Genomic DNA, 57457 nt, shown 5'->3' on the forward strand with positions numbered 1-57457 from the left:
CGGCTACACGTGGAGCCAGGGTTACACCTGGAGTCAGGGCTATACCTGGAGCCAGGGCTACACCTGGAGCCAGGGCTACACCTGGAGTCAGGGCTACACCTGGAGTCAGGGCTACACCTGGAGTCAGGGCTACACCTGGAGCCAGGGCTACACCTGGAGCCAAGGCTACACCTGGAGTCAGGGGCTACTCGGCGAAGACCTCTATTCCTCGTCCGCAGCGATCGACGCCTGGGTGCCGCAGGAATGACCGGTGCCGCAAGTCCGCTGCGCCATGCGGGCAGCGGACACGAGAATCCGTCCTACTCGAACAGGGCCAGAAACTCCTCGTAGCCCTCATTGCGCAAGTCCTCCGCGGGAACGAAGCGCAAGGACGCCGAGTTGATGCAGTAACGCATCCCGCTGGGCTTGGGCCCATCAGGGAACAGGTGTCCGAGGTGTGAGTCGCCATGCTTCGACCTCACCTCCGTCCGCACCATCCCGTGGCTGCGATCCTGCAGTTCCAGCACATGATCGCCGACCAGCGGCTGCCAGAAGCTCGGCCAGCCAGATCCCGAGTCGTACTTGTGCACCGAGGCGAACAGCGGTTCACCGCTCACCACGTCCACGTAGATACCGGCCGCCTTGTGGTCCCAGTACTGATTGTGGAAAGCACGTTCCGTGGCGTCCTGCTGAGTCACCTGAAACTGCTGGGAGTTCAGTGACTTGATCGCATCCTCATTGCGCTCGTACTTGCTCATGGTGGAGGGCCCCTCCCGGTGGGTATCCGTGCCTATATCGACAAGTGGCATGAAGCAGCCACAAGGTAACGCGAAAGCGCCGCGACGGGCAGCGCTCTAGGAGTATTCGACAGCGATACGGGAAGTGGAGGCTGGGGTCGGAATCGAACCGGCGTACACGGCTTTGCAGGCCGCTGCATAACCACTCTGCCACCCAGCCAGCGCGGAGCCGGGGAATATAGCGGAGCGGCCGTAGGCTGACAACCGCCGCTCCGGGACCTCGATGTCGTGATATGGAGCTTGCTCGAGCGCCGGCTCACGCAGGGACGGATCGCGCCACCGCCTTACCTAATCCGAGCGTTTGGAGCCCAGGCCCGCCCCCCTGCTGAGAGGGCAGCTGCTAGCGGGTCTACGCCCGAACGGTGGGGGCGGTCCCCATGGCGCAAAAGAAAAAGCCCCCGGACCCAAGATCCGGAGGCTTTTCGATTTGGAGCGGGAAACCAGATTCGAACTGGCGACCCCAACCTTGGCAAGGTTGTGCTCTACCAACTGAGCTATTCCCGCGAGCAAGACCGGCTAGTTTAGTTTCGCTGCGCTGCTTGTCAAGCACCATCGCGTGGTTTTGCGCCGCCGCCGCGCAAACCCCTATTCGTCCGCTCGCAAGGCCCCCAGGTAACCCGCCATCGAGGCGTACGCCAAGGCCGTTGCCAGCAGCAGTACGGGAAGTCCGATCGCCCGGCTGTCCACGCCCAGGAGGGGCCCGCCGTAGAGCAGCACCGTGAGTGCGACCATCTGTGCGGTGGTCTTCACCTTGCCGAGCCAGGAGACGGCCACCTGATCCCGCGCCCCCCTCGTCGCCATCCACTCGCGCAGCGCGCTCACCATGAGTTCGCGGGCGATCATCGCCATGGCCGCGAGGGCGATGAGCAGGCCGATCACCCCTCCCCCGCCGCCGTGCACGACGAGCACCAGCGCCACCGCCACCATCACCTTGTCCGCCACGGGATCTAAGAACGCACCAAACGCGCTTGTTTGCTGCCAACGTCGCGCCAGGTAGCCATCCAGCCAATCGGTGATGCCCGCCAGGACGAAGACGCCCGCGGCCGCCGCACGGCCCCAGGGGGTCGGCAGATAGAACAGCACCACGCACACGGGCACGAGCGCCATGCGAGCCCAGGTCAGCGCCATGGGTAAGCTCATGCCGCCACGACGCTCACTGCCCATCGCGCAGGGTCTCGTGGATCGCGGCCGCCAGCTTGTGGCTGATGCCCGGCACCTTCACCAGGTCTTCGATGCCCGCGCGCGAGACGCCCTGCAAGCCGCCAAAGTGGCGCAGGAGGTCGCGCCGCTTCTTCGGCCCGAGGCCATGGATACTCTCGAGCACCGACGTGTTGCGCGCCGCCGAGCGTCGCTGGCGATGCCCCGTGATGGCGAAGCGATGAGCCTCGTCGCGCACCTGTTGAATCAGGCGCAGGGCCGTGCCGTCTTCGGGGTGCGGCAGGGGGCGCTCGGCGTCGTCGAGGTAGAGCTGTTCGAAGCCGGCCTTGCGCGTGGGGCCCTTGGCCACGCCGAGCATCACGATCTCCTCCAACTGCAGATCCTCCAGGACGGCGCGCGCCTCACTCATCTGCCCTTTACCGCCATCGATGATCAGCACATCTGGCACGGGCGATTCGCCTCGCTTGACCCGGGTGTAGCGCCGCGTCAGCGCCTGGCGCATCGCCGCGTAGTCATCGCCACCGGTGATGCCGGTGATGTTGAAGCGCCGGTAGTCGCTCTTCAGCGGCCCCTCGCTACCGAACACGACGCAGGAAGCAACGGTCTGCTCGCCGCCCGTATGGCTGATATCGAAGCACTCGATCCGTTGCGGCACCTCGTCCAGGCCCACCAACTCGCGCAAGGCCTCGAGCTGGGCGGCGACCCCCGCTGAACTCGCCAAGCGCATCTTGAGGGCCTGCTCGGCATTGGCTCGGGCGGCCGCCACCCACTGGGCCCGCACGCCGCGCAGGCGCCAGCGGATGGACACCTTGTGGCCACTCGATTGCTCGAAGGCCTCCTCCAGCAAGGGAGCATTGCTGATCGGCATCGCAGTGAGGATCTCGGCCGGTGCGTCGTTGCTGAGGTAGTACTGGGCGATGAAGGCGGACAGCACCTCGCGCGCATCGGCGTGCGCCCCACTACGCGGGAACCAATTGCGTGTGCCCAGGTTGCGACCGCCGCGAATGAACATGTTCGCGATGCCGTGGACGCGGCCGTCGCTGTACACGGCGATCACATCAGCATCCCCGCGATCGCCAGCGATCACGTCGCGTTCACGCACCTTGCGCAGGGTGGCGATCTGGTCGCGGTACTGGGCGGCGCGTTCGTACTCGCGCCCCTCTGCGGCCTCCTCCATTCGCCTAACGAGATCGCTGATCACCTCGTCGTGATTGCCCTCGAGAAACATCACGGCGTGCTCGATGTCGCGGGCGTAGCGCTCGCGATCGACCAGGCCCACGCAAGGCCCGGAGCAGCGTTTGATCTGGTACTGCAGGCAGGGCCGCGTGCGGTTCTGGAAGAAGCTGTCACGGCAGGGCCTGATCTGAAACAGGCGCTGCAACACGCTCAGGGTCTCGCGCACGGCATAGGCGTTCGGGTAAGGGCCGAAGTAGCGCCCCTTGCCGGAACGTGATCCGCGGTAGAAGGACAGGCGCGGGTACTCGTGATCGCTCGACAGGTGCACGTAGGGGAAGCTCTTGTCATCGCGCAAGGTCACGTTGAAGCGCGGGCGGTGACGCTTGATGAGGTTGTACTCGAGCATCAGCGCTTCGGCTTCCGTCTCGGTGACGGTCACCTCGATGCGCGCCATGTGCTTGCGCAGAGCGAAGACCTTGCCGGAGGTCACCTGGCCGCGGAAGTAGCTGGTCACCCGGTTGCGCAGGTTGCGCGCCTTGCCGACGTAGATCACCTCGCCCTTGCCGTCGATCATCCGGTACACGCCCGGGCGACGGGTGAGGTTGCGCAGGAAGGACTCGAGGTCGAAGGTGTCGTCTTCGGCGACCCCCAGGGCGAGCGTGTCCTTGCTGTCATCCGGGCGCTCGCTCATCCCGCTGCCCCGCAGTCGATGAGGACACGGGCGCGGGCGAATACCTCGCGGAACATCGGCGCGGTGAGGCGACGGGTCTGCGTGTTGTAGCGGCTGCAGTGGTAGGAGTCGATCAGGGTCAGGGCATCGCTGAGGGCGTACTCCGCGCCGTGGCCGAAGGCGTAGTCCTTCTGCCGCAACCCCAGGGCCTTGATCACCGCCTGGTGGGCGATGGAACCGAGGGCCAGCACCACCGCTGGCGCGGGCAGTGCCTCGAGCTCCGTGCTCAGGAAGGTGTTGCACGTGGTCACTTCACCGCCGAGGGGCTTGTTCGCCGGCGGCAGGCACTTGACCGCGTTGGTGATACGACAACCCAGCAACTCTAGGCCATCGTCGGCCGCCGTCGCCTCGGGCTGGGAGGCGAAGCCGTAGGCGTGCAGGGTCTCGTAAAGCAGGATGCCAGCGTGATCGCCCGTGAATGGGCGGCCCGTGCGGTTAGCGCCGTGCATGCCCGGCGCGAGGCCCACTACGAGCAGGCGCGGGGCCTCGGCACCGAAGGGGGCTACCGGAGCGGCGTGGTAGTCCGGGTGCTCGGCGCGAACCTCATCGAGGAACCGGGCCAGGCGCTCGCAACGACGGCAGCTTGGATCGAAGGCGGGCACTACCGGAGCTAGGGCAGATGCGCGTAGGCCTGGACCGAGAGGAAGGGCACGAAGTCCTTGCGCAGCACGACGTCGCTGATCAGGTCCGCCGCCAGGCTCAGGCGTTCGCTGTCCACCCCGAGGGCGGCCAGGTCCTCGGCGGCCAGGGGCACCTCCTCAGCCAGCAGGCGGCGGAAGCAGGCCTCGTCCATCCACTCGCCCGTCTCGAGGGTCACGTCGTGGTGCACCCACTGCCACAGCTGGGCCCGCGCCGACTCGGCGGTGGCCATGTCCTCGCGGCGGTTATTGAAGAAAACGCACCCTTCCCCACCTAGCCATGCGGTTAGGTAGCGCAGGGCGAAGCGGATGTTCCGGCGGACGCCAGGTTCGGTCACCGGGCCTTGGGGTGGCGTCAGCAGGGCCTCGGCCGTGATCTCCTCGCCGCCGCCGGTCACGCTCAGCTGATTCGGCCCCGGCATGAGATCCGACAGGATCTCAGTGATGAGGGGCACCATGGAGGGTTGGGCCACCCAGGTGCCATCGAAGCCCATCTCGAACTCGCGCTGCTTCTGGGCACGGATCTTGGCCAGGAAGCTCTCGGCGTGGGCCGCGCCCTCCTGCAAGCTCGCCGCCGTGCCGCCGATGGCGAGGATGCTGCGCTGGTGGGCCGTGTGTACCGCCAGGCGGCTGTAGTTCTGCAGGAACTCGGCGCTGCGATCGAAGTTCAGCTGGTCCGGCAGCACGAAGTCCGCATGGGCGTGCAGGGTCTTGATGAAGCTGAACACGTAGTCGGCCGGTCCGCACTCGAGGCCCACCAGGTAATCCTTGAGGACGTAGAGGATCTCGTCGATCTCGAAGATCGCCGGCACCGTCTCGATGAAGGCCGTGGCCCTGATGCAGTACTGGCGCAGGCCGAGCTCGTTCTCGGCGAACTCGAAGATCGACGCCCACAGGCGCGCTTCCTGATGGCCCTCGAGCTTGGGCAGCGACAGATACGGCCCGCTGCCGCGCGCCGTGAGCGCTTCGGCGCAGTGGAACAGGTAGAGGCCGAAATCCGCCAGCGACGCCGGCACCGGGCGACCATCCACGTAGAGGTGCTTCTCCTCCATGTGCCAGCCGCGGGGGCGCATGCCGAGGGTCACCTCGGACTGGCCATCGCCGCCATCCGAATCCAACAGGGTGCCGGTGGCGGCGCCCTGCAGGCAGCGATGGCCGTGGATCACGTTGTCCCAGGTGGGTGAGAGCGTGTCCTCCAGGTCTGCGATGCAGACACTGACGTTCGAGCGGAGCGCATCCCGCACCTCTTGCGGGCGCGCGGGAGTGAGCAGCTCAACGCGACGATCGAGGAGATCCTCCGGAATATCGGCGATGATCCAGTCCAGTTCGCGGATTTCCCGCGTCCGCTCTGCCACCGCGGGAAGCGCTCCATCGTCCACGGCTTGCTGGCGTTGATCGCGGGTGGCGAGCAGCTCATCCACCCGGCTGCCGAAGCGCTCGGTAAGCAGAGCGACGAACGCCAGCGCCTGGGGAGTGAGGACAGCATCGAACCCGGGTTTGAATTCCCCGCGTATTTCGCAAGTGGCCATAGCGCCTCATTAGGGTTAAATCGGAGGGTGCTGCGTTCGCAGCCGGTCGATTATCCTTGGCCACTTCGCGCCTTGTCAAAAACCGTTACGGCAACCCTCCTGCCACCAGTCGCGCCTAAAAATCAAGGGTTTCCATGCGCTTTTTGTGACAGCACTGAAGCTGGGCATGGGCGAACGCGGATCAGCGAAACGCCGGCACTATCCGCTCGGCGATGAGCGCCAGGGCGGGTGACTCGAGGCCATGGGCGGTCACCACCACGATGAGATCCAACTCCTCCACTACCACGACGTACTGGCCCCCGCCTCCCTGGGCGGACGTGCTGAAGTAGCGCTCCCCGGCACTCAGCAGATCGGCCTGCCACCAGAAGTAGCCGTACCCAGGGTTGCCGACGCTCGCGGAAGCAACGTCGACGTCCTCGCCACGCAACGCGACCGCTCTCGCGGTCAGCTTCTCGATGTAGGCGCGGGGGATCAGCTGGTCATCTGCCCAAGTCCCTTCGTTGAGCACGAGGAGACCCCACTTGGCCATGGCGCGTGAGCTGATGCTCGCCCGGTCACCGGCCCTCGGCAGCCCGCTCACATCGGTCTGCCAGCCGTACGTGGTGATGCCGAGGCGATCGAGGAGTTCGCCCTTGATGAACGCCTCGGCAGACCCAGGAACGACCGCATCGATGACCTGCATGACCAGCGTCGGATCCGTTCCCTGGTAGGCGAAGCGCCGCGCTTCTCGGGTAACCGGTGCACTGCTGCGCAGATAGGCTCGCACCTGCTCGCGGCCCGCCACGACACGGGGATCCTGTTCGATAGCCTCGAGCTGGGCCTCGCTGATGCGCAAACCCGAGGACATCGTGAGCGCGTCGTGCAAGGTGATCGTCTCGGCGCCTTCGGCGAATCCGGACGGATCCAGATCCCCCAGCAGACTCACCAGCGGCTGATCCAGATCGGACATCGCCAGATGACCCAACTGGATCGCCCTGCCCAACGCGAGCGCCGTGTAGGACTTCGTCGCGGACACCTGCGGATGGGTGATGTTGATGCGCCCGCGCCGAAAGTACGCCTCAAACACCAGCTTGCCCTGGTGCACGAGAAGCAGGCTGTCGCAGGCGCCGTACCGTCCACCGGCGAGCTCCTCGGCCAGGGCGACGATAGCGACTCGATCGCCGCCATCCACGCCGAGCTCACCGACGTCGAGCCCATCGCCCCGGTCCGGCGGGGCCGTGGACATCACCGGCTCATCGAGTAACGGGATGTCCCAGAAGGAGAGATCGTCTTCGTTCACCAACACCTCGACGGCCACGTACTCAATCGAGGTATCACCGAAAGGTACGGGCGCAGGCGCCGGAGGTACGCAGCTGGCCATCAGCACCGTCACCACCAGCGCCAAACACGGTGAGCAACCCCTCATCCATCGCCCTCCACCTTTCGCCAATCCCGCCTTTTACTTTCGCGCACCCAACGACCTCTAGAACGATCGTGCAAACACGCCTTGCGCCGCCCCTAGGCGCGGCAAACAGTAGGCAGAACCCGACAGTGTCGCCCGTCGCCGTCACTTGCCCGAGGCAGTCTACGAACCGCGTCAAGCCCGCCTATTCGTACTGTGAGATCGATCACATCCGCAGCCCATGGCTGACTCTCACAATCCGTAGAACACCTGTGCGCCATTGCGCGCTAGAGAACCCAATGGAATCACAAGCCACCTTCGCACGCGGGCGAGAAGCCGGGTTCACGCTCATCGAACTGATGATCGTCGTGGCCATCGTGGGCGTGCTGGCATCCATCAGCATCTCCGCCTACGAGGACTACGTCACGCGCGCACGCCTCGCCGACATGGCGGTCAAGCTCGGCGCCTGGGGGCGGGAGTTCGATCGCTGGGCGGGCATGGCGGGCTACTACCCGAACGACTCCCATGTGGACCTCCCCCCGGACGCCCCAGACCTCTCCATCGACCCGGTGGCCTGGGCCGAGACCACCGCCATCGGCGGCAATTGGAACTGGGAGGGACCGGACAACTACGGCTACGCCGGCATCTCCATCGTGGGCGCCACGGAACCTGAGAAGACGATTCGCCTGCTCGATCGCATCGTGGACAACGGCGACCTCGACACGGGCAAGTTCCGCCAGACCGACAACGGGCGCTACACCTTCATCCTCGACGAGTAGCCCTCGCCAGCTCCACTCCTCGAGCGCGCCCACGATCACAGACGTGTCATACTTGTAACCACCACCCACTGCTCCTGTCGCGAGCGCGAAGCGGACCTTCCATGACAGACCTCAAGCTAGGGCTCGCCCTCGGATCGGGCGCTGCGCGCGGCTGGGCGCACATCGGCGTGATCCATCGGTTGACCGAGCTCGGCCTGCGCCCGCAGGTGGTCACCGGCGCCTCCATCGGCTCCCTCGTCGGCGCGGCCTACGCGAGTGGCCAACTCGAGGTGCTGGAGCAGTGGATCGCCAAGCTGCGCTGGCTCGATGTGCTCACCATGTTCGACACCACCTTGGGCCGCGGGGGCTTCATCTCGGGCAACAAGCTCATGAACACGATCAGCGGCCTGCTCGAGGACCATCCGATCGAGTCGCTGCCGATCGGCTTCGGCGCCGTGGCCACCGACCTGCAGACAGGCGGCGAGGTGTGGCTGCGCGAAGGGTCCATGCTCGAGGCCATACGCGCCTCCAGCGGCCTGCCGGGACTCTTCGTGCCCGTGCAACGCCAGGGCCGTTGGCTGATCGACGGCGGCGTCGTCAATCCCGTCCCCGTGTCCCTTTGCCATGCCTTGGGGGCGGACCTGGTCATCGCCGTCAACCTCAACACCGATGGCCTTGACGTGCATCGGCGCGAGCGCGAGGAACGCTCGCCTCCACCGGACACCACGCGCAACGCCGAAGCGGAGCGACGCGATGAGAAGGAGATTCTCGAACGTCTGGGCGACATGCTGGGCAACCTCCTGCCGAACGGAGGCAACGCCAAGGACGACAAGCCACCGGAGCCGTCCTTGTTCGACGTGATGGCGGGCACCATCGCCATCATGCAGGACCGCATCACGCGCAGCCGCATGGCTGGCGAGCCGCCAGTGGTGCAGATCAACCCCCGCCTCGGTGGCATGCAGATCTTGGATTTCCACAAGGCCGCGCCCGCGATCGACGAGGGCGCACGTGCCACGGACCGTGTCGCCGAGGAGCTCAGTTATCTGAAGAAACTTCTGGGCGCCGGTAAGGAGAGCGAAAACGAGAAGTCGCCCTCGCTCGCCGCCGAGGATGGTGCCCAAACCGCCTCAGATTAGGGGCGCCCGACCGCCCTAGGGCGAATACCAGATGGGTGAGCCCCAGGCCCGTTCTCGGATGGTCTCCGGTACGCTGCCATCACAGCAAACCGCGAAGGGCTCCGGCAGCAGCTCCGGATGGGCGCAGTCGGCGTTGACCGCCGAGCAGTCGTGGGTGCTCCAACGCGGGGTCGGCGCTTCGAACACCCGGGGGTAGTAGAACGCTGGCGCGAGCGGATCGAATTGCGGATCCCGCCAGACCTGACAATCGCTGGCCACCTCCCCGCCGGGCCCGTAGGCCACCACCGGAAAGACCCTCTCGTGCGCCTCACCGCCCGAGCTCCAGCCCTTGACGATCTGGATCTCCTGGATCGGCGCGCCGGCCGGATCCGCCTGTGCGATCACCACGATGGCCGGCGCCGCCCCGGAGAGCCCGGTGAGCTCACCGCCCATGGGCACCCCGTTCGCGTACGCCTGCTCCAGCAGGTCCGGCGCCTCGCACAGCTCGTCCTCGAAGCTCTCGCCGGCGAAGCTGCGCACGGTGAGGCGGGTGCCGCTGGTGGCGAAGGTCTCGCGCTGGGTCAGGGAGGAGAAGAGCGCTGCCCGCGTGTTCTCGGTCGCCCAGACCCCCGTGAGCCCTCCGGCGTTGTAGTACGCCGACGGTCCGTCCAGGCGGCGCAAAGGCGTGTCGTCGCGGTCGCCGGAGTTGCCCGAATAGAGGGCTTCCTCCGTGGTGCCGCCGATGCCGTTGTGAGAATCGGTGCTGGCGATGAATCCCAATCGGTAGGGGTTCACACCGAGCTCCGGCTCCAGCACCAGGCCGTCCTTCAGCGCGTTGCGCACGAAGGACCCCGCCGGCACCTCATCGGTGCCTGGCGGCAGTAGGCGCTCCACGGGAGGTTGCTCGAAGGCACACTCCGGATCATCGGTCGCCAGACTGGGATGGCACTCGGAATTGCCCTTGTGTTGGAAGATCTCCACCAGCGGCTCGAGGCGATGGCGCTGATGCGCGTGATCGGCGGTGATCTCACCACTCTCGTACTCCAAACCTTCGCTCTGATTCGGGTTGTGGGCGATGGCGATCACGTCGCAACCGGCCACGTCGAGACACTCGGTCTCCAGCGCCGACCACAGCGCCTCACGAGATCGATAGTTCCACGAGTCGTAGGCGGCCGCGGGCGTGACATCGCCGGCGTAGTAGACGTTGCGATGGAGGCTGCCGCCGTTGAACTGCGACCCCAAGGTGTACTCGTAGGCGGTGAAGGTGGTGAACTCGCAGGGATCGTTGGCCGCGTCCGCTTGGAATTTGATCCGCCGCCAGATCCTGCGCGCCACGCGATCGCAGGTGGCCGCGTCCACAGCGGGCTCGCGGTCCTTGCAGATCTTGTTCAGGTTGAGCGGATTGAGGATTCCATCGCGATACTCCACACATCCCGGATGCTGGTAGGCCAGCGAGCCCGGATCCTTGCACATACTGATCTCTGCAAGGTACCTAGCGTGATCGGTCACTGCCGCGAAATCGAGCATGTCCGCACTCTGCGCGTAGACCTGCCCCGGGCCGTTGAGCGTACCGAACACCCAGGCATCGTGAGACAGTTCCGAGTGAATGTGTAAGTCCCCGAAGTAGACGTTGCGTAAGGGGTTGTGCTCGGTGCATTGGGCGTCGCCCTGCGACGGTGGCGCCGGCGCTGTGCCGGTCTGCTCCTCGGCGACGCTGGTCGACGCCAGCGCCAGCAGCGCCGCGGCGATGCACAGCGGCGAAGAGGGTGGTATCAGATGCATCAGTGGTCTCGCGCCGTCCGTGAATCATTGATATCGCGGTCGGGCGGCGCACACCGTTCGTGTGTTACCGCACGACGACCACCATTCTACGGACGGCCAAGGCCAATGTTTCCGACAGGCTATGGCTCGCGTCAGCGCAACCGCGAGCTCGGGCATCACAATCCCAGTGGATTTCCGTTCCGAACCGCAAATGCAATCGATTCGATCAGCCTGTGCCGATCGACTTGCCGAAGAGTTGCGTTATCTGATTACTCCGAGGGGCGAAGACCCGCCTCGGAGAGAGCTCAGGTGCGCGGCCCCGACGCGGCCGCCCGATTGCCCGCGATGCGCATGGCCAGCTCCAGGGCCTGCTCGTAGTTCAGGCGCGGATCGACCTGCGAGCGGTAGGCCCGCGCCAGATCCGCATCGCTGAGGCCACGGGCTCCGCCGGTGCATTCGGTGACGTCATCCCCCGTGAGCTCGAAGTGCACACCGCCGAGGTAGCTGCCCATCTCCTGGTGCACGCGGAAGGCCGACTCGACCTCCGCCAGGATGTTGTCGAAGCGCCGAGTCTTCAGGCCCTGAGCGGTCTTCTCCGTGTTGCCGTGCATGGGATCGCACACCCAGAGCACGTTGTGGCCCGTCTCCCGCACCGCCTCGATCAGCTTCGGCAGACCCGATTCGATCTTGTTGGCGCCGAAGCGGTGGATCAGCGTGAGGCGTCCGGGCTCGTTGTTGGGGTTCAGCAGCGCGACCAACTCCTGCAGCCACTCCACGGTCATCCCCGGCCCCACCTTCACCCCCACGGGGTTGGCGATGCCGCGGAAGAACTCCACGTGGGCGCCGTCGACGGCCGCCGTGCGCATGCCGATCCAGGGGTAGTGGGTGGAGAGGTTGTACCACTGGCCGCGATGGGCGAGCAGACGGGTCTGGGCCTGCTCGTAGTGAAGGTGCAGGCCCTCGTGGCTGGCGAAGAAGTCGATTCGGCTCGCCTCGTGGGCCGGGTGACCGCCCACCAGGGCGTAGAAATCCAGGGCGTCGGAGATGGAATCGACGATCCGGTTGTACTCGTCTTCGAGGGGCGAGTGGCGCACGAAGTCGAGGTTCCAGTTCTCCGGGTGGTGCAGGTCGGCGAAGCCGCCGTCGACCAGGCCGCGAACGAAATTCAACGTAAGGGCGGCGCGCTCGTAGCCGCGCAGCATCTGTTCGGGATTCGGCACACGGGCGACTTCTGTGAACTCGGGGCGGTTCACCAGATCGCCGCGGTAGCTCGGCAGGGTGACGCCGTCGATGGTCTCCGTGTCCGCCGAGCGCGGTTTGGCATATTGCCCCGCCATGCGGCCGACGCGAACGATGGGCTTACGCATGCCATGCAGGAGCACCACGCTCATCTGCAGCAGGATCTTCAGCTTCTTGGCGATCAGCTCCGAGGTGCACTCGGCAAAGCTCTCCGCGCAGTCCCCGCCCTGGAGCAGGAAGGCCCGGCCCGCCTGGGCCTCTGCCAGCTGCGTCTTGAGCGATTCGATCTCCCAGGACGTTACCAGGGGCGGCAGGGCCCCAAGCTCGCCGAGCGTGCGTTCGAGCGCGCCCTGGTCCGGGTAGGTCGCCTGCTGGAGGGCGGTCTTGCGCGTCCAGCTCGTGGGGTGCCAATCGGCTAGGGAATTAGAACGAGTCATAGTGGGTCGATGCTACCGCGCTTTTCGGCTCTGCAACACCGAAGTTTTCATGACGTAGAAGACCGCACTCAAAGCGCCGGACCAGGTCCGTTTCTGGCACAATGCGCGCTTTTCCGCGGCCGCCCTCGCCCCCGCGAGCCGCCGCGTCTCCGGCCACGTCTGTGGGAGGACTTCCATGTCATCTATTCTTGATTCTCTGGGACTGAAAGCGGACAGCGACGGCGTCATCGCCGGCGTCTGGGACGGCGAGCGCGGCTGGACCCGCGGCGAAGGCCCCGTCCTCGCCAGCGAGAGCCCGGCCAGCGGCGAAGTCATCGCCCGCGTGGGCAGCGCCAGCGCCGCCGACTACGAGCGCATCATCGCCTCCTCCCGCGCCGCCTTCGAGACCTGGCGTCGCACCCCCGCCCCGGCCCGCGGCGAAGCCGTGCGCCTGTGCGGCGAGGCACTGCGCGAGCACAAGGACGCCCTCGGCAGCCTGGTCGCCCTGGAGATGGGCAAGATCAAGCCCGAGGGCGATGGCGAGGTGCAGGAGATGATCGACATCGCCGACTTCGCCGTCGGCCAGTCGCGTATGCTCTACGGCAACACCATGCACTCCGAGCGCCCGGGTCACCGCATGTACGAGCAGTGGCACCCCCTCGGCCTGGTCGGCATCATCAGCGCCTTCAACTTCCCCGTGGCCGTGTGGTCCTGGAACGCGTTCATCGCCGCCATCGCCGGCAACGTGTCCATCTGGAAGCCCTCGCCGAAGACGCCCCTGTGCGGCGTCGCCGTGCAGAAGATCTGCGCCGACGTGCTCGAAGCCCAAGGTCTGCCCCCCGTATTCCAGACCTTCATCGACGCGGACAACAGCCTGGCTAGTGCCTTCGTTGATGACGAGCGTGTGGACATGATCTCCTTCACCGGCTCCAGCGCCGTCGGCCGCCAGGTCGGCAAGCAGGTGGCCGCGCGCATGGGCAAGTGCCTGCTGGAGCTCGGCGGCAACAACGCCCTGATCATCGACGAAGACGCCAACCTCGAGCTCGCCATCCCGGCCACCGTGTTCGGCGCCGTCGGCACCGCCGGCCAGCGCTGCACCACCACGCGACGCCTCTTCGTGCACGAGGCCCTGCACGACTCGCTGCTCGAGAAGCTGCGTGGCGCCTACGCGCAGGTCCGTATCGGTGATCCCCTGGACAGCGACACGCTGATGGGCCCGCTGATCGACCAGGATTCGGTCAAGCGCTATCAGGACGCGATCGAGCGCGCCCGCGCCGCCGGTGGTGAGGTGATCTACGGCGGCAACGTGCTGAGCGATCGCGCCGGCAACTTCGTCGAGCCCACGCTGATCAGCGCTCGCAACGATTGGGAAGTGGTGCAGGACGAGACCTTCGCGCCCATCCTGTACGTGATCCCCTTCAAGGACATCGACGAGGCGATCGCCCTGCAGAACGGCGTGCGCCAAGGCCTGTCATCGGCGCTGTTCACCAACAACCTGCAGCACGCGGAGGCGTTTCTCGCCGCCACGGGCAGCGACTGCGGTATCGCCAACATCAACATCGGCACCTCCGGTGCGGAGATCGGCGGCGCCTTCGGCGGTGAGAAGGAAACGGGCGGTGGTCGCGAGGCGGGGTCGGATGCCTGGAAGGCCTACATGCGTCGCCAGACCAACACGATCAATTACTCGAGTGATCTGCCCCTGGCCCAGGGCATCGAGTTCAAGCTCTAGGAAGTGCTAGGCGGCGGGTCGTCCCAGCTGGGCGACCCGCCGTACTGTTCGCGCCTGCAGGCGTCAGCCGGCCTTGGCCGCCTGCTCACCCTCTCCCTTGGTCAGGGTGTTCTGGCGATTCAGCATGTTGGTCGCCTCGTCGTAGGCGCTCATGAAGTCGATCACCGCCGCGGGCTTATTGGGATCGATCATGCGGCGGAACAGGTTCTTCTGCAGCTTGTACTTCATATCGCCGATGGCGAGAGCGCCTAGGGCGAAGAAGACATCTTCCGCCACGTCCATGGGCACGTTGTTGTCCATCGCACCGATGCCTTCGATGCCGCTCGGCGGCACCGCGTTGAGATCGGCGGCCACCACTAGCTCCTTGGCGTTACTGAGCACCTCCTTGGAGAGGATCTGCACGCCAGCCTTCGCTGCCGTCACCACCACGCCCGCGTGCTCGACGGCCGAGACCTTGCCGCTCTGGCTCATGGCGGACACCCAGGGCACCACCACGCCGTAGTGCTCGCAGAAGCGTACGGCAGCGTTTACGTCATCGTTCTCCGTGAGCTGGCACAGGATCGGCTGCGCGCCCAACTTGGCCGTGAGCACGGCCGTGCACAGGCCCACCGGACCAGTACCGAAGATCGCCACCTTGCGGTCCTTGAAGCCCTTCGAGTCACGCTCATCGAGGGTCTGTTCGACCAACGCCACCAGCGCGGCCGCCGTGCTGTAGGCGCCGTTAGGGTCAGCGTAGAGCGCCACCTGGAAAGGCGGCACCAGCGCGCCCTGGGCCAGCTCGAGCATCTGCGTGGCGAGGTTGACGTCGTGGCCGGCGATCAGCACCCCCGTGGAGGCGAAGCGCTTGGGCGGACGACAGAAGATCGCGTCCTGCACCAGGGGGACCACCTCGTCGGCGCCCGCGTTGGTGTACGGCAGGACATTGTCGTAGCCCGCGTCCAGGGCCATGGTCAGATCGAAGGGACTGACTTGTTCCCCCGGCACGAGCACGTGCAGGATACGTTGATCGGTCATCGGGTAACTCCCTAACTGTTTCTAAAACGTATTCGTTGGTCTAGAAGCGGTAACTCAGCCCGAAGGACGCGACGGGGTAGAGGGTGAAGTCCTCCAACTCCTCCTGCAGTTCATCCTGCTCGCGTTGCAACTCCTGCTGGAACAGCGCTTCGTCAGCGATCTCGCCGTCGGCTGCCAAGGTGACCCGCGGCTCGCCCTGGAACACCACCCCGGCGCTGATCACGACGCCAATCCGGCGCTTGGCGAAGGCACTGTTCCAACCGAATCCGACCATGGGCGCGACGTCGTCGAAGTCCACTTGGGCCGTGAGGTCACCGACCAAGCCGGCATCGAAGGTGACATCGCCGATAGTGATGTCGACGCCGTCGCCGTTGCCGAGGGCGCTGGCTTCGTTGTTGTTGATGAGGGCGCCACCGGTGAGGTACACGCCGTTCTGCCAAGGGTGCCAGTCGCCGCTGATGGCGAAGGAGCGCAGATCGAGATCGATGTCGTAGTCGATGCCGCTCTCGGTCTCGTCGAAGCTGGTGGAGAAGCCGCTGTAACCCACCCGAAAGGCGAAGCGGTTGGCGACGCTGCGGGAGAAGTCCACGCCCACCCCGAGGGTGCTCACCTTTGCCGTGAGGTAGAAGCTATCGCTCTTCTTGCTGCTAGCACTGCCCCCACGGCCGCGGCGGCCGGCGTCATCGTCCGCGCCCTGCGCGTTGGCGATAAGGGGAGAGGTAGACACAGCAGCAGCGACCGTCAGCATGGCGGCGAAGGTGTTGAGCGTACGGCCTGAACGGCGGGAAGCGCGCGAATCAATCACTTGAGGGAACCTCACGAGCGGTGGCAATGGGCGAACGATAGCGACGGAAGTCGCGTAATCGCCGCGAGCCCCATCACAGCCTCACGGCGTTGCGCCGCGCGGCTCGGCGCGAATCGAAGGACGGCGAGCAGAACTGCTTACCGATCGACACTTTCGGCGCCGAGCGCCGCGTCGCTCAGCTGCTGCGCTGCTGCTCGGCCTGCACCTTGCCCCACTGCTTATCGAGGCGCTTCGGTGACACGGGAACGCGCGTGCCCAGGGGTTGGGCGAAGAGGGAGACGCGCAGTTCTTCCACCTGCCAACGGAACAGCGTGAGCTCGGGCTTCGAGGCGAGCGCCTGCGCCTGTGAGGGGGCCACGCGCAGGTAGCGCAGCCAGTACCCGCGAACCAGTTCACGCGGTTCGTCGTCGCGCGCCGGGGCCTCGGCCAGCTTCTCCAGACGAATCCGCATGGCCTCGAGGTAACGCGGAATCTCGCCCAGCCACGGCTCCGCCGTGTGGCGCACGAAACCGGGCGCGAGCAGCACCTCCAACTGGTTGCGGATATCGCTCACGGCCTCGGCAGCCGAGGGATGCGCCTGCGCCAAGCGCGAGCGCACGGCCGAGTAGCGCTCCAACACCCGCCCCATCATCGCCTGGCGTCGTTCGGCGAGGGCGAGCACCTCCGATCGTCCCCGATCGAGGGCTGCCTCGAAGGCCTCGCGCGTGCGTATCGGGCGCTGCAGGGCAAAGGCGAAGGCATCGCGGAACACCACGAACGCCAGATCCGCAGCCATCGCGTCCAGGGAGCCCAGGCCCTGGGCCATGAGGATGCGCCGCTGATCCCGGGTGAAGTCCTTGCGCAACAGCTGCACCTGCTGTGGGAGCGCCAGCATGAACAGGCGCACCAGTCCGTCGCGGGTCGCGCGCTTGGCCTGCCCCTTCTCGGCGAGGAGCTCGAGGGCGACGGTCTTGCCCTCATCGACTAGAGCGGGATAGGCGGTCACCTCCACCGGTCCCTGTTGCAAGCGCATCGACTCGGGCAGCTCGTCGACGTCGAAGGTGGTGAGCCCCTGGCGGCTGAAGTCATGGCCTGCCGAGACCCGCTCGGCGAGGTGCGCGAGGCGCGCCTGCAGGTCGTTTACGTTGCGGCTCGCGCCCAACGCGACGCCCTCCCCGTCCACCACCAAGGCGCGCGCCAAGCACCAGGGCTCGAGCTGGCCACGATCCCAGACGCCCTGATCGACGGCCACCTGATACACCTTTTCGATCGCCGCAGCGAAGGCCTCCGGCACCGGCCGCATGTCCGCCACCACCTGCTCGCGCAGCCAACGGGCCGTGTCCGGTGCCGGGGGCAGGCGCTTACGAGTTGCCTTAGGCAGGGCGCGCACGAGTTGCACCAGCAACGGCTCCAGCCAGGCCGGCACGAGGCGATCGAGGATGCCCTGGGTGAGGTGGCTGAGCAGGGCTACAGGAATGGTCAGGGTGGCGCCGTCGGCGGGGTCTTCGCGGTCGAAGCGGTAGGTGATCGGGAGCTCATTGCCATCGAGCAGCAGCGTGTCGGGGTAGTCGTCCGTGCTCGCCTCGGGCGCGCCGGGCCGCCGGGCGTCTTCCTCGGCCATGACCAGCAGCCCCGGGGACTCACCCTCCACCTCCTGACGCCAACGCTCGAAGGCCCGGTTGCTGGCGATACCGGCGGGCACTCGTTCGTCGTAGAAGGCGAACAGCTGCCCTTCGCTGGCCAGGATCTCCCGACTGCGCAGCTTGTTCTCCAGCCGCTCCAGCTCGTCGCGCAGGGCCTTGTTCTGCGCGCTGAATTCACCGTCGGTCTGCACCTTGTCGTGGAGTAACGCATCCTGAATGAAGATCGCGCGGGACTCGTCGGGCGCGAGATCCGTGTAGGGTACGCGGCGTTTGGTGTAGACGAGCAGGCCGAACAGAGTGGCTTGCTCGTAGGCGTCGACGCGCCCCTTCACCTCGTTCCAGTGGGCGTCGAAGTAGGACCGCTTCAGCAAGTGCTCGCCGGCCGACTCCATCCACCCCCGGCGGATGCGCGCGACGGTCATCGCGTAGGGCCGCGAGGTGTCGATGATGGCCGCCGCCATGATCCACCGCGGCGCCCGACCGTGCAGACCTGAGCCCGGGAAGATGCGGAACTGCAAGCTGCGCGCACCCTGGTAGGTGTGCTTCTCCACCCGTTGGCCGATCATGTCGATGAAGCCACGCAGCAGCGGGATGTGGATGCGTCGCGGGGTCGCGGGCATCTCGTTGACGCTCACCCCCGGCATCGCCTTCAGCACGTCCGTGAGCTGGCGGTGCAGCTCCTCCCACTCCTGCATACGGGCTGCGTTCAAAAAGCGCTTCTTGCACCAGCGGCGCACGGCCTTGCGCCCGTCGCTGCGAAGGCGCACCTGGTAGGCCTCCCAGATCTTGAGGAAGGTGAGGAAGTCCGAGCCGTCGACGGCGAACTTGGCGTGCTGGATGTCCGCCGAGCGCGCCTTCTCCGCAGGACGCTCTCGCGGATCGGCGATCGCAAGACCACTGCAGATGATCAACAGCTCCGCCAGGCTGTCGTGATCCGCGCCCGCCAACAGCACCCGCGCCAGGCGCGGGTCGACCGGGATCTCCGCCATCTGCCGGCCGAGGGGTGTGATATTCCGGTCCTCGTCTACCGCCTGCAGGATCTGCAGCAAGCGGTAGCCGTCGTTGATCAGTCGGCGATCGGGCGGCTCGACGAAGGGGAACTGCTCGATGTCCCCGAGGCCGAGCAAGGCCATGCGCAGGATCACGCTCGCGAGGTTGGTGCGGGCGATCTCCGGCTCGGTGAACTGGCGGCGCTTGCCGAAGTCCGCTTCCGTGTAGAGGCGGACGCAGAAGCCCGGCGCGATGCGCCCGCAACGTCCCTTACGCTGCTCAGCACTCGCCTGGGAGACGCGCTCGATCGGCAAGCGCTGAATCTTCGCCCGGTGGCTGTAGCGACTGACGCGCGCGAGTCCGCCGTCGATCACCGCCGTGATGCCGGGCACGGTGAGCGATGTTTCGGCCACGTTGGTGGCGAGCACGATGCGCCCGTTCCCCGCCCCCGAGAACACCTTGTCCTGCTCCGCCGCGCTGAGCCGTGCGTAGAGGGGCAGCACCTGGCGTTTAGGCAGATGACGCGACAACAACAACGCGGCCTCGCGAATCTGCCGTTCCCCCGGCAGGAATACCAGTACGTCGCCGCGACGCCCGTCGGGATCCGCCGCCACCAGCTCGAGCCCCTGCAACAAGGCGGTCCCATCGCTGTCGGGTCGTTCGGCGTTGTCGCGCTTAGGGCGGCCCTTGCCTTCGCCACGAGACGCGGGCGCACTGCCCTCCTCCTCATCGTCCTCCTCGGGCGACGGCTCGAGGTAGCTCACGCGCACGGGGTAGCCGCGACCGGACACCTCCACCACCGGCGCGTCATCGAAGTGCTTGGAGAAGCGCTCGGGGTCGATCGTCGCGCTGGTGACGATGATCTTGAGATCCGGTCGCTGGGGCAGCAAACGTTTCAAATAGCCGAGGAGAAAATCGATGTTGAGGCTACGCTCGTGGGCCTCGTCGATGATCAGCGTGTCGTAGGCGAGCAGTTGGGGGTCACTGCGCAATTCGTTCAGCAACACCCCGTCCGTCATCAACTTGATCAGCGAAGTGGGGCTGGTCTCATCGGTGAAGCGCACCTTGTAGCCCACCACCTTCGGGTCAGTCTCCGCACCGATGCGCTTGGCCAGGGAACGCGCGGCGAGGCGCCGCGGCTGCGTGTGCCCGATGGTGCCCGCGACGCCACGGCCGGCGGCCAGGCACAGCTTGGGCAACTGGGTGCTCTTACCGGAACCGGTCTCCCCGCACACCACCACCACCTGGTGTTCGGCCAGGGCCTGCTCGATGTCCTGGCGGCGGCGCGAGATGGGCAGCTCTTGGGGGAAGGCGATGTGCGGGCGCGCCTGGGCGCGTCGCTTGCGCAGGGCCGATGAGCGACTGATCGCCTCGATCACCTCCCCCATGCCGCGATCCACGGGCTGCGCCTTGCGCGCTCGCTTGAGCAGACGCTGCACGCGTGTGCGAAGGCGCCCCGCGTCGGCCAACATGCAGTGTTCCAGCATGCCGCGCAGGCGTTCCAGCTGCGCCGCTGGATCCGGCGCCTGCTCGGCGGGCGAGGCGCTGCCGGGGGCCGGCGCTTCCTCACTCGACATCGAACACCGCCTCCACCTGGGCGCCGCCGAGGGCCTCGGAGCGGTTGATACGCAGCTGCCCCCCGTACAGATTGACGATCTCACGCACGATGTTGAGGCCGATGCCGTGGCCGGCCACGCGCTCGTCCGCGCGCACGCCCCGCTCCGTGAGTTGCTCGGCCTGCGCTGGGTCGATACCCGGCCCATCGTCCTCCACCCGCAGCACCACGCCGGGGCGACGCCGCTGAGCGCCGACCGGGATGATCTCCACCTCCAGGGTTACGCGCCGCTCACACCACTTGCAGGCGTTATCCAGCAGGTTACCCAACACCTCCATAAGGTCCCCTTCGTCACCGAAGAAAACCGCCTCCGCGGGCACGGTGCAGACCAGCGCCACGTGCTTGGAGGCGTAGACCTTGCCGAGCGAGCGCTGCAGGCGCTGTGCCACAGGCGCCACCTCGATGGGTTTCGCGCCGAGGGACGCCGCCCCCCAGGCGGCCGCCCGCTGCAGCTGGTAGCCCACCATCTGTTGCATGTGATCGAGCTGCTCTTCCATCACCTGAGGCGTCGCCTCGTCGTTGGCCACCGCGTTTCGCATCACTGCCAGGGGCGTTTTCAGGCTGTGGGCGAGATTGCCGAGCGTGTCCCGGTAACGGGCGAGGCGCTCGCGCTCGCCGGCGATCAAGGCGTTCAGATTCGCCGTGACGCCCTGCAGTTCGCGCGGGTAATCCTGCCCTAGTTCGCTGGAGCGGCCCTGCTCGATGCGGGCGATCTCCTCCTGCACACGCCGCAGGGGCCGTAAGAGCAGGCGCAGGGCGACTGCCTGCCCCACCAGCAACACCACCATCAGCAGGGCGAACCAGCCGAACAGCGCACGCCGAAATCCGTCCACCTCGTGGCGATAAGGCTCCAGGTGCTCGGCCGCCGTGAAGACGAACGCGGTCTCCAGATCATCGGCGAACTCCCACACCACCCCCAGACTCAGGGCGAACACCTCCACCCCATCCACCGTCTCCGTGCGCGCGAAGCGCCGCGCACCGGCGGCGAGCGGCTCGACGCCCTGCTGCAGACCACTGCCGATGGCGGAGGGGGATCGCCACAGGGCCTCGCCGGCGCGGTCGGAGATCTGCCCGTAGAGCCCCGAGCCCGGCGTCTCGAAGCGCGCCTCCGGCAGGGCATCGGCGATCAGCAAGGACGGTGGCTCGGTGGCGGTGGGCTCAGCAGCGGCCAGCAGCACGATGAGCTGCACATCGAGGCGATCGCGAATCGCCTCCTCGGCACTGGCGCGAAAGGCGCTGTCCAGCAGCACGATGGTGATACCGAGGAAAACCGTAAGCAGCAGGCTGACGGCCAGGAGCAGCCGTCCGCTGAGCGATCCCATTCAGCCGCTGTCGACCTCGAGGGCGAAGCGGTAACCCCGCCCACGCAAGGTCTCGATGGGCTTTAGGGCGTTGTCCGGATCCAGCTTCTTGCGCAAGCGCCCGACGAACACCTCGATGACGTTGGAGTCCCGCTCGAAGTCCTGGTCGTAGAGGCTCTCGGTGAGCTCGGTCTTGGAGACCACCTTGCCCGCGGCCAGCATCAGATGCTCGAGCACGCGGTACTCGTAGGAGGTGAGCTCCACCGGCGCCGCCTCGAGGGTGACCTGCTGGCTGCGCGTGTCGAGGGCGATCGGGCCAGCGGTGAGCACGGGATTGGCGAAGCCGGCGGAGCGGCGCAGGAGCGCTTGAATGCGCGCCAGCACTTCCTCCGGTTGGAAGGGTTTGGTGACGTAGTCGTCGGCGCCGGCCTCGAGGCCCGCCACCTTCTCCTGCCAGCGGTCGCGCGCGGTAAGGATGAGGATGGGGAAGGACTTGCCGTCCGCACGCAGGGAAGAGATCACCTCCATCCCGGAGAGCTTCGGCAGCCCGAGATCCACGATGGCCGCGTCCACGGGATACTCACGGCCGAGGTACAAGCCCTCCTCGCCGTCCGCGGCCGCATCGACCACGAAGCCGGCGGCGCGGAACTGATCGCTCAGGGAGCTGAGCAGGGTCGGTTCGTCTTCAACGATGAGTAAGCGCATCAGCGTGGTCTCTCAGGGCGGGCGCTCGCGCCGCGCCCGCCGTCATCGGATACGGCCGGTGCGACCGTCCACGCGGATGGTGCGCACATGTCCGTCCTTTGACAGGAGCTTGACGTAGTGGGTGGGTCGCCCGTCTTGGGCGTAGCGCGTCTCGGCGCGAATCACCCGGCCCTGGTAGCGAGCACGGACCTTCGCCACCGCGTCGTCCAGGGAAACCCGCGGGCGCTCGCTCTGCGCCAGGCGCAGGGGAGCACGATCACCGGTGGCCGCGACGTGAGCGATCGCCGAAGGATTGGCGTCGAGCGTTATCGGGGCCGCATGGTGGGTGGTCAGCGCGTGGGCTGGGCTCGCCAGCACTCCGGCAAACACCAGGCACAACGCGACGACCATCGCGCCCGGGCGGGCGAGAGTTGGCGCTGCGTTTGTCTTCATGCCTGTCATTATGCGCGAAGTCCTCTTGCGATGGATGATTCGGGGTGGTCTCCGAACGATAAGAAGTGTGGGAGAACCACCCCATCAGCGTATCCCCGGTCTTACCCGACGGGGGTCACGGACACCCGCAGGGCGATGCGATCACCCGGATGGTTCTGGGTGCGCGTCTGGTAGGTACGACCGTTGTAGCGATAGGTCACGTCGTATCCCTCCACACGCTCCTCGTAGCGAACCTCGCTCACCGTCTCACAGCGACGCACCTCTTCGCTGTAACCCCGGTCGCGATCTCGATTGTTACGCGCCACGTCGTTGGCGATCGTCGCGCCCAGCAGGCCGCCGACCACCGTCGCCGCCGTGTTACCCCGACCGCTACCGAACTGGTTGCCGACCAGGCCACCGATCACACCACCGGCGAGGGTAGCGGCCGGCGCGCCGCGCCGACGCGGCTGGTGATGCACCACCTCGGTCCAGCAATCCTGCACCGGGTATTCCACGGCCACCTCTCGCACGATCGGCCGCACATCCACCACCCGGGCGTACTCCAGGTTGCGACCGTTTCCGATCCGATCGCCTGCGAAGGCGGCGGGGGTCAGCAGCATGGTGGCGAGCAGGCCGGCCGTCAGGGTGGCGATTCCGGCGGGAGATGCGTTCATTGTTCGAGTCCTCCACTCAGGGGTTAGGGCGCCGACCACTGCGACGCTGGAGTGAAGGTTACGAGGGCCTCGCTGAATCGATCCTGAATAGGCGACTTCCCCGTCGAGCAAACATTTGTGCCTAGCCGAGGCGCTCCTTGGCCTCGTCCCAGAGCGCGTCCATGGTGGCGAGATCGACTTCCTCGAGGCGCTGCCCGCGGGCGGCGAGCACCCCCTCGATGTAGCCGAAGCGACGCACGAACTTCGCGTTGCTGCGGTGCAGCGCATCCTCCGGGTCGACCCTCAGATGCCGGGCCAGGTTGGCGAGCACGAAGAGCACGTCCCCCAGCTCGTCCGCGGTGCGCTCGCGGGCTGCGTCGGCCTCCGCCGGATCCCCCGCACCGGCCATTTCTTCGCGCAGTTCGCCAAGCTCCTCCTCGAGCTTGGCCAGCACCTGGCTGACCTCGGGCCAATCGAAGCCCACGGTGGCGGCCCGCTTGGTCAGCTTGGCCGCCCGCTTGAGCGCGGGCAGCCCCCGCGGCACGTCGCCGAGCAGGCCACCCTCGCGGGCCTTCGCCGCCCGCTCCGCCTTCTTGTGCTCCTCCCACGCGCCGACCACGGCCTCGGCCCCACCCGTCAGGCCGCCCTGCGGATCGAACACATGGGGGTGGCGCCGGATCATTTTGGCCACGATGCCTGCTACCACGTCATCGAAGGTGAAGGCGCCGGCCTCCTTGGCCATCTGCGCGTGGAAGACCACCTGGAACAGGAGGTCGCCAAGCTCGTCGCAGAGGTCCTCGAGGTGCTCCCGCTCGATGGCGTCCGCCACCTCGTAGGCCTCTTCGATCGTGTACGGCGCGATCGTGGCGAAGGACTGCTGCACGTCCCAGGGGCAACCGCCCTCCGGGTTACGCAGCTGCGCCATTACTTCGAGTAGCTTCTCAACTTTAATCTTCAGATCCTTGTATTTTCTCGCTAAGCCCAACGATGATTCCCGCTGTAGCCCCCCAGATTAGCCGCCCGTCGTAGTCGATTTCATAGAACTCCACGCGCTCGCCGAAGAACTCGCGGGAGGCCACCCGATGGTTGGTGGGGTCGATCAGATAGCTCAGGGGCACCTCGAAGGCGGACGCCACCTCCGTCGCATCCAACGCCAGGGCGTCGTAGGGCCGCACGCGCCCGACCACGGGAACGATGGAAAAGCCCGTGCCGGTGACGTAGGTGTCCAGGTAGCCGATCACCTGCACCTCGGTCGGGGCGATCCCCACCTCCTCCTCGGTCTCGCGCAGGGCCGCCTCGCGCGGGCCCGCGTCGTGCGGCTCGAGGCGACCGCCGGGGAAGGACACCTGGCCGGCGTGGTGCTTGAGGGCCTCGCTGCGTTCGGTCAGCAGCACCGTGGTGCCGGTGTCGCGCTCCACCAGGGGGACGAGCACGGCGGACTGGCGCAGGCGCCCCGCCTCACCGATCCGCCGTCGCAGCAGCGCGGCCCCAGAGCGGGCGGGTAAGCGAAAGCGCTCCGGCGTGAGTTCCGGGCCGGTGCCGCGCAAGCGCACTCCGAGCTGCGCGAGCAGGGGATCTGCCGGTGCTTTTCGCGGTCCGTCGTTCACGTTGCGCGGTCTTGCTCCGCACGCGACTTCGCAGCGTCGACGGTCATCAGAACTCCTCTTCACACGGGGCGGTCGGCCTGCGCCGGCCGCGGCGGCGACGCCGCCTTTGCGATATAGTGCGCCATCATCCCAGGCAGGTAACAGACCCCCTCCGTGGAGCCACTCGAACTCTCCAGCCTTACGGCGATCAGCCCCCTCGACGGGCGCTACGCCCGCCACACGAGCGCCCTGCGCAACCTGTTCAGCGAATTCGGCCTCATCCATCACCGGGTTAAGGTGGAATTGGCCTGGTTCGAGGCCCTGAGCGACGAAGCGCAGATCGAGGAGCTCGCCCCCCTCTCGGACGCCGACCGCGGCTACCTGCGCGAGATCGACGCGCGCTTCGACGTGACCCACGCAGCCCGCGTGAAGGCCCTGGAGGCGACCACCAACCACGACGTGAAGGCCGTGGAGTACTTCCTCAAGGAATGCTTCGCTGAGCGCCCTTCCCTCGCCGCGGGTGCAGAGTTCCTACACTTCGCGTGTACGTCGGAGGACATCAACAACCTCGCCTACGCGCTGATGTTGTCCACCGCACGCCACGAGGTGATCGACCCTACCCTGACCCAGCTGCGCGAGCGTCTCACGGAGCTCGCCCATCGCTACCAGGCCCTGCCGATGCTGGCGCGCACCCACGGCCAGCCCGCGAGTCCGACGACCCTCGGCAAAGAGCTGGCGAACGTGATCCATCGTCTGATGCGCCAGCATCGCCAGCTGCAGCAGGTGCCGATCCTCGGCAAGCTCAACGGCGCCACGGGGAACTTCAACGCCCACTACGCCGCCTACCCGCAGGTGGACTGGCCGAGCTTGAGCGCGCGCTTCATCACTGAGCTGCGCCTCACGCCCAATCCCCTGACCACCCAGATCGAGCCGCACGACTGGATCGCCGAGTACTGCGATGCGCTGCGCCGCCTAAACACGGTGTTGATCGACCTGGCCCGCGACGTGTGGGGCTACATCTCCGTCGGCTACTTCCGCCAGGCCACCGTCGCTGGCGAGGTCGGCTCCTCGACCATGCCGCACAAGGTGAACCCGATCGACTTCGAGAACGCCGAAGGCAACCTCGGCCTCGCCAACGCGATGCTCGAGCACCTCGCGGCCAAGCTGCCCATCTCACGCTGGCAGCGCGACCTCACCGACTCCACGGTGATGCGCAACGTCGGCAGCGCCGTGGCGTATTCGCAGCTGGCCTGGGTGTCGCTGATGCGCGGCCTGGACAAGCTGGCGGCGGGCGAGGAGCGCCTGGCCGAAGACCTGGCGGGCAACGTGGAGGTACTTACCGAAGCGGTGCAGACGGTGATGCGTCGCTACGGCCTGGACTCGCCCTACGAGCAGCTCAAGGCCCTCAGCCGCGGTCGACGCATCGACCTCGAGACGCTGCGCGAGTTCATCCGCGGCCTCGACATCCCCGACGACGCCCGGGCACGCCTGCTGGCCATGGAACCGGCGGACTACACGGGCAACGCCGCGGAGCAGGCCAAGGCCCTGGTGCTCCCCCTGCTCGCCGGCGACGAGTCCTAAGCCGGCACCCGCTCAAGGTGAAGATCATCGTTGGCATGTCCGGCGGCGTCGACTCGGCGGTCGCGGCCCTGCGCCTGCGCGAGCAGGGGCACGAGGTGCAGGCCCTGCACATGACCAACTGGAACGGCGACGACGACGCCTACTGCACCAACGCGCAAGACCTGCAGTCGGCCGCCGCCTGTTGCCGCGAGCTGGGGATTCCCCTGCACAAGGTCAACTTCGCCGATCAATACCGCGAGTCGGTGTTCGCCTACTTCCTCGAGGAGTACCGGCGCGGACGCACCCCCAACCCCGACGTGCTGTGCAACCGGGAGATCAAGTTCGGCGTGTTCCTGCGCTACGCGCAACGCCTCGGCGGCGAGGCGATCGCCACCGGCCACTACGCCCGCGTCTGCCATACGCCCGCCGGTCCCGAGCTGCACAAGGGCGTCGATCCCAATAAGGATCAGAGCTACTTCCTGCACGCCATCAGTGCCCGCGCCCTCGGCCAGACCCACTTCCCCCTGGGCGAGCTGCACAAGGACGAGGTACGCGAGCGGGCGCGGCAAGCCGGTCTCGCCAACCACGATCGTCGCGACAGTACGGGCATCTGCTTCATCGGCGAGCGGCCCTTTCGCGAGTTCCTCGCCCAGTACATCCCGGCTCAGCCAGGCCCCATGTGCACCCCCGCCGGCGAGGTGGTGGGAGAACACCAGGGGCTGATGTTCTACACCCTGGGCCAGCGCCGAGGCCTTCGCCTCGGCGGCCGTGCTGACGGCAAGGATGCGCCCTGGTATGTGGTGAACAAGGACGTGGCGGGGAATCGCTTGATCGTGACCCAGGGCGATGATGATCAGCTCCTGAGCGATCGCCTGTGGGCCGACGCCCCCCACTGGATCGGTGGCGAGGCGCCGGCCCTTCCGACCAAGTTGCAGGCGCGCGTGCGCTACCGCCAGGCCCCACAGGACTGTGAGGTGCTGGAGAGCGCCGACCACCACGGCATGCTCGAGGTGCGCTTCGCCCAACCCCAACGCGCCGTGACGCCAGGCCAATTCGCAGTGTTCTACGACGGCACCCACTGCCTCGGCGGGGCGACGATCCACCGCGAGCACCGCATCCTCGGCGAGGCCAGTGCCAAGGACGCGCACGATGCAAGGGCACCGGTACCCGACAGCGCCCCGGTCGACTTTATATAATTCCTGACGAGCCGAGGCTGAGGCTGAGGTCCCCGCAGCACTGGAGACGGCATGACTGACTCTTTCAACGCGCGCGACACGCTCGAGTCCAACGGTCAGCACTACGACTACTACCGCCTGAGCGCCATTCCTGGCATCGATCTGCCGAGCCTGCCCTACTCCCTGAAGATCCTGCTCGAGAATCTGCTGCGCCACGAGGACGGCACGGACGTCACGGCCGAGGACATCAAGGCCCTCGCCGCCTGGGACCCAAGCGCCGGCCGCGGGGGCGAGATCGCATTCACCCCCGCCCGGGTGATCATGCAGGACTTCACCGGTGTGCCGGCGGTCGTTGATCTTGCCACTATGCGCGATGCGGTCGCTGACCTCGGCGGGGATCCGTCCGTGATCAATCCCCAGTCACCGGCCGAGCTGGTCATCGATCACTCCGTGCAGGTGGATGTGTACGGCGCCGCCGATGCGTTGGCGCGCAACACGCAGATCGAGTTCGAACGCAATCGCGAGCGCTACACCTTTCTGCGCTGGGGCCAGAAGGCCTTCGACAACTTCGCCGTGGTGCCGCCGAACACGGGCATCGTGCACCAGGTGAACCTCGAGCGCCTCGCGCGGGTGGTCTTCAGCCGCGAGGCCGACGGCGGCGACGGCCGCGCCCTGCTCTACCCGGACACGGTGGTGGGCACCGACTCGCACACCACGATGATCAACGGCATCGGCGTGCTCGGCTGGGGCGTCGGTGGCATCGAAGCGGAAGCGGCCATGCTCGGCCAGGCGATCACGATGCTGGTGCCCGAGGTGGTGGGTTTTCGACTCACGGGCAAGCTCGCCGAAGGCGCCACCGCCACGGACCTGGTGCTCACCTGCACCGAGATGCTGCGCGACCTCGGGGTGGTCGGTAAGTTTGTGGAGTTCTTCGGTGATGGCCTCGACCATCTGCCACTGGCGGACCGTGCCACCCTCGGCAACATGGCACCGGAGTTCGGCTCCACCTGCGGCATCTTCCCGATCGATGAGGAAACCTTGCGCTACATGGCCCTGTCCGGGCGCAGCGAGCAGCACATCGCCCTGGTGCGGGACTACGCCAAGGCGCAGGGCATGTGGCGCGAGTCAGGCGCGGCGCCAGCGCGCTACTCGCAAGTGCTGGAGCTGGACCTCGCGAGCGTGGAGCCGAGCATCGCCGGTCCACGCCGACCCCAGGACCGCATCGCCATCAGCCAGGCCAAAGCGGCCATCACCCAGCACCTCACCGACGCCGGCGCTGGCAGCGCCAGCACCACCTTCGAAACCCCCGCAGGTGAGACGGAAACCCTGCACGACGGCGCCGTACTGATCGCCGCCATCACCAGCTGCACGAACACCTCCAACCCGGCAGTCATGATCGGCGCCGGCCTCCTCGCCCGCAACGCACGCGCCCGCGGCTTGCGCACCAAGCCCTGGGTGAAGACGAGCCTGGCGCCCGGCTCCCAGGTGGTGACCCGCTACCTCGAGAAAGCGGACCTCCTCGCTGACCTCGAAGCCCTGGGCTTTCACGTGGTGGGCTACGGCTGCACCACCTGCATCGGCAACTCAGGGCCCCTGCGCCGAGAGATCGCGGACGCGGTGACCGAGGGCAAGCTGACCGCGTGTTCGGTGCTCTCCGGCAATCGCAACTTCGAGGGCCGCATCCATCCGCTGGTGCGCATGAACTTCCTGGCCTCACCGCCCCTGGTGGTCGCCTACGCCATCGCCGGCACGATGCAGATCGATCTGCAACACGAGCCCCTGGGCCACGACGCCGCCGGCAACGCGATCTTCCTGCGCGATATCTGGCCGTCGCCGCAGGACGTCCAGGCCGCCACGGGCACGTCCCTCGACGCCAACATGTTCTCCTCCACCTACGAGGACGTCTTCACCGGTGACGAGCACTGGCGCGCCCTGCCCGTGCCCACCGGCGGCCAGTTCGCCTGGGACGGAGACTCCACATACGTGCGCAAGCCGCCCTACTTCGAGGGTCTGGAAGCGACGCCAGGCGCGATCGAAGAGATCCAGGGCGCGCGGGTGCTGGCTCTGCTCGGCGACACGGTGACCACGGATCACATCTCCCCCGCCGGCAGCATCGCCAAGGACTCGCCCGCGGCGCGCTACCTCACCGAGCACGGCGTGGACGTCAAGGACTTCAACTCCTACGGGTCGAGGCGCGGCAATCACGAGGTCATGATGCGCGGCACCTTCGCCAACATCCGCCTGCGCAATCAGTTGGCACCGGGCACGGAGGGCGGCTGGACTCGCCACATCCCCTCCGGGGAGCAGATGTCCATCTACGACGCATCGGTGCGCTACGCGACCGAGCACACGCCGCTGCTGGTGATCGCCGGCGCCGAATACGGCACCGGCTCGAGCCGCGATTGGGCCGCCAAGGGCACGCTGCTGCTCGGCGTGCGCGCTGTGCTGGCCAAGAGCTACGAACGCATTCACCGATCGAATCTGATCGGTATGGGCGTATTGCCCCTGCAGTTCCAGGGCGGCGAGGACGCCGCGTCCTTGGGCCTTACCGGCGAGGAGATCTTCCACGTGGAGGGCCTTGACGGCGGCAACGCCGAGCGGGTCACGATCCGCGTGGCACCCGACAGCGGTGCACCGCGCAGCTTCGAGGCCCTGGTGCGCATCGATACGCCCAAGGAACGCGACTACTACCGCCACGGCGGGATCCTGCAGTACGTGCTGCGCCAGTTGGCGACGACGTGACCCCTGCGGGCCCCAACAGAAAGAACAACGTCCTGCTTCCATCGGAGTGAATCCATGTCCAGAACACTGAGCGGCAAGACCGTCTTCATCACCGGCGCCAGCCGAGGCATCGGCCACGCCATCGCCTTGCGCGCTGCTCGCGACGGCGCCAACGTGGTGGTGGCGGCGAAGACGGACGAGAAGCACCCCACGCTCCCGGGGACTATCCACACCGCGGCCCGCGATGTGGAGTCCGCCGGCGGCAAGGCCCTGGCCGTCAAGATGGACATCCGCTTCGAAGATCAGATCGAGGCGGCGGTGGCGCAAGCGGTCGACGCCGTCGGCGGCATCGATGTGCTTATCAACAATGCGGGTGCGATCAGCCTCAGCCGTGCGCTCGAGACGGAGATGAAGCGCTTCGATCTCATGTTCGATATCAACGTGCGCGGCGTGTTCGCCATGTCTCGCGCCTGCTTGGAGAGCCTGGGGCGCTCGGAGAACCCGCACATCCTCAACATCTCACCACCGATCAGCATGGAGCCGAAGTGGTTCAAGGATCACACGGCCTACACGGTCTCGAAGTACGCGATGAGCATGGTCGCCATGGGCCTCGCCGCCGAGTGCGCGTCACCTCGCATCGGGGTCAACGCCCTGTGGCCGCGCACGGCGATCGCCACCTCCGCCCTGATCATGGCCAACGGGCCCGTCGACCATAAGCACACGCGCAAGGCCAGCATCATGGCCGACGCGGTGCACGCCGTGGTGACCCGGGAGGCGAGCAGTTGCACGGGGAACTTCTACACGGACGAGCAGGTGCTGCGCCAGGAAGGAGTGGATGACCTTCGCGACTACGCAGTAGAGCCCGGCGAGCCGCTCATCAACGACCTGTTTATCAATTGACCCGCAGCGCTAGCGCGGGATCGCCCACCCGGGGATGTCGCGCCAGGCGTCGTTGAGCTGTCGGTCGAGTTGCCGTGCCCTGGGCTCCATGGCGCAGACCAACGACCAGAAGCGATCGTTGTGCGCCATGACCCGCGTGTGCGCTAACTCGTGCAGCATCAGGTACCGCACCAGGGGCGGCTCCAGGAACAGGAGCGAATAGTTCAAGCTCAGGGTGCCGCGTGAAGAACAGCTGCCCCAGCGGGTCTTCTGGCCGCGCACCTGAATGCGGCCGTGTTCGAACCCGTGGTGTTTGGCAAGACGGGCGATCCAGGGCACCAGGTAGGTGCGGCCCTTGGCCGCCAGCCATCGCCGCAGCTCATCGCGCGCCTTGGCAGAGTCGGTTGTGTTGCCGTGCAGGCGCAGCGCGGTCGCGGATTCACTGAGGCGGATACGGCCGCCGGCAAGGGCTTCCTCGGGCACCAACTCCACGCGCCAGGCGCCGTCGATGGCGCGCAGGTCCACGTGTTCCGGCAGGGACTGGTCGAAGGCGGCGCAGGGCGTAGCGACCAGCCGCGCGCGGGTTTGCTCAATCCAGCCCCGCTGCTCCTCCACGAAACGCTGCACGCGGGCGGCCGAGGTGGCGCGTGGCACGACCACCTCCACGCCCTTGTGCGGACACACGTGAATCGACAGCCGCTTGGCGCGAGCGCTCTCGCGAACGGTCAGGCCCTCCAGCACGTTGCTGGTGGCGTCGCGCTCCGGCAGGGTCAGCTGAACCCCGCTCACCGGCTCCTCAGCGGCCATCCCAGGAGGCGGTAGAGAAGGTTGCGCTCGCAAAGCCACCGGTGTCCGCCACCGTGGCCGTCTCGTGGATGTAGAGGCGAACGGGGCGCTCGAAGACCAGGCGTCCGGCCACCACGCTGTTGGGGCCGATGACGACCCGCGGCACGCGCTGCCCGTTGACCCCCACCGTGTCGCGCACGATGACGTCGCCCAGCACCTCGGTGCCTTCGGTCAGGGTGATGCCGCCGTTGTAGTTCACCACGTCGCCGCCTACCACGCTGCCACGAATCTGGATTTCCCCGTTGACGGTGCCCACACCGCCGACCACGCGGACCTCATCTTCGATCGACACCTTGCCGTTAACGAGATTGATAGGTCCGTTCACCAACGCCGCGCGCGCTACGGCGAGATCGCCGTTGACCGCTTCCAGCGGGCCGGTCCTCGCACCCTCACCCACCGTGATCCGACCGTGCACGGAAGTACAGGCATCGACCTGCGCGCCCGCCCCGATATGGATATCGCCGTTAACCGTGCGGAAGGCCCCACCATCCGCTGCAACGCGCTCGGCGACGAGCACATTGCCGTTCACACTGATCGCCCCCGCGTGGCCGGTACTTCCTGCCAGCACGCGGATGTCTTCACTCACCGCGCCGTTGCAGCCTGCCGTGGCAGCCACAACGGCGGTGAGCAGGATCGCGTAGACGCGACTCCCCATAGCACCCCCCGGGATGTGTCCGAATTGTTCTTTGGAGTTCTTGTTATGGGAACGACGCTGCGTACCTGCGAACGCGTACGCGACACCGAACATTGCCTCGCGGCGGCCTCTCCCTAGCTCACCGCGTATTTGTTTGGCAACCCGCACATCATTGCACACTCACGCATTTGCGCAAGTCGTTCACGACGCTCGATTTCGGCGCGTCCCCTGCTCCCTTTGGGGGCAGCGCTGGGGGCGGCTCGAGGGGGCCGGGGCGACCCTCGCAGCTCAGGCCTTGGCGATCGCCGTCTGGTAGCGACGCACGGTCTCGGCAAGGCCAAAACGCAGGGCATCGGCGATCAGCGCCTGACCGATCGACACTTCGAGCACGTTCGGCACTGCAGCGCAGAAGGCGGTGAGGTTGTGCAGGTTCAGATCGTGTCCGGCGTTGACCTCGAGGCCAGCCGCGTGCGCGTCCCGCGCCGTGGCCGCGTAGGCCTCCAGGGTCTGCTGCAGCGCTGCGCCCGAGCCGTTCTCCGCTCGGAACAAGCGCGCGTATCCCTCGGTGTACAGCTCGACGCGATGGGCACCCAGAGCTGCGATCGCCTCGAGTTCGGCACAGCCGGGATCCACGAACAGACTGACCCGTGCGCCCTGCTCGCGCAGGCTCGCCACGATGGGCGCCAGGCGTTGCGCATGGGGCGCAATCTGCCACCCGTGATCGGAGGTGAGCTGGTCGTCGGCGTCGGGCACCAGCGTCACCTGGGCGGGCCGCACCTCCCGGCACAGCGCGAGGAACCCCGGGTAGCCATCGTCGGTCGGGCCGCTGAAGGGATTGCCCTCCACGTTCAGCTCAACGCCCTGCGGCGCCAGCGCCGTCGCCAGGGTGCGCACATCGTCCGGTCGGATATGGCGTTGGTCGGGACGTGGGTGAACGGTGATGCCGTCGGCGCCGGCATCTACGCAGAGCTGCGCCATCTCCCGTACATCAGGATCCTGGCCCATGCGCGCGTTGCGCAGCCACGCCACCTTGTTAACGTTTACGCTAAGTGCGGCTGTCATGCCCCCCCCTTTTGCGCGGAGAAGAACGAAACGAGGGCCGAGGCTTTCGCCCCGGCCCTCGCGCGACGAATCGCGTGCTCTCAGGTCTTAGCGACGGTTGTCGCCGTCGTCCTTGTCCTTACGGTTTTCCCACTTCTTGCGCGCGTTGTCGCGCTCTTCCTGGGTCATGTCCGCAGCGCGGCCACGCATCTCTTCGCGGCGAGCGGCACGATCTTCCTTGGACATCTCACCGGCGCGAGAACGCATCTGCTCACGGGCAGCCTCACGCTCTTCCGGGGTCATGTCCTTGGCCCGCTCTTGCATGCCCTCGACCATGCGGTCGCGGTTGCCACCACGGCCGGCAGCACTGCCTTCGCCGCGACGGGCGCGCATCTCCTGGCGCTCTTCCTCGGACATGTTGCGGAACTGGCCGCGACGCTCCTTAGCCTGCTCGCGGGCAGCAGCCTTTTCTTCGTCACTCAGGTTCTGGTACTCGGCCTTGTTGGCTTCGCGGCGAGAACGCATCGCTTCCTGCTGCTCCGGCGAGAGTTCCTGGAAACGGGCGCGGCGCTCCTGCACGTTCTCCTTGAACGCAGCCTGCTCTTCCGGCGACTTCGACTCCCACTCCTCGAGAAGCTTGGCCTGCGTGTCGGGATCGAGCTCGTCCCAACGGGACGAATCCTGGGCGTAAGCGGTAGCGGAGGCGACCACGCCAGCGAGGGCGACGGTGGCTAGGGTACGGCTGAAGTTCATAGAACACTCCTTTGTTGGGCCGCTGATCCGTTTCAGCGATGCGCGAATTCTACCCGAAGCTGCCGCGAGTGCGATGTAAACTCTGGTACATGCACCCGATCTCCCGCCAGCATGCCCAGCGGCGCTCGCCGCGGGCTCACCTCGTCGCCCTCGGGGCGATTCTGATCACGTTTACCGGCCTGTCCGCCTGCTCGCCGGCGCCCACCACCGACATCGATGACGTAGGTGCTGGGCCGACCCAAGACACCGATGTTCCGAGCACCCTTCGCATCGGCCTGGAAGCGGACCTGCAGGGCTTCGACCCCCTACGCACCCGCTTGATGGGCGTCAGCACCCTCACCGTGGCGGACGCGGTCTTCGATACGCTGATCACCCTCGATGAGAGCGGCGCGATCCAACCGCAGCTTGCGCTCTCCCTCGAGCCCGCACCAGATCTGCGCACATGGACCATGATCCTGCGCGAGGGCGTGCGCTTTCATGACGGTACGGCGCTGGATGCGGCCGCCGTCGCCCACCACTTCACGCGCTTGATCGATCCGGCCAATCGCTGCGCCTGCCGCCCTTTCCTGGGGCCGTTGCAGGAGGTTGTGGTCGTCTCCGAGTACAAACTGCGCTTCGAGCTGTCGAGCCCCTGGGCCGCCCTGCCTGCCGTACTCGGTGAGCCCTCCGTGGTGTCGTTGATCGGTTCACCCGCCTCCCACGAGGATGGCGAGTCGTTCAACCGCTCCCCCGTGGGCACGGGCCCCTATCGGTTCAGCCAATGGCGCGACGGCGAGGCAGTCGTCCTCGAGCGCTTCGATCAGTACTGGGCAGCGCAGCCCGATGACGCTATCGCCCGGCCGGCCACGATCGAGTACCGCATCCTCCCGGACCAGCAGGGCCGCCTCGCCGCCCTGCGTGCCGGTGATGTAGACCTGATCTGGACGTTGGATGGAAGCAGCGCCGCGCGCGCGGAGGTGCTCGGCTTACGTGTAGTGCGTCGCCGCGGGGCGGGTGCCCGCCTGCTGGTCCTGAACACGCGCCAGGCGCCCTTCGACGATGTGCGCGTGCGCCGAGCCCTGGCCCACGCAAGCGACTCCGCCGCCTACGTCGCCGCCGTGTCCGAGGACGGCGTGCTAGCCGCTGAGGACCCCTTCGGCCCAGGCTCCCCTTTTCGTTGCGACGCTCACTGGCCCGCCTTCGATCCCGAACAAGCCAAGCGCCTGCTGGCCGACTACGGCGAGCCCGTCACCGTGACCTTCGGCCACACTGCGACACCGCGGGGCCAGGCGGCCGGTCAGATCTTCCAGCAGTTCTGGCAAGCGGTCGGCATCGACGTCACCCTCCAACCCACCGAGCAGGTTCAGCTGGTCACGAGCGTGTTCCGCCGGCGCTTCCAGGTGGGCCCCTGGCGCTTGCGCGATTCCGTCGATCCGGACCCCGACCTCTACGGCCTCTTCCACTCGGCCAGTCCCTTCAACGTCACCGGGGTGGCATCGGCGGAACTCGACGAACTCCTGGCGGCGGCCCGTAGCACGGTGGACGGCGCCCAGCGACAGGAAGCGTACTGCGCCTTGGAACGCTACCTCGCCGATCAAGTGCCCTACCTCTACCTCGGCGAGAACACCTACTTCGCCATCGCGCGAGCGGATCTGGCCGGCGCCCTCTCCCTGCGCGGGGGATTGTTGAGCGTCCGCGGTATCGCCGCGGCACCCGACGCCACGCCCTGAGGCGGCCCATTTGGAGCGCCTACTGCATTTGCTCGCCGTGGGTGTGTTGGCGAGTCTCGGTGGTTTCTACCTGACCGACGCGCTGCCCGGCGATGCGGCCATCGCCGCCCTGGGGGAAAGCGCGACGACCGAGCAGGTGGCCGCCCTGCGCGCAGAGTTGGGCCTCGATCGCCCGTGGTTGAGCCGCTACGTCGATTGGCTGAGTCACGCCGTACGCGGGGACTTCGGCACCTCCCTGCGCACGGGCGTCGCCGTGGGCCCCACCGTTGCCGATCGCCTCGGCGTATCCGCCGCACTGATGCTGCTGACCCAAGCCATCGCTCTCGGCCTGGCCGTGCCTGCGGCCCTGGCCAGCACTCGCCGACCGCGGGGAGCGATCGACCGACTGGTCGGCGCCCTGAGCTTCATCGCCCTCTCGACCCCGGCCTACGTGCTCGCCTTGGGCCTAATTCTACTCTTCGCCATCACCCTCGGCTGGCTTCCTGCGAGCGGCTACCCCACGGCCGGCGCTGGCGCCCTCGACGTCCTTCGCGCGCTGCTCCTCCCAGCCCTCAGCCTGGCATTGGTGGAACTGCCGATCTACCTGCGAATGCTGCGCCATGAACTATTGGATCTCCTAGGTCAGCCCTGGGCTCGCACGGCGCGTGCCTTCGGTGCCAGCGAAGGGTCGCTGCTCCTGCGAGACGTGCTGCGCGCAGCGTCCCTGCCACTGATCACGCTGGTCGCCCTCAACGTGGGCCACCTCATGGCGGGCGCCGTGGTGATCGAATCGATCTTCGCCCTGCCCGGCATGGGCCGACTCTTGAAGGATGCTGTCCTCGCACGCGACCTGCCCACGGTGCAAAGCTGCGTCCTGATCGTGGCCGCCATCTTCGTGCTCGCGAATCTGCTCGCCGACGGCCTCGCCGCCTGGCTCGATCCCAGAAGCCGGAAGGCGCACGCGTGAGTGGCGCGGTGCGAGCCCGCGTTGGCCCCACCCGGTGGATCGCCGGCCTGTGGTTGGTGGTGATCGCCGGGGGGGCCTTGACCGCCGATCTCTGGCCCCTGGCCGATCCCACCGCGATGGCCCTCGGCGACCGGCGAGCCCTGCCGACGCCGAGCCATCCCCTAGGCACCGACAGCTTTGGCCGAGACCTGCTGAGCCGTGTCCTGCACGGCGGCCGGGTCTCCCTCGCGGTGGCCGTGTTCTGCCCGCTACTGGGGCTGGTCGTGGGAGGTGGCCTGGGCGTGTTGGCTGCCTATCTTGGGGGATGGATGGAGCGGCTGACGCGGTTGTTCACCGACACGTTGCTGGCCGTGCCCGCCCTGCTCATCGCCATGCTGCTCGCCGTATCCATCGGGGGATCGGTCACGACCCTGGTGTGGACCTTAGGTCTACTCAGCACGCCGGTGTTCGCTCGCGTGGCGCGGGTGCGCGCCGGGGTGGTCACCCAACTGCCCTACGTGGACGCCGCGCGCTCGCTCGGCGCGGGCCATCTCACGGTGCTTCGCCACCACGTGCTCCCCAACGTGCTGCCGGCGCTGCTCACGCTTGCCACGCTGGTGGCGGCCGTGGTGGTCGTGCTGGAGGGCGCCCTGGGATATCTGGGCCTCGGGGTCAGCCCGCCCACGCCGAGTTGGGGGGGCATGATCGCAGAGGGGCGAGCCTCCCTAGAGACTCGCCCCCACATCTGCCTGGTGCCGGCGAGCGCGATGGTGCTCACCGTGATGGCCTTGAACCTGATCGGCGATGCGGCGAACGCGTCTGGCGGACACGCACGCCGCGCCTAGCGCCGAAGTTAGCGCCTACTTCTTGACGCCGGTCACTTCCAGCCAGTAACGCATCACCTCGGTCACGCCCATCTTCTCGAAGGCGGGGCCGACGGCGTACTGCAAGCACTCACTGGACACATCGACGGGGTAGCCGCTCATCAGCACCTCGGCGAGACCGCCGTAGGCGCCCACGAGTTCGAGGCCGCGCTGGTCGATGGGGATCGGACGCTTGTAGACGCGCTCCACGTCGAAGCCTGCCTGCTCGAGCACACCGGCCCAGCCCTCAGGCGTCTTCCAATCCTTGTCGAAGGCCTTGCCCGCCGTGCCGCGCTTGCGCTTGATGGCGGGTTTGCCTTCCTTGATCAGCTCCGCGTTCTTCTCCATGAGGAGGTTCACGGCGCCCATCATCCACTCCTTGTACACCGGCTCGCTGCCCTCGCCGAAGGTGCCGGTGAAGAACACGGAGTTGAAGGTGAACGGCGCACCGGGCTTGAGCACGCGGTACACGTTGCGCACGAACTGGTCTTTGTCCGGCATCAGGTGGATGGCGTTGCCGATCATGCACATGTCGAAGGTGTTGTCGGCGAAGTGATCCAGGTCCATGGCGCTGCCTTCCACCATGAACATGGCGCTGCGCCCTTCGGCGGCGGCAGCGTCGAGGTCTTCCTGCGACTCGACCAGCAGGCCCTTCTCGCGCAGCTGGCGGCGGCCGATGGCGAGGGACTCACCGGACAGGTCGATGCCATTGACGGCGATACCGGGCTTGAGCTGCATCAGCAGATCGGTCATCAGGCCCGTGCCACAAGCGAGGTCGAGCACGCGCCTTACCGGACCGAGTTCAATGGTCTCGAGCAGGGCTTTGTTGGCCCCGATGTACTCCGGCTCCTGCGCGTACGGTTCGTAAGTAGTTACAACTTCCATTGGGTCTGCCGCCATTTGTGTGTGTTGTTGATGGTGGGTGTTACGTTTAGAAATTATTCGTCACCGCCTAACCAGGCGGTTGCCTCTCCCCGTGAAGACTCCATCCAGGCCGATACGCTGTCAGCGCAGCGGCGTAGTGGGTGCTCCGGCGGATCCTCATCCCAGAAGCGTCCGAACCACATCTCACAGCCCCCGCGCGGGTTGTCCGTGTAGTGCCACTCTTCATTGTCACCGCGTACGGCGACGCGGGGACCGAAGGGATTGGCCACGGCAGCCACCAGGCCGTGGGGCGTAGACAGGAGGTTACGGATTCCGAGATTGTACCTGTTATCGAAGCCGACCTTGGTGACAGGCATCCAGTTCTCACCATCTGCCGTGCGCCAAAGGGAGCAGCCCCCTTCGTTATCCACGATGTTCTCGGCGCCCACGTGGCCAACCACGTTGCGTATGCCGGCATTGTAGGCATCGCTGTTCAAGAATCGTACCCAGATCGTCGAGTTCATCGACCCGACATATAGCCAGCCGTCGTGCGCGGTCATTGACCAGAAGTAGCCGTTGAACACGTTGCCAAAGCCGGCGGCCACGCCGCTGAGCGGTATCTTCTTACCCTGGTCCGTGTAGCGCGCGCTGCCGATGATGAGGTCCCAGGTATGGTCCGCGTTGATGCGGATCACCTCGGACCCTGCAGGGCCGATCTTGTTGTTGAGATCGTTGCCACCGTTCTGGATCGCCGTGCCGATGTAGAGCGCACCCTTGAACACGTGCATGGTCACGCCGATCTGGTTCTCGGCGCCCCGACCGCCGCCCTTGTCGAGCACCTTCTCCCATCGGTAGGGAGGCTCGCCCTCACAATCGCTCCACCACACCTCGAAGCCGTTGTTGTTGAAGGTGGTGGCGTAGAGGCGGTCCTGGAACTCACAGAGCATCAGCACGCCCTGGTTGTCCGGGTTGCCGAAGCCCGGCTCGTTGACCGGCACCCAGTTACCGTTGGCGGGGTCCCGACTCTCGTAGATCACCGGGTTGCCGGAGACGTTGATGACGAACTTCACGTCGAAGCCGCGGGTGCCCGTGGGGGAGGTGAACAGTCGCCCCTTGAAGGGGATCAGCACGCGCGTGGCGGTAACGGGCAGGCCCTCGATGATGCCGAAGGGCGAGACCGGGTGGAATTCCTTGCCGTCGGTCGAGCGCAACAACAGGGCGCCGGGAGAACGGCTCACCGCCCAGGTGGCGGCGTAGAGCGCTGGCTCATCGTCGGACTCGCCCTGGAACACGGCCATGCTGCGAAAGCCCGTCTCCCGCGCCACCATGCCGAAGTGGCCGCCGATCGCCGGCACCTCGGGGGCAGAGTGCACCAGGTCCCACACACCGGTCTTCGGGTCGAAGGCCCAGATCTGGGCGCGTCGGTCCAGATCGCGGTAGAGGCCCTCGGCGTCGTCCGGGCCCTCCACCGGCCACAGGGGCACAGGCATGTTCTTGAAGGTGTGCTGGATCTTGATCATCTGGAAGTTCGAGCGCGTGGTACCGACGTACACGCGATCTCGGAACCAGGCGACCGAATGGGGAAAACTGTTGTGACCATCACCGAAACCGTTCGGCGCGATCATGCGGAACTGGTCCAGGCCCAGGCCGCGGTTGGGGGCCGGCTCGTAGGGGCGCGGCCTAGCGATCACGCTGACCACCCTAGCCCTCCTTGCCGTCCGCGGCGGGCAGCTGCGGGTGGATGTCCTCTCGGGTGCGGGCGCCGCCCTGTTCGGCCTGCGCCTCGGCGGCGGGACTCAAGGCGGAGCGCTCGGCTTGCTCGAGCATGGCGAGCTCGCCCTGAAACGCGTCAAGAACGCTGTTCAGTAGCTTCACCCGATAGCCGAGTTCCTTCTTGCGCGCCTTGATCTCGCTGAGCGGCGTGCCGCTCGGGATGAAGTCGATCTCGACGCCGAACTCGACCGGGTTCTCGAAGAAGTCCTGGATGATCTGCAGTTGGTGGTGGCGGGCCTTGCGCTTGTCCACCAGGGTCTTCAGGAAGGCGTTGATCTCCTCGCCTTCGTCACCGGACTCACCGACCGGCGGCACGTCGCCATCGGCCGCATCTCCAGCGCGCGGCGGTGGTGGCGGCGACCCCGACAGCAGGGGCGAGACCGACGCATCCGGGGAGATCCGCTCACGCAGGGCGAGCAGACGCAGCTGGCGAGCTTTCTCTTCCTCGCTCAGCTGATCGGCATCTACGGTGTTGAGCCTGCGATTCGTTTCCAACGGCCTTCTCGATCAACGATGCGGTGTGCGGGCAAGCGCGGCGACCCTCGCCCGCTGCCCAACTGGCGTGCGGTTATCTCCGCAAAACCAATATGATACCGCGATACGGCAAATGCTTGAGAGTGTGCCCCAGGTGCGACGCCGGTATCCGGGCGCACCGCACGGTTCTCACCTCTTCGAAGCCTGACACTCAGATCACTCCCAAGGCGCCGTCGCTCTGGTATGGTGCCGCGCTTGCACCTCTAATAAGACGATCACTGAGACGCCAAACGGTTCCCATGTCCTCGCCCGCACCCGACAGCCCTGCCCTCGACGACACCCACGCCGGTGCGGTGCCGCTGCGGCAGCTGGAACCGCCACCGCCGCCCCTTTTTATCCTGGGGTCGCCGCGCTCGTTCACTTCTCTGATCAACGGCATGCTGGGCCAGCACCCGCAAGCCTACGGGATGCCGGAGCTGAACCTGTTCGTGACCGACACGGTGCGTGATCTGATCGAGGAGTTCGCCGGCTACCGGCAGATCCAGATCCACGGCCTGATGCGCGTCGTGGCCCAGCTCTACGGCGCCGAGCAGAGCCTCGTGTCCGTCGACATGGCCAAGCGCTGGATGCTCACCCGTCTCGATCACAGCACCCAGGACATCTACTTCGAGCTGTGCGAGCGCGTCGCGCCCCTGCGGGTGGTCGACAAGAGCCCCGTCTACAGCTCCAAGCCGGAGTATCTGACCCGCCTGATGGAGGCATTTCCCGACGCGTATTTCCTGCATCTACTGCGTCACCCGCGTACCCAGGGCGTCTCCATCATGAAGATCGCCAAGGGCATGATGGCGATCCTCTCCAACTCCGTGGACTACTCGGCCGACCCGCCGGTGGTCGACCCGCAGATCTCCTGGCTGGACGTGCAACAGAACATCGTGAACGCCCTGGCCGATGTGCCGGCCCACCGCCAGATGACCCTGCGCGGTGAAGACGTGCTCAACGCCCCCAGCAGTTCCCTGCGCAAGATCTGTCGCTGGCTGGGCCTGCGCACGGACGACGAGGCCCTGGAGGCAATGATGCATCCGGAGGACTCGCCCTACGCCAGCCTCGGTCCGCTCGGCGCTCACCTCGGCAACGACATCAACTACCTGCGCTCGCCCGCCCTGCGCCATGCGCGGATCCGCCCGAGTTCCCTCGACGGCCCCCTGCCCTGGCGCCAGGACGATGTGGGGTTCAGCGACGAGGTGCGGGCGATGGCCGAGCGCTTCGGCTACTCCTGAGCACCAAGGCCGCGAGCGGCGGCCGCTCATCGCACCATCAACCGCGCTTCGGTCCCGCCCTGAAAGAGGGTGCGCGACTGACGCAAGGACGCCTGATCGCCTGCCCGCTCCTTCAGCCACGCGTTCCAAAACTGCAAGGTGCTCTCCAACACCAGCTGTGCGATGGCCTCGTCGGAGAGGTTCGGCACGTGGACGGACGCTCGGTCCAGGCCCCCCATGTCGTGGGCACCGTCCTCGACCACCACGGCGTACTGGCGACCTTCCGGCGCCGCATTGAAGGGCTCCAGGCGCCACTCCCACGGCTGACCGTCACGACCGCGATCGCGCGTACCGGTCACCGTGATCGTGGGCAGATCGAGCTCGTCCCAGGACCCGTCTGCGTGCAACTGCCCCCGCCCCTGCGGCGAGATCAGCACCAAGGCCTTCACCCGGGGGTCGCGGTAGGGACGCGAGCGGCGCCCGTCGCGGATCACCAGGGCGCCTCCCAGCAACTGGGCTGTGCTCGCACCGAAGGAGTGACCACCCACGCCGATACGGTCGCGATCGATCAAGCCCTTGAGCCCCGCCGTGCGGTGTTCGATATCGATCAGCGAATCCAGGATGAAGGTCACGTCACGAGGCCTGTTAGGCCAGTCACCGAAGGCGCTGGTCGGCGGTGACTCGGGGATCTCCGGCTCCGTCGATGGGCGCGCGTCGGAGTGGTTGGGTTGGATACACACGTAGCCCCAGCTGGCCCAGCACTGGGTGAGCAACTGGTAGTCGTCCTTGCTACCGCGGGCGCCGTGGGAGAAGACGATGAGCGGGTGTGGCTCGCGCCCGCCCACGGGGAAGGCGATGCGCACCTCCACCAGGCGTGCCCGACCTGCATCCCACAGATACAGGGAGTCGACGGTCTTGACGGGAAAGGGGCCGCCGTGAGGTGGCGACCGGGTGGCCGCCCGAGGCAGCACGGCCGCTTCCACTAGCGCGCGCTGCTCGTCACTCAACACGACGGGCGCTGGTGTCGCCGCCGCGCCTGCTCGCCGAGCAGCCCGCGGTGCGGGCCTGGCAGCCGGCGCACCACCACCTAGCAGACGCTTTAGGATTCTCAGCATCGCACGCTCGAGTTCTGCCTACCGGTGTTGGCCCTAAGCCTAAGCCCGAAGGCGGGGCGAGCCAACGCCCCACCTTCAGTTTGCCCTGTCGTGTCAGGGTGCGGGAGTGAACACCACGACGTTGTCGCTGCGACCCCAGGCCTGCACGACCACCGCGCCATCCTGACGCACGGTTAGCGCGCGCAGGGTGTTGGGCGATACGCCCGCGGCCCAGGGAGACGTGCTGAGGGTGCCGTTGGTCACGTCGATCACGGCCAGGAGCAGATCGCCCGTGGCCACCTCTTCGACCGCTAGCACGAAGCGTCCTTCACCGGCCGCAGCGCCCAGGGAGCGCGGCAGGTAGTCGGTGCTCTGGAAGGCGATCTCCGCCGCCGCCCCGGTGTTGCGATACACGGTGATCCCCGTGGCCCCGTCGGCCGCCGTTCCCGCGGGCATGATCAGATCACCGTTCAGCGCCGGTGCGTCCTTGCTCGAGATACCCGTGCTCACCTGCCAACGGATGGCGGGGGTCGCCGGGTTGATCGCGCTCAACGTACCGTTGCGCTCCTGGGTGTACACCACGTCGCCGGCCGGGCTCACCACCGGCGCACTGGCCGGGCGGGTCAGCGCGGGCGATGCGAAGCCCCAGCGGCTGGTCAGGGTGACCGTCTGCGGGTCGTAGTCGAAGGCCTGCAGCAGGCCCGCGCCCGTGCCGCGCGTCAGCGAGGCGTAGACGGTGCCGTCGTTGGACTCGACCGCGATGGCCGAGGCGTAGGCACACGCTGCTTCGGCGCCGCCGAGCAGACAGTTCGGCGTGGCCGGGAAGTTGCGGTTCGGCGAGAGCTGCTGCTCCCCGAGCACGGTGCCGTCGGCGGGGTCGAGGATGTAGGCCTGGGCGTTCCAGGTGAACATCACGAGGCGACCGTCCGGCAGGAACTGCGCCCCTCGGGACAAGCCGATCACCGGCGTCGACCACAGCACCGAGCCGTCGGGGGCGAACTTGGTGATCGCCTCCTGGGCCGTGACGTAGAAGTTGCCGTCGCGATCGATCAGCGCACCCACCTGGGCCAGCTGCGTGCCGGTCTGCGACTCGTCGATGCGGAACTTCTCGGCACCCGTGTTGGTGTCGAGGGCGATCAGCTCGCTTACGCCGAGGTTGTTGTTGCGGCTGCTGAACAGCAAGGTGCCGTCGCTGGCGAGGGTCGACCAAGCGAACTGCGCGCCGGGCACATCGATGGGCGCACCGGCGGTGAACGCATCACCGATGGCGAAGGGCACGCAGTTGCAATTGCGGTTATCGCGGTTGCTGCCTGCCCAAGGGCCACCGTAGCTGGCCGGCAGATCGTACGCGAAGCTGGGGCCGAGGCCCGTGTCGGCACGCCGCAGGAAGCGAGTACCCGGGAAGCCGGCCAGACGCTCCGTGTAGTAGGCGACCGGACCGCTGGGCAACATGTACGGCTCAGGCTCCGAGCGCTGCTCGTCGGTGAGCGGATCGTCGATGCGACGGAAGAACGGCGCATCCGGATCGATGCCGGCCAGCCAGATCTCACTGGGGCCAACAGGCTGGCCGGGGAAGGTGTCGCCTTGGCCCAGCTCATCAGCGGCCACCACGGTGACGTAGGAGCGGCCGTTCAGGGAGAACGCCTCGGGCGAGCTCAGGAGCGGCTTGTCGCTCGGAATAACGAAGCGGTTGTATTCAGTCCAGACACCGTCGATGCGACGGTAGACCGCGAGGTCCGTGAAGTTGATCATCAGCACGAACGCGAAGTCGTTGAACTCCGGCGCGAACCAGATGAAGGGGTTGATCTTGTTGTTCGGCGAAGAGGTGATGAGTTCACCGTCGCCGGTCGCCAGATCGATCTGCATCACCTGGGTGCGGCCGATGTCGTCCGTCGCCAGGGTCAGTACGGTGGGCTCGGTGCCGAGGAAGCGGCCGCCCTCGGCCACCACGTTGGCGCTGCCCTCACTGGCGGGGTCGTTCCAGTCGCGCCAGGACACGACGATCTCGCCGTCCGGCAGGATGCGGTTGTAGACCATGCGCGCCGTGCCGGTGAAGCCCGGCTGCGTGCCGTTCGCGCGAAGGCGATTGTCGCCCTGCTCGAGCAACTCGGTGGTCCACGTCGCGGGCCCCACGTTGCGCGCCACGGCCAGCCACTTCGTCCCTTCCACATCCTTGGTGTAGATGAGCACGTCTTCCTCGCCGTAGCTCATGCGCGGGGTGTTGCCCACCTCGCCCACGGAGGCGAGCCCGGTGTCGACCAACGTGCCACGGCCGTCCGCGGGGCTGATGTCGCCGGTGATGGGATCGACGCGAGCGATCCACAGCTGGTTGAAACGGTCTTGCCAGATCATCCGGTTCTCGGCTTCGTCGAACTCCGGTGCGGGGAGATCGCTCGAGGTATCGGAGATGATCTGATCGTCGACCACAAAGTCGGCCAACGCTGCCGGCACACCCACAGTGAGGCCCAGGCTAAGGGCAACGGCGGGGGCGAGGAGATTAAGCATTGAAGTAGCCTTCCCAGGCTCGGAACCATTCAGTCGCATGGTATTGGGGGTCTCCGTACTTTGAAGGTCCAGTTAGCCGGACTCTTGGTTTTTGGACCACGGATTGATCCTGTGGCCGCAATTGTAGCCCCGCCGAGCGTGCGCCGCGTCACATCGAGATAACGATCACCGTAAGCCCTTGTTTCGAGGCTGAGCATCTGTCAAAAATGTGACGTAATGCTCAAATAATGCGCAGCCTCAAGGTCTTATTGTCCGTTCGATGAAGGCTGTACACAGGGCGTTGCGCACCGTGCGGGCCGCCCGCGCCGGCCGGATGCCCGCTTTGCAGGGTCGGCGCTATCGAGGCACCGCGGGCCGGTGTAACATCGCGCTCCGGTAATTGTGTCCCTGGATGATCTGGCGATGCTGCTTTCTGTGCATATTCCGAAGACTGCTGGCACTTCTTTCCGGCAGGCGCTGCAGGCGCAACTCGGCGAGGATCGGGTCGCTCTCACCTACCTCGGTCGGGTGATGTGCGGCAACGATTACGTCTGTGGCTTCCAGGGCCGTTCCCTGGAGCACCTGGCCGATGAGGACGCCGCGGCGCTGGTGGACTACTGCGAGACCAACGGCGTCGCCTGCATTCACGGCCACTACACACTGTTCGCTCTGCGCGAACTGTTCCCGGACGCGCGTTGCATCACCTTCCTGCGCGATCCCCTGAAGCGGCTGATCTCCGCCTACAACCACATGTTCGTCACCATGCCCGATCGCGCCGAGCAGCTGTCCTTCGAGGACTTCGTGCGCATGGAACGCACCCAGAACGTGTACGAGTCCCACGGTGTGCTGGAGTACATCGCAGACTTCGACTTCATCGGGATCACCGAGCAGTACGGCCGCAGCCTCGAGCTCCTGCAGAACGTCTACCCGGAGCTCGGCGTGTTGCGCCTGGAAGAGGCCAACGTGTCCCAGACCAAGCGCTTCACCCGCCAGGACGTCAGCGATGACTTCCTCGACGAGCTACGCTCGCTGAACGACGGTGACTACGAGATCTACAACCAGGTGTGCGGCTGGTTCGAGGAAGAGTGCGAGCGCCGCGGGCTCTAGGCCCCGACTCCGCCACCGAGATGAGCGATAGCGCACGCATCATGCAAGCCCTGCGCCGAGCGCAATCGGCGAACGACAAGAGGACGAACGACATGAGCAAGAAAAAGGCGCAGGAGACTGCCGCCGTACAAGAAGACAAGCCGTTGAGCGTCGACGACATCCCGGGCGCCGTGACGCCGGACGAAACCAACAGCGGTGGGGGCAACAACACCGAGAGTGATGACAGCTCCCTACACAGTCGCTTGAGCGCTTTCCGCGAACGGCGCACGGGCGGTGAAGGTAGCGCCGCCATCGCCGGCGCCCGACGTTCAGGAACTGGCCCTCGCGCTGGTGGCGGTGGTCGTGGCGGACCGGCCGGTGCCCTCTCCGCCCGTCGCGCCGCAGGCGGCGCGGGTGGTGGTGCCGCCGCCGGCGGGGGTGGCCGCGCTGCCCTGCAAGCGCGTCGCGGTGCGGCCGCTGCCGGTGGCGACGATGATGCCGCGGCCAAGGGCAAGGAGATCCTCAAGCAGGTGATCGCCCGCATGAACACGCAGGGACAGGACAACAAGCCCTTGCACAAGGCGCTCAAGGGCGTCGCCCGCGGCTACCAGGCCCTCGAGAACGAAGTCGCGCGCCTGCGCGAAGAGCTCGAGAGCTACAAGGGCTAAAACGGCAAAGGGAACGCGATAGGCCCTATCGCGTTCCCTTCAAGACTCTTGCAGCACGCCGCTCTGGAACGTCCTTGCCCGCGTCGGCCTACTTGCTGACGAACTCCAGCTCCGACGCCTGCACGATGCCGTTCTGCTCGTACTTGTCCTCACCGCGAATCAACACGGGCGAGTAGTGGTCCAGGGGGAACCCCTGGCCGTCCACGTCCTGCCCCTCGTAGATCTTAACGTCCGGCGTAGTCACGCGCGTGGAGAACCCCATGCGACGCTTGGCCGTGGGGTTGCCCGTGGAGCCGTGCAGGGAGCTCTCGTTGAATAGGAAGAACTGCCCTGGCTTCATGACGAGGGCGACCGCATCGCTCGTGTCCACCACGTACTCCACCTTGTAGCGCCGACCGAACAGCCCCTTGTCTTCCGGGCCGACGCGGGTCATGCGGCGTTCGATCTCACGCTTGTGGCTCCCCGGCACGATACGCACGCAGCCGTTGGTGAGGTTGGAGTCGTCGATCGCGATCCAGGCGGAGATGTTCTTCACCGGGTCAAGCGCAGGGCGGAACAGGTGGCCCGGGAATCCGAGATCCTGGTGCCAGGCCACGGCGCCACCACCGGAGTCCTTGTACTGGAACTGTGAGCGCCACAGGACGAGATCCGGCCCCATGAGCGAGGCCATCGCCTCGACCATGACCGGCAGCGTAGACAGCTCCATCAGCTCTTTGTGCACCAGGTGCCAGTCGCGCAGGATGCGGTGCTTGTAGTCCGCTCCCATGTCGTACACCGGAGACGGACCATCGAGGAAGCCGAGCTTGTCGATCCAGCTGCGCAGCTTGCCCATCTCCGCTTCGCTGATCGCCTCCATCGGGCCGAGGTAACCGTTCTCCTCGAAGAAGTCGATCTGCTCCTGCGTCAGGCCGTACTGCTCCTGCGCTTGGCTTGCATCCTTGGCGGACGAACTCATCTGCTCACCTTTGATAGTTGTTGTGGTCATCTACAGCTGCTTGTCGGAGAAGAACTGCCAGATAACTTGGCTGGCGGATAGCTCCTGGCTGATCGTGCCCGCCAGCCGGTTGGCTGGTACAGGAGATCCGGGCCAGGTGTGGCCTCCGCCCTCGATGGCGAAAAAAATCACCGACCCGCCGCGCTCACACGCGGCGCTGCGCTCGCGCACGACGGTGGTGCCGTCGTCGACCCGATCATCGAGGTCCTCACGGGCGGGACTCGCGCAGCCGTTGTGGCGGCGCCACCAGTCGACGGTCTCGGGGACCGGGATCACCTCACCGCCAACGCCGGCGCGCCGGCCCTTCGGTATGCGTCCCCCACCCCATCGGATCAAACGGTCGGATCGTCCGTTGATCATGAGTATATCAACGGCCTTGCGCGGTCGGCATTGCTCGACATAAGGCACCGGGAAGGATGCGATCACCGGCGCGAAGGCCGCGATGGCATCGTTCGCCTCACATGCCAAGCGGAAGGTCATCATGCCGCCGTTGGATGCTCCGGTCGCGTAGACCCGTCGCGGATCGACGCCGGCATCGGCCACCAGGGCGTCGATCAGGGCGCGCGCAAAGCCGACGTCGTCGCCGAACGCGCGCGTGGTCGCGCGGCCGTCGTTCCAGTGCTCGATCGAGCGCGGATAGGCGACCAGAAATCCCTGCGCGTCGGCCACCTCGTTGAAGCCGGTCTGCCGGGCGATCTTGTCCGGCGAGCCTTCACCGCCGTGAAACATCAGTACCAGCGAGCGCTCGCCGGCCGGTGGCAGGCGCTCGGGCGTATACAACGCGTATTCGCGCCGCACCTTGCCGACGGACAGCGTGCGACTCTCGAAGGATGAGGGTGCCGCCGTTGCCTCGCCGGACTCCATACACCCCGAGACACCGAACAACCCTGACAGGCACGCCAAGAGCAGCGCCCATCGCGGCACGCCCGGTCGCCAAGTCTGTCGGTGCTGCGCTTTCATCATTCCGTCGCCGTCGCCTGCTAGCGCCCTAGCCACACGGACAAGCCCGTGCCTTCGCGCTGAATCGGCATGCCCGTGCGCTTGGTCCACAGGCGCTGGATCTCACGGTGGGTCGAGGTGCCGAGGAACAGGCCGACGGGCGTCGGCAGCAAGGTGCGTACGCCCGTGGCGAAGGGATCGTCGAAACCGTCCATGGTGACTGCCTCCCAGTGCTCACCATCCTGGCTCGTCCACAGCTGGAATCCGCCGCCGATATGCTCAGCGCCGCCGAGCGCATCGTGGAAGGCCTGGCAGTGGTGGGTGCCGACGTAGATCGCGTCCTTGTAGGCCGCCATGGCCCACAGGGCTGAGTTGGCGTGATCATCGTAGCCGGGCCCCATCAGCGAGAGGGGCACCTTGAGGCCGTCGGTGGTGAAACGTGATGCGCCGACCAGCAGTTCCCAGCTGTCGTCGGCGTGCACGCGGATCAGCTCCGCGGCCGCCGGACCGACGTCGTGTGCCTTGTCGTAGCCAAGGCCCGGCAGCCCACTGCCCACGTAGAGCGCGCCGTTGAACGCGGTCATCGAGGCGGTGGTCTCGTTGACGTTGAAGCGCTCGGCGCCTCGGGTCATCACACGGGTCCATTTGTAGGGTGGCTTACCTTCCGCATCCGTTCGCCACAGCTCGAAGCCGCGCTCGGGGTTGCCCGTCCCTGCGTAGAGCTGGTCGTTGTAGACGGCCGTACAGAAGACCGAGAGGTTGGTGGCGTCGCCAAAGCTGTGCGGCATCGCCTCTTCCCAGCCACCGTTCAGGGGGTCGTCGGAGACGAACAGCTTGGCGACGTCGCCGAAATTGCGGTCCATGACCCCCTCTTTCACGCTGCCCACGGGCGAGACGAAGAGCTTGTTCTTGAAGGTGATGATGGAGCGGAACGACAGGGTGTCAGGATCACCCAGGCCCGGCTCGCACACGGCGCGGAAGTTGCGTCCGTCCTCGCTGGCGATCAGCTGCGAGCCCCAGTGCGACAGGGTGCTGGCGAAGAGCACGGGGCGGTCGTCGCCCTTCTTCTGAAACACGGCCATGCAGCGGAAGCCGCGGTACTGCGGGACGAGTTGTTCCTCGCCCTCGAGCTTACCGAGGGCCCGCGCGCCCTCGCCGCGGTACACGTCCTTGACGATGGCGTTCTCGTCCGCCTGCACGAGGGGCGATTCGTAGACCACCTCCCACTCGTCCGCACGCACGTCGTAGCGCAGGATGCGCGCCGCATCGTCCGGGCCTTCACCGGTGGGGTGCGTGACGCCGAGGTAGACGTGACCGTCGTACCAGGCCATCGACTGGGCGACGAGGCTGCGCGGGTTGCCGATGCCGCCGGCACCGATCTCCGTGAAACGACTGCCATCAAGCATAGCCGAGCTCCCGCGATAGCTTGATCGTCTCCTTGCGGAACTCCTCGCCTGACCAGTCGAGGGGGCCGTAGAGCTCGGGCTCCTTCACCACCGCACGACGGAAGGCGGGCTTTTCGAGGAACTCAGGGTCGTTGCCCATCTTGGCATTCTCCGGGCCGTAGCAAGCGTAGGGCGAGCGCTCCGGGTGGAGCATCGCATCGATCGCCTCGGCGCTGGTGTCGATACCGAGCCACTCGCAGATCTGCGGCAGGTAGAGATCGGGATCGGTCAGCAGATCCTCTCCCTTGATGCGCAGGCACTGGCCCTCGGGCAAGGTGCTGGCGAACTCGGTGATGTTCGTGTGGGCGCGCAGCCAGATGTTCTCAGGGTCGACGCGGTCGGCATCGAAGGTGCCGCCCCACTCGCTGTTGCGCTTCAGGTTGTTCAGCAGCGACTTGCCCGTCGAGCGCGGATGGCGCGTCAGGTGCAGGAAGCTCGCGTCCGGAAAGATCTCGTAGGCGCGCTCGAGGTAAGCCGGGCTCAGCACCGTGCGCGGGGTCTTGTCCACGGCGATCTTCGGCGCCACCTGATCACAGATGAACTCGAAGACCTGCCCCGTGGTCCAGTCCGCGTGCTCGTCCAACCATTCCTGGACGGCGGCCACGGTCGACTCGGTCTGCTCACCGTGCTGTAGCTGCGCCAGCGTGCGCAGCAGGCCGTGAGCGCCGTGGGGGCGCGAGGCATGCGCGCTCATCAACTCGCCCACGGTCTCGGCCATGAAGAGGTTCACCTCCGGCAACCCGTAGGTTTCCGGGTGCTGCCCCAACACGGCACAGACGACCGATGAGAAGGATCGCATCGGGCAGAGGATGATCAGCGGCGCTCGACGTTCTTCAGCCATCGCTCAGTACCCGAAATACATGGCGTAGTGCTGCACCGCTTCGTCGAAGTGGAGCGAATCGTCCCAGCTCAGGGGCGAGTCCAGGTCGCTCTCCTTCTCCTTGTACGGGCGAAGCTCGGGGCTACGCAGGAAGTTAGGATCGTTGCCCAAGGGCGCATTGGACGGCCCCATGCAGGCGAACGGCGAGAGCTCGGGTTTCATCATGCGGTCCACATCGGCCTGGGCCGTGCTAATGCCGAGCCACTCACAGATCTGCGGTAGGTACACGTCCGGTGCAGACATGAAGGACTCACCGCGCAGGGTCATGTAGTTGTCGGGCGGCAAGGTCTCGAGCGTCTCCATGACCCGCAGGTGCGGCTGCAGCCACATCTTTTCCGGCGTCATATTGTCATCGCCCTCATCGGAGCGGCCGAGGCCCATCATGCCTGTGGCCTTCTCTTGCATCTGGCGCGTCTCGTAGTTGGACTCGAGCGTGCCGCGCGGGTGACGGGTGAGGTGCAGGAAACGGGCCTCCGGGTAGGCATCGACGATCCGATCGAGAGCACCTTCCAGGAACACGAACATGGGACTCTTCTCCACCACGGCGCGCGGCGACGCCCAGTTGCGGATGTCGTTGAACATCTGCGCCGAGGTGAGATGGGAGTTCTCGTCGAGCCAGCGCTGGGCCGCCTCGATGTCCTTCTCGGTCTGCCCGCCGAGGCCCAACTCGGCCACCGCACGCAGCAGTCCGTGCTGGAAGCGCGGGCGCAGGCGGTAGAGGCGCGTGAGCTCCTCGTAGGTGTCAGCGGCGAAGAGGTTGGTCTCGGGCAGGCCACACATCTCGGGGTGGCTGCCGATCATGGCGCAGGCCACGGACGTGAAAGACCGCGGCGGAGCCAGGATGAAAAGTGGTTCAGGCGCACTCATGAGCTCACCTTCTTGCCGTGCCAGATCTCGAGCCCGCCGCCCTTGTTGGCGCCGGCCTTACAGGTGGGGAAAACGAAGAGTCCAAGGGGCGTTCCCACCACCTCACGGATGCCGTAGTTGAGCGGATTGCCGCCGGGGAAGCCGACGTCGCTCACGAGTTCCCAGTCATCGCCATCGCGCGTGCGCCAGAGGCGGAACTCGCCCTCCTCGCGCTTCGCCGTCTCCTCCTCGAGCCAGGCGTACTTCTCCTCCGAGAGATCCCAGCGATCCTTGAGGTAGGTGGGCATCCACTTCCAGCTGGCGGTGCCGAGGTAGAGCCAACCGTCTTGCTCGGCGAAGCGCCAGAACACGTGGGTGAAGTAGTCGTCGAGGCCACCGAGACGGTTGCTGGTGGGGCGCTTGTAGCCTTGGGGCGTGAAGCGCGGCTGGCCGCAGACCAGATCCCAGCTGTCGTCCGGATGGATGCGGATCATCTCCGCCGGGAAGGGCCCGAAACGATCGCGACCGCCGCGGCCCTGGCGCTGCAGGGTGCAGCCCACGTACAGGGCGCCGTTGAAGACGGTCATGGACGAGGGCACGGAGCTGATCGGACGCCAGGCGCCGTTCTCCACGATCTTGGTCCACTTGTACGGCGGCTTACCTTCGGGCTTGCACTTCCAGATCTGGAAGCCCTTGCGCTTGTTGATGGTGGCCGCGTAAAGGTGGCCCTCGAAGACCTTGATCTCGTTGATCGAGAGGTTGGTCTCATCGCCGAAGGCGCGCTCACAGGTCGGCACCCAATTGCCGTGCAGCGGATCCTCGGTCTCGTAGACGTAGGGGAAATCGGTGAGGTTGTCATCGAACATGCCGCGGCCGAAGTTCTTCCCCGTCGGCGTGGAGAAGAGCTTGCCGTTGACGGACTCGATGTTGCGCACGGAGGGTACGTCTTCATCGCCGAGGCCGAAGCCCTGCTCGTCGCACTCGACGAAGTTCTCGCCGTCCTCGCAGCGCAGGAACACGCACTGGTACTCCAAGGTGCCGATGCCCATGTAGAGCACGGGCTCCTTGTCGCCCTTCGCCTGGCAGATGCCACCGGCACGAATACTGCGATCGCGCACGCGGGTGGTGCCGTCGCGCCCTTCCACCATGGGGCTGTCGTAGAGCAGCTTCCATTCCCGGGTGGTGGGGTCGTAGCGCCAGATCTGGGCGCCCTCGTCGTCGTTGCCGCCCGTGTCGGCGCGCATGGAGCCGAAGCGGCCCTGGTCCTGCAGGCCCGAGCCCTGGCGCGCCGTGTAGCGCCCCATGAAGCCCAGCATGGCCCGTCCCGTGCCCACGTAGAGCGCACCCTTGTACCAAAGGGCGGCCTGGCTGGTGCGGGTGGCCGAGTTCCAGGGCGGCAGATCGATCAGTTCGAAGTCTTCGAGCTGAAGACCCCCCTGATTCGGATCGTGGTGGATGCTCTGGGGCTCCAGTTTGTCGGCGAGGTCTCTGCTCATGGTGTGAGGATCGCTGTTGGGTGGTTCGTGGGGACCGGTCCGCTCGGGCCGACCGCGTGTTGCTTCCAGGCAGTGCTCAACTGTAGCCAAACCCGCGCGCGCATTCCTTGACCGCGTCGCTGAGTTCGATACCGTCGCTGCCCGCCAGGGGGCCGTCGAGCTGCTGCGGGCGCGGTTCGTAGGGGCGCAGCTCCGGGCTTTCCATAAAGCTCGGATCGTTGCCGAAGCGAGCGTTGGGCGGGCCCAGGGCCGCAAAGGGTGAGTTCTCCGGGTGCTTCATGGCTTCGATGGCTTGAGCGTCCGTGTCGACGTCCAACCACTGCGCCACCTGCACGAGGTGTTCATCGGGTGAGGCCATGAAGTCCTCGCCCCGGAACCACAAGCGCCGCGACTCTGGCACGTCGGCCAGAAAGCGCATGATGCGCCGATGGGGGGCGAGCCACATGGACTCGGGATCCTCCACCTCAGCCAAACGATTGTTGCCCCGCGCCCTGCCCGGCCGTTCGTTGCCGGCACCGCCGCGCAGGCGCGATACGGCGCCCTGCACTCGCTCGCGCAGCTTGAAGACCGACTCGCAGGTGCCCCGCGGATGACGGGTCAGGTGCAGGTAGCGCGCGTCCGGAAAGGTCTCGGCGATGCGCGCCAGGGACGATTCGCTGTAGACGTAGATCGGGCTCTTGTCGACCAGGCGTCGCGGCATCGCCCAGGTGGCAAGGTCCTTGAAGATCTCGCCACTCGGGAGCTCGGCGTTGTCTTCCAGATAGCCCGCCGCCGCATCGATGTTCTGGGCCGTCTGCTCGCCGAGACCAATCTCGGCCACCGCCCGCAGCAAGCCGTGGCGGAACCCGGGACGAAGCTTATAGATGCCTTCGTTGAGCCCCGAGTAGTTGTCCGCCGCGAACAGGTTCACCTCCGGCAAGCCCATGAGGTCCGGGTGCTGACCGACCATCCCGCAGATCACCGAGGTGAAGGACCTCGGTGGCGCCAGGATGAACAGAGGACTTAGGGCGCCTGCCGTCATCTACCTCACCACGCCACGCTGCGACACATGCGCGCGTACACGTCGCGCTCGTGATCTTCGAAAGACGTACGCCCGTGCATCATGCGGGTGTTGTCGATCATGGCGAAGTCGCCGGACGCCCACGGGATCTCCCGGGTCAGCGCCGCGCCCACTTCCTTCACCTCCGCCAGCACGTCCGCGGGAATCGGCTCGCCGTCCTCCATGCGCACGAGTGCGTTCTTGCGGCCCAGGCCCTCCTCCTGCCAATGCTGGATGAGGATGCTGTTGACGAAGGCCTGGCGATCACGGAAGCGCGTGGACGGCACCACGGCGGGCTTCACGTACTCGGTCACCACCGAGCCGTCCTCGCGCATGTGCAGGGCGAGGTCGTTGTCGTCGCAGTAGGCCTTCATGTCCTTGGGATCATCGCTGTGGAAGGCCACCTGCCAGTGGCCGTCCGGATAGTCGCGGATGTACTTCAGGCGCCGCGCCTCGAACACCTCGCGGGCGTGATCGCTGAGGCTCTCCCAGATCCGCTCGCCGTCGGCGATGAAGGTGAGACCGTCGGCATCCGCCGGGCGCTTGCAGTAGAACCAGATCAGCTCCGGCTGGGTCTTCACGTAGGCGCGGTCCGCGTGCAGCGGCAGGCCAAAGGTGCGCTGCTTCTTCACGCCGTAAACGTACGCGACGTTCTGGATCGTGCCGTCCTTACCGTCCTCGGCGTTCTTGCGGAAAGACCCGCTGCCCGTGTTGTCCATGTAATCGTCGCTGAAGCGATTCGAGAAGGCCTCGAACTGCTCCAGGCTGATCTGCCAATCGGTGAAGATGACGGCGCCGAAATCCTTCAGCGCTTGCTGCGCGGGCGCGATGTCGAGGTTGGGCAGATCCACCCCGGGCTCGCGAAGGCGCGCCACGGCGCCGGCCACGTCACTAAACGGTTCGATGATGATGTCACTCATCGCAAGGCACTCCATCCAATCTCTCTGCTGGCGGCGGCATCATGCCGCCAAGGTCGACCCATCGCCACCCCGTACGAGGGCGACGATCTTATCCTCATGGCGACGCACGCTGACCGCCACGGTGCGACCGTGCGCGATCACGGTCGCCACCTGTTGCGTCTCGTCCACGGTGGCTACTTCGAAGTCCGACGGCCGCCCCTGCAAGCCGGTGCCGAAGCTCTTGGCCACCGCCTCCTTGGCACACCACAGGCGTAACGCGTAATCCTCGCGAGCGTCCATCGGCTGCGCCGCCACCAGAGCCCGCTCCGCCGCCGTGAGCGCCCCCTCGAGGAAGGACCCGAGTTCCACCCGGCCCAGGGTCTCGAGGTCCACACCCACCTCGTGCTCGCCGTGGGTCACGGCCGCGAGGCACATGCCGCCCACGTGCGCCAGCGACACCGCCGGCATCTGGATATCCAGGCCGGTCGCGAACACCTGCGGTCGGCCCTGCTCGTCGTGGGTGACGGTGATGTCGGCTGGGCACAGGAGCAGACCCTCGGTCTGCGCCAGCCAGTAGCGCACCGCTTCCTTCAGCGCCAGACGACCGACGATCCACTCGCTCATCTGCTTCGGGTTGAGGCGCAACTCGTGCCACTCGGCACGCTCCGCAGCGCTCAGCACCGTGAACGCGAGCAGGCGCTTCCAGACGGCCCCGGCGTCTTCCAGGAAGCCCTGAGGGAACGCGGGCAGGTACCAGACAACGGCATCGGCTTCCGCCTCCGGGAAGAGCGGCGTCCAGTCCTCGCCGAACCAGCCCTCGCGGGGGTTCGTGCGCGCCTCGTAGAAGCTGTGGGGCACGCGGAAGAAGCGGTCACGCCAGCCACTGATGCGCAGCACCGCGTGGCCTTCGCTGTCGAGGCAGTCGAAGTTGCCGCCGAGGAAGCGGGCCGTGGAGGCATCGCCATCGAGAAAGCCCAGGCGTCCGCGCAGGTAGCAATCGCCGGTG

The 57457-nt window shown here is 66.6% G+C and carries 49 protein-coding genes and 2 tRNA genes (1 of these 51 cut by a window edge); 14 read left to right on the plus strand and 37 right to left on the minus strand.

What is annotated here, in order from left to right; translation table 11 throughout:
* On the plus strand, window positions 1-247 hold a 247-nt coding region (locus AAF184_06060), incomplete at its 5' end, for a hypothetical protein (GenBank protein MEO0421879.1).
* A 52-nt stretch (window positions 248-299) separates the two neighbouring features.
* Here the strand turns inward: AAF184_06060 and msrB are convergent.
* The 8 genes from msrB to AAF184_06100 form a co-directional block, all read right to left on the minus strand.
* On the minus strand, window positions 300-737 hold the full coding sequence (gene msrB / locus AAF184_06065) for a peptide-methionine (R)-S-oxide reductase MsrB (GenBank protein MEO0421880.1): 438 nt from the start codon (window positions 735-737) through the stop codon (window positions 300-302).
* A gap of 125 nt (window positions 738-862) precedes the next feature.
* Window positions 863-936: transfer RNA gene (locus AAF184_06070), tRNA-Cys, on the minus strand.
* A gap of 268 nt (window positions 937-1204) precedes the next feature.
* Window positions 1205-1280: transfer RNA gene (locus AAF184_06075), tRNA-Gly, on the minus strand.
* Between the two features lie 81 nt (window positions 1281-1361).
* Entirely contained in the window at window positions 1362-1916 is a 555-nt protein-coding gene (gene pgsA / locus AAF184_06080) for a CDP-diacylglycerol--glycerol-3-phosphate 3-phosphatidyltransferase (GenBank protein MEO0421881.1), read from the minus strand.
* 13 nt (window positions 1917-1929) lie between these two features.
* Window positions 1930-3801, minus strand: a complete 1872-nt coding sequence (gene uvrC, locus AAF184_06085) for an excinuclease ABC subunit UvrC (GenBank protein MEO0421882.1) — start codon at window positions 3799-3801, stop codon at window positions 1930-1932.
* Entirely contained in the window at window positions 3798-4442 is a 645-nt protein-coding gene (locus tag AAF184_06090) for a uracil-DNA glycosylase (GenBank protein ID MEO0421883.1), read from the minus strand. Before AAF184_06090 ends, uvrC begins: the two co-directional genes overlap by 4 nt.
* An 8-nt stretch (window positions 4443-4450) precedes the next feature.
* On the minus strand, window positions 4451-6007 hold the full coding sequence (locus AAF184_06095) for a malate synthase A (GenBank protein ID MEO0421884.1): 1557 nt from the start codon (window positions 6005-6007) through the stop codon (window positions 4451-4453).
* Window positions 6008-6188: 181 nt separating this feature from the next.
* Window positions 6189-7412 (minus strand): serine hydrolase, encoded by a 1224-nt coding sequence (locus AAF184_06100; GenBank protein MEO0421885.1) that lies wholly within the window; start codon window positions 7410-7412, stop codon window positions 6189-6191.
* A 275-nt stretch (window positions 7413-7687) separates the two neighbouring features.
* On the opposite strand from AAF184_06100, the gene AAF184_06105 reads away from it, so the two are divergent.
* Together AAF184_06105 and rssA are read left to right on the plus strand one after the other, a co-directional pair.
* Entirely contained in the window at window positions 7688-8167 is a 480-nt protein-coding gene (locus AAF184_06105) for a prepilin-type N-terminal cleavage/methylation domain-containing protein (GenBank protein ID MEO0421886.1), read from the plus strand.
* Window positions 8168-8268: 101 nt separating this feature from the next.
* Entirely contained in the window at window positions 8269-9282 is a 1014-nt protein-coding gene (rssA, locus tag AAF184_06110) for a patatin-like phospholipase RssA (protein ID MEO0421887.1), read from the plus strand.
* Between the two features lie 15 nt (window positions 9283-9297).
* On the opposite strand, the gene AAF184_06115 is transcribed toward rssA, so the two are convergent.
* Together AAF184_06115 and AAF184_06120 are read right to left on the minus strand one after the other, a co-directional pair.
* Entirely contained in the window at window positions 9298-11043 is a 1746-nt protein-coding gene (locus tag AAF184_06115) for a DUF3604 domain-containing protein (GenBank protein ID MEO0421888.1), read from the minus strand.
* A 284-nt stretch (window positions 11044-11327) separates the two neighbouring features.
* Complete coding sequence (locus AAF184_06120; protein MEO0421889.1) at window positions 11328-12698, minus strand: 3-deoxy-7-phosphoheptulonate synthase class II; 1371 nt, start codon at window positions 12696-12698, stop codon at window positions 11328-11330.
* A gap of 175 nt (window positions 12699-12873) precedes the next feature.
* On the opposite strand from AAF184_06120, the gene AAF184_06125 reads away from it, so the two are divergent.
* Entirely contained in the window at window positions 12874-14406 is a 1533-nt protein-coding gene (locus tag AAF184_06125; GenBank protein ID MEO0421890.1) for an aldehyde dehydrogenase family protein, read from the plus strand.
* Between the two features lie 63 nt (window positions 14407-14469).
* Here the strand turns inward: AAF184_06125 and AAF184_06130 are convergent, their stop codons facing one another.
* From AAF184_06130 to AAF184_06170, 9 genes are all read right to left on the minus strand, one after another.
* Window positions 14470-15420 carry an NAD(P)-dependent methylenetetrahydromethanopterin dehydrogenase gene (locus tag AAF184_06130; GenBank protein ID MEO0421891.1) on the minus strand — a complete coding sequence of 317 codons (951 nt, stop codon included), beginning with the start codon at window positions 15418-15420 and terminating at the stop codon, window positions 14470-14472.
* A 40-nt stretch (window positions 15421-15460) separates the two neighbouring features.
* On the minus strand, window positions 15461-16225 hold the full coding sequence (locus tag AAF184_06135; GenBank protein MEO0421892.1) for a hypothetical protein: 765 nt from the start codon (window positions 16223-16225) through the stop codon (window positions 15461-15463).
* Between the two features lie 175 nt (window positions 16226-16400).
* Window positions 16401-20414: an ATP-dependent RNA helicase HrpA gene (gene hrpA / locus AAF184_06140; GenBank protein ID MEO0421893.1), complete on the minus strand. Its 4014-nt coding sequence runs from the start codon at window positions 20412-20414 to the stop codon at window positions 16401-16403.
* Entirely contained in the window at window positions 20404-21774 is a 1371-nt protein-coding gene (locus AAF184_06145; protein ID MEO0421894.1) for an ATP-binding protein, read from the minus strand. The genes hrpA and AAF184_06145 overlap by 11 nt, the downstream gene beginning before the upstream one ends.
* Window positions 21775-22458, minus strand: a complete 684-nt coding sequence (locus tag AAF184_06150; GenBank protein MEO0421895.1) for a response regulator transcription factor — start codon at window positions 22456-22458, stop codon at window positions 21775-21777.
* A gap of 42 nt (window positions 22459-22500) precedes the next feature.
* Window positions 22501-22890, minus strand: a complete 390-nt coding sequence (locus AAF184_06155; GenBank protein ID MEO0421896.1) for a PepSY domain-containing protein — start codon at window positions 22888-22890, stop codon at window positions 22501-22503.
* Between the two features lie 101 nt (window positions 22891-22991).
* Complete coding sequence (locus tag AAF184_06160) at window positions 22992-23543, minus strand: glycine zipper 2TM domain-containing protein (protein MEO0421897.1); 552 nt, start codon at window positions 23541-23543, stop codon at window positions 22992-22994.
* A gap of 121 nt (window positions 23544-23664) precedes the next feature.
* The gene (mazG, locus tag AAF184_06165) at window positions 23665-24480 is read right to left on the minus strand and encodes a nucleoside triphosphate pyrophosphohydrolase (GenBank protein ID MEO0421898.1); all 816 of its coding nucleotides are present in this window, start codon (window positions 24478-24480) and stop codon (window positions 23665-23667) included.
* Window positions 24470-25129, minus strand: coding sequence for a CoA pyrophosphatase (locus tag AAF184_06170; protein ID MEO0421899.1), 660 nt, complete (start codon window positions 25127-25129; stop codon window positions 24470-24472). Before AAF184_06170 ends, mazG begins: the two co-directional genes overlap by 11 nt.
* 153 nt (window positions 25130-25282) lie before the next feature.
* Between AAF184_06170 and purB the strand changes: the two genes are divergently transcribed.
* The 4 genes from purB to AAF184_06190 are packed head-to-tail and all read left to right on the plus strand — an operon-like array spanning window position 25283 to window position 31464.
* A complete protein-coding gene (gene purB / locus AAF184_06175) occupies window positions 25283-26689 on the plus strand; it encodes an adenylosuccinate lyase (protein MEO0421900.1) in 1407 nt (468 codons plus the stop codon).
* A 17-nt stretch (window positions 26690-26706) separates the two neighbouring features.
* Window positions 26707-27864, plus strand: coding sequence for a tRNA 2-thiouridine(34) synthase MnmA (gene mnmA / locus AAF184_06180; protein ID MEO0421901.1), 1158 nt, complete (start codon window positions 26707-26709; stop codon window positions 27862-27864).
* A gap of 51 nt (window positions 27865-27915) precedes the next feature.
* Window positions 27916-30585 (plus strand): aconitate hydratase AcnA, encoded by a 2670-nt coding sequence (gene acnA / locus AAF184_06185; GenBank protein MEO0421902.1) that lies wholly within the window; start codon window positions 27916-27918, stop codon window positions 30583-30585.
* A 54-nt stretch (window positions 30586-30639) separates the two neighbouring features.
* Entirely contained in the window at window positions 30640-31464 is an 825-nt protein-coding gene (locus AAF184_06190; GenBank protein MEO0421903.1) for an NAD(P)-dependent oxidoreductase, read from the plus strand.
* Window positions 31465-31473: 9 nt separating this feature from the next.
* On the opposite strand, the gene AAF184_06195 is transcribed toward AAF184_06190, so the two are convergent.
* The 4 genes from AAF184_06195 to AAF184_06210 all read right to left on the minus strand — a co-directional run bounded on the left by AAF184_06195 (window position 31474) and on the right by AAF184_06210 (window position 34717).
* Complete coding sequence (locus tag AAF184_06195) at window positions 31474-32232, minus strand: SprT family zinc-dependent metalloprotease (GenBank protein MEO0421904.1); 759 nt, start codon at window positions 32230-32232, stop codon at window positions 31474-31476.
* Window positions 32233-32239: 7 nt separating this feature from the next.
* Complete coding sequence (locus AAF184_06200; protein ID MEO0421905.1) at window positions 32240-32944, minus strand: hypothetical protein; 705 nt, start codon at window positions 32942-32944, stop codon at window positions 32240-32242.
* A 267-nt stretch (window positions 32945-33211) separates the two neighbouring features.
* Window positions 33212-33985, minus strand: coding sequence for a pyridoxine 5'-phosphate synthase (locus AAF184_06205; GenBank protein MEO0421906.1), 774 nt, complete (start codon window positions 33983-33985; stop codon window positions 33212-33214).
* An 87-nt stretch (window positions 33986-34072) separates the two neighbouring features.
* Window positions 34073-34717, minus strand: a complete 645-nt coding sequence (locus AAF184_06210; protein ID MEO0421907.1) for a hypothetical protein — start codon at window positions 34715-34717, stop codon at window positions 34073-34075.
* Window positions 34718-34806: 89 nt separating this feature from the next.
* Between AAF184_06210 and AAF184_06215 the strand changes: the two genes are divergently transcribed.
* Genes AAF184_06215 through AAF184_06225 form a run of 3 tightly spaced genes read left to right on the plus strand, consistent with a single transcriptional unit; the run spans window position 34807 to window position 38196 of the window.
* A complete protein-coding gene (locus AAF184_06215) occupies window positions 34807-36426 on the plus strand; it encodes an ABC transporter substrate-binding protein (protein ID MEO0421908.1) in 1620 nt (539 codons plus the stop codon).
* Between the two features lie 10 nt (window positions 36427-36436).
* Window positions 36437-37372, plus strand: a complete 936-nt coding sequence (locus AAF184_06220) for an ABC transporter permease (GenBank protein MEO0421909.1) — start codon at window positions 36437-36439, stop codon at window positions 37370-37372.
* Window positions 37369-38196, plus strand: coding sequence for an ABC transporter permease (locus AAF184_06225; GenBank protein MEO0421910.1), 828 nt, complete (start codon window positions 37369-37371; stop codon window positions 38194-38196). The genes AAF184_06220 and AAF184_06225 overlap by 4 nt, the downstream gene beginning before the upstream one ends.
* Before the next feature lie 15 nt (window positions 38197-38211).
* Here AAF184_06225 and AAF184_06230 read toward each other — a convergent pair whose 3' ends face one another.
* From AAF184_06230 to AAF184_06240, 3 genes are read right to left on the minus strand one after another with little or no spacing between them, the layout of a single operon-like run.
* A complete protein-coding gene (locus AAF184_06230) occupies window positions 38212-39099 on the minus strand; it encodes a class I SAM-dependent methyltransferase (GenBank protein MEO0421911.1) in 888 nt (295 codons plus the stop codon).
* A 53-nt stretch (window positions 39100-39152) separates the two neighbouring features.
* Window positions 39153-40769, minus strand: coding sequence for a hypothetical protein (locus AAF184_06235; GenBank protein ID MEO0421912.1), 1617 nt, complete (start codon window positions 40767-40769; stop codon window positions 39153-39155).
* A gap of 10 nt (window positions 40770-40779) precedes the next feature.
* Window positions 40780-41346, minus strand: coding sequence for a hypothetical protein (locus AAF184_06240; GenBank protein MEO0421913.1), 567 nt, complete (start codon window positions 41344-41346; stop codon window positions 40780-40782).
* Window positions 41347-41624: 278 nt separating this feature from the next.
* On the opposite strand from AAF184_06240, the gene AAF184_06245 reads away from it, so the two are divergent.
* Window positions 41625-42602 carry a sulfotransferase gene (locus AAF184_06245; protein MEO0421914.1) on the plus strand — a complete coding sequence of 326 codons (978 nt, stop codon included), beginning with the start codon at window positions 41625-41627 and terminating at the stop codon, window positions 42600-42602.
* A 26-nt stretch (window positions 42603-42628) separates the two neighbouring features.
* Here AAF184_06245 and AAF184_06250 read toward each other — a convergent pair whose 3' ends face one another.
* Both AAF184_06250 and AAF184_06255 read right to left on the minus strand, forming a co-directional pair.
* Window positions 42629-43696, minus strand: coding sequence for a hypothetical protein (locus tag AAF184_06250; GenBank protein ID MEO0421915.1), 1068 nt, complete (start codon window positions 43694-43696; stop codon window positions 42629-42631).
* Window positions 43697-43789: 93 nt separating this feature from the next.
* A complete protein-coding gene (locus AAF184_06255) occupies window positions 43790-46180 on the minus strand; it encodes a PQQ-binding-like beta-propeller repeat protein (protein MEO0421916.1) in 2391 nt (796 codons plus the stop codon).
* Window positions 46181-46582: 402 nt separating this feature from the next.
* Between AAF184_06255 and AAF184_06260 the strand changes: the two genes are divergently transcribed.
* Together AAF184_06260 and AAF184_06265 are read left to right on the plus strand one after the other, a co-directional pair.
* The gene (locus tag AAF184_06260) at window positions 46583-47266 is read left to right on the plus strand and encodes a sulfotransferase family 2 domain-containing protein (protein ID MEO0421917.1); all 684 of its coding nucleotides are present in this window, start codon (window positions 46583-46585) and stop codon (window positions 47264-47266) included.
* 92 nt (window positions 47267-47358) lie between these two features.
* Window positions 47359-47913 (plus strand): hypothetical protein, encoded by a 555-nt coding sequence (locus AAF184_06265; GenBank protein ID MEO0421918.1) that lies wholly within the window; start codon window positions 47359-47361, stop codon window positions 47911-47913.
* A gap of 88 nt (window positions 47914-48001) precedes the next feature.
* Here AAF184_06265 and AAF184_06270 read toward each other — a convergent pair whose 3' ends face one another.
* From AAF184_06270 to AAF184_06310, 9 genes are all read right to left on the minus strand, one after another.
* Window positions 48002-48898, minus strand: coding sequence for a phytanoyl-CoA dioxygenase family protein (locus AAF184_06270; GenBank protein ID MEO0421919.1), 897 nt, complete (start codon window positions 48896-48898; stop codon window positions 48002-48004).
* Window positions 48899-49867 carry a PHB depolymerase family esterase gene (locus AAF184_06275; GenBank protein MEO0421920.1) on the minus strand — a complete coding sequence of 323 codons (969 nt, stop codon included), beginning with the start codon at window positions 49865-49867 and terminating at the stop codon, window positions 48899-48901. It lies immediately after the preceding gene.
* 20 nt (window positions 49868-49887) lie between these two features.
* On the minus strand, window positions 49888-51252 hold the full coding sequence (locus tag AAF184_06280) for a hypothetical protein (protein ID MEO0421921.1): 1365 nt from the start codon (window positions 51250-51252) through the stop codon (window positions 49888-49890).
* Window positions 51245-52132, minus strand: a complete 888-nt coding sequence (locus AAF184_06285) for a sulfotransferase (protein ID MEO0421922.1) — start codon at window positions 52130-52132, stop codon at window positions 51245-51247. Before AAF184_06285 ends, AAF184_06280 begins: the two co-directional genes overlap by 8 nt.
* Window positions 52133-52135: 3 nt before the next feature.
* Entirely contained in the window at window positions 52136-53038 is a 903-nt protein-coding gene (locus AAF184_06290; GenBank protein ID MEO0421923.1) for a sulfotransferase, read from the minus strand.
* Window positions 53035-54513: a hypothetical protein gene (locus AAF184_06295; protein ID MEO0421924.1), complete on the minus strand. Its 1479-nt coding sequence runs from the start codon at window positions 54511-54513 to the stop codon at window positions 53035-53037. Before AAF184_06295 ends, AAF184_06290 begins: the two co-directional genes overlap by 4 nt.
* A 76-nt stretch (window positions 54514-54589) precedes the next feature.
* Window positions 54590-55534, minus strand: coding sequence for a sulfotransferase (locus tag AAF184_06300; protein MEO0421925.1), 945 nt, complete (start codon window positions 55532-55534; stop codon window positions 54590-54592).
* 5 nt (window positions 55535-55539) lie between these two features.
* Window positions 55540-56472 (minus strand): TauD/TfdA family dioxygenase, encoded by a 933-nt coding sequence (locus tag AAF184_06305; protein MEO0421926.1) that lies wholly within the window; start codon window positions 56470-56472, stop codon window positions 55540-55542.
* Window positions 56473-56511: 39 nt separating this feature from the next.
* On the minus strand, window positions 56512-57457 hold the final stretch of the coding sequence (locus AAF184_06310) for a beta-ketoacyl synthase N-terminal-like domain-containing protein (GenBank protein MEO0421927.1). Its footprint extends 3977 nt past the window's final position; only the last 946 of its 4923 coding nucleotides appear in the window; its start codon lies off the right edge, out of view; the stop codon is at window positions 56512-56514.

Source organism: Pseudomonadota bacterium (genome assembly GCA_039815145.1).
In the GTDB taxonomy this organism is placed as follows: domain Bacteria; phylum Pseudomonadota; class Gammaproteobacteria; order Steroidobacterales; family JBCBZW01; genus JBCBZW01.

What these genes read in the sequence shown, in the direction of transcription:
- rssA (MEO0421887.1), top strand. Translation starts at nt 8,269, where the DNA reads ATGACAGACCTCAAGCTAGGGCTCGCCCTCGGATCGGGCGCTGCGCGC.
- hrpA (MEO0421893.1), bottom strand. Translation starts at nt 20,414, where the DNA reads ATGTCGAGTGAGGAAGCGCCGGCCCCCGGCAGCGCCTCGCCCGCCGAG.
- AAF184_06265 (MEO0421918.1), top strand. Translation starts at nt 47,359, where the DNA reads ATGAGCAAGAAAAAGGCGCAGGAGACTGCCGCCGTACAAGAAGACAAG.
- AAF184_06125 (MEO0421890.1), top strand. Translation starts at nt 12,874, where the DNA reads ATGTCATCTATTCTTGATTCTCTGGGACTGAAAGCGGACAGCGACGGC.
- AAF184_06210 (MEO0421907.1), bottom strand. Translation starts at nt 34,717, where the DNA reads ATGAACTTCAGCCGTACCCTAGCCACCGTCGCCCTCGCTGGCGTGGTC.
- AAF184_06115 (MEO0421888.1), bottom strand. Translation starts at nt 11,043, where the DNA reads ATGCATCTGATACCACCCTCTTCGCCGCTGTGCATCGCCGCGGCGCTG.
- AAF184_06130 (MEO0421891.1), bottom strand. Translation starts at nt 15,420, where the DNA reads ATGACCGATCAACGTATCCTGCACGTGCTCGTGCCGGGGGAACAAGTC.
- AAF184_06305 (MEO0421926.1), bottom strand. Translation starts at nt 56,472, where the DNA reads ATGAGTGACATCATCATCGAACCGTTTAGTGACGTGGCCGGCGCCGTG.
- msrB (MEO0421880.1), bottom strand. Translation starts at nt 737, where the DNA reads ATGAGCAAGTACGAGCGCAATGAGGATGCGATCAAGTCACTGAACTCC.
- AAF184_06160 (MEO0421897.1), bottom strand. Translation starts at nt 23,543, where the DNA reads ATGAACGCATCTCCCGCCGGAATCGCCACCCTGACGGCCGGCCTGCTC.
- AAF184_06250 (MEO0421915.1), bottom strand. Translation starts at nt 43,696, where the DNA reads ATGCTGAGAATCCTAAAGCGTCTGCTAGGTGGTGGTGCGCCGGCTGCC.
- AAF184_06120 (MEO0421889.1), bottom strand. Translation starts at nt 12,698, where the DNA reads ATGACTCGTTCTAATTCCCTAGCCGATTGGCACCCCACGAGCTGGACG.
- AAF184_06205 (MEO0421906.1), bottom strand. Translation starts at nt 33,985, where the DNA reads ATGACAGCCGCACTTAGCGTAAACGTTAACAAGGTGGCGTGGCTGCGC.
- AAF184_06145 (MEO0421894.1), bottom strand. Translation starts at nt 21,774, where the DNA reads ATGGGATCGCTCAGCGGACGGCTGCTCCTGGCCGTCAGCCTGCTGCTT.
- AAF184_06280 (MEO0421921.1), bottom strand. Translation starts at nt 51,252, where the DNA reads ATGCTTGATGGCAGTCGTTTCACGGAGATCGGTGCCGGCGGCATCGGC.
- AAF184_06295 (MEO0421924.1), bottom strand. Translation starts at nt 54,513, where the DNA reads ATGAGCAGAGACCTCGCCGACAAACTGGAGCCCCAGAGCATCCACCAC.
- AAF184_06275 (MEO0421920.1), bottom strand. Translation starts at nt 49,867, where the DNA reads ATGAAAGCGCAGCACCGACAGACTTGGCGACCGGGCGTGCCGCGATGG.
- AAF184_06095 (MEO0421884.1), bottom strand. Translation starts at nt 6,007, where the DNA reads ATGGCCACTTGCGAAATACGCGGGGAATTCAAACCCGGGTTCGATGCT.
- AAF184_06200 (MEO0421905.1), bottom strand. Translation starts at nt 32,944, where the DNA reads ATGGGGAGTCGCGTCTACGCGATCCTGCTCACCGCCGTTGTGGCTGCC.
- AAF184_06245 (MEO0421914.1), top strand. Translation starts at nt 41,625, where the DNA reads ATGTCCTCGCCCGCACCCGACAGCCCTGCCCTCGACGACACCCACGCC.
- AAF184_06105 (MEO0421886.1), top strand. Translation starts at nt 7,688, where the DNA reads ATGGAATCACAAGCCACCTTCGCACGCGGGCGAGAAGCCGGGTTCACG.
- AAF184_06150 (MEO0421895.1), bottom strand. Translation starts at nt 22,458, where the DNA reads ATGCGCTTACTCATCGTTGAAGACGAACCGACCCTGCTCAGCTCCCTG.
- AAF184_06100 (MEO0421885.1), bottom strand. Translation starts at nt 7,412, where the DNA reads ATGAGGGGTTGCTCACCGTGTTTGGCGCTGGTGGTGACGGTGCTGATG.
- AAF184_06270 (MEO0421919.1), bottom strand. Translation starts at nt 48,898, where the DNA reads ATGACCACAACAACTATCAAAGGTGAGCAGATGAGTTCGTCCGCCAAG.
- AAF184_06190 (MEO0421903.1), top strand. Translation starts at nt 30,640, where the DNA reads ATGTCCAGAACACTGAGCGGCAAGACCGTCTTCATCACCGGCGCCAGC.
- acnA (MEO0421902.1), top strand. Translation starts at nt 27,916, where the DNA reads ATGACTGACTCTTTCAACGCGCGCGACACGCTCGAGTCCAACGGTCAG.
- AAF184_06230 (MEO0421911.1), bottom strand. Translation starts at nt 39,099, where the DNA reads ATGGAAGTTGTAACTACTTACGAACCGTACGCGCAGGAGCCGGAGTAC.
- AAF184_06155 (MEO0421896.1), bottom strand. Translation starts at nt 22,890, where the DNA reads ATGAAGACAAACGCAGCGCCAACTCTCGCCCGCCCGGGCGCGATGGTC.
- AAF184_06215 (MEO0421908.1), top strand. Translation starts at nt 34,807, where the DNA reads ATGCACCCGATCTCCCGCCAGCATGCCCAGCGGCGCTCGCCGCGGGCT.
- AAF184_06300 (MEO0421925.1), bottom strand. Translation starts at nt 55,534, where the DNA reads ATGACGGCAGGCGCCCTAAGTCCTCTGTTCATCCTGGCGCCACCGAGG.
- AAF184_06255 (MEO0421916.1), bottom strand. Translation starts at nt 46,180, where the DNA reads ATGCTTAATCTCCTCGCCCCCGCCGTTGCCCTTAGCCTGGGCCTCACT.
- AAF184_06285 (MEO0421922.1), bottom strand. Translation starts at nt 52,132, where the DNA reads ATGGCTGAAGAACGTCGAGCGCCGCTGATCATCCTCTGCCCGATGCGA.
- AAF184_06260 (MEO0421917.1), top strand. Translation starts at nt 46,583, where the DNA reads ATGCTGCTTTCTGTGCATATTCCGAAGACTGCTGGCACTTCTTTCCGG.
- uvrC (MEO0421882.1), bottom strand. Translation starts at nt 3,801, where the DNA reads ATGAGCGAGCGCCCGGATGACAGCAAGGACACGCTCGCCCTGGGGGTC.
- AAF184_06290 (MEO0421923.1), bottom strand. Translation starts at nt 53,038, where the DNA reads ATGAGTGCGCCTGAACCACTTTTCATCCTGGCTCCGCCGCGGTCTTTC.
- pgsA (MEO0421881.1), bottom strand. Translation starts at nt 1,916, where the DNA reads ATGAGCTTACCCATGGCGCTGACCTGGGCTCGCATGGCGCTCGTGCCC.